This window comes from Oceanobacillus sojae, assembly GCF_007991515.1.
Classification (GTDB): Bacteria; Bacillota; Bacilli; order Bacillales; family Amphibacillaceae; genus Oceanobacillus; species Oceanobacillus sojae.
The window spans coordinates 288,358-346,028 of sequence record NZ_BJYM01000001.1; the positions used below are offsets into that span (position 1 = coordinate 288,358).

Consider the following 57,671-nt stretch of genomic DNA (forward strand, 5'->3'; position numbering starts at 1 on the left):
TCAATTAATTGGAATTTTTCATTCAAAGCAATTTTTGCATTTTCACAAGCTAATTCTACCATTTCTTTTTTGCGCCCGCGAAGCGGTGTATGAACATTTATTTCTAATAATTTTTCCAGTATTTCATCATCGATACCGATTGGAACAAGTACCTGCTTTGGTTTTAAATGATTTTCATGTAAGTAAAATCTTGCGATAAAGCTAATTATCGTTTCTGCTGCATCATCGTAAAACGGAAATACACTGACATCACGTTCAATTAATTTTCCTTGCCGAATAAAAAAGACCTGTACACACATCCAGCCCTTATCATAACTGTATCCAAAAACATCTCTGTTTATCAGATCGTTTGCAGTCATTTTTTGCTGCTCCATGGTCGCATCAATGTATTGAATCGTATCTCTAAGTTCTTTTGCTCTTTCAAAATTTAATACTTCGCTTGCTTCTGTCATTTCTTTTGTCAAACGGTTACGAATATCTTTAAATCCGCCATGTAAAAAGGAAGTTATCTCTTGGACGATTTCTTGATAAACCTCTTTAGGAGGCGGATTTTTACCGCAGGCTAAGCATTGTCCCATATGATAATAAAGACATGGTCTCCCAGGAGGGTTATTACACTTCCTAAGCGGATATATCCGGTCAAGAAGCTTTTTTGTTTCTCTTGCTGCTATAACGTTAGGGTAAGGGCCAAAATATTTCCCTTTGTCTTTTTTTAGCTGTCTTGTGACAATTAACCGCGGATGCCGTTCTGATGTAATTTTTAAATATGGATATGATTTATCATCCTTCAGCATTACATTATATTTAGGATCATATTTTTTTATTAAATTCATTTCTAAAATAAGAGCTTCTATTTCTGAGGATGTAACCATATATTCAAAATCGGCAATCTCTTGTACTAAACGCTGTGTTTTCCGGTCATTTGCTCCACGAAAATAGGAGCGTACACGATTTCTGAGTTTTTTAGATTTCCCTACATAAATAATCGTTCCATGCCTGTCCTTCATCAGATAACAGCCGGGCTGCATTGGAAGAATAGACAGTTTTTTTTCAATTGCTTCATTATTCATATATTACCAGCCCTTTATGCATCAGAAAATCCCTTCTCATCTGTTTGATGACAAAGGGATTCTCTTTTTTCTAATAAATAACAAAAGATTTTGTTCTGCCATCATATTTTATTATGACAGCAAAACGAAGACTTTACTATATTAGGCATGTTTATTAATTAAATCAGTTAATGCCTCTTTAGGTTGGAAACCAATAACTTGGTCTACAACTTCACCGTCTTTAAATAAAAGAAGTGTCGGGATACTCATCACACCAAATTTCCCTGCTGTTTCCTGGTTTTCATCAACATCTAATTTGACGATTTGTACTTTTTCTTCCATTTCTCCATCAATTTCTTCTAGAACAGGAGCAATCATTTTACAAGGTCCGCACCATGGTGCCCAAAAATCTGCAAGAACAAGACCTTCTGCTGTCTCTTCCGTAAAGTTTTGGTCCGTTACATTTTTAATTGCCATTATTTTACCTCCTTAAAACATCATACAGCTTATAATAAGCTTAGTATGAGTATATCACCGTATAAGTATACTTCCTAATAGTTTGCTCGACATATATATAATAAGCTTTAAAAGGCCTGTGGTGCGTTACTTTTCACAGGCCTTTATCCATTCTTGAACTGAAATAGCAATGTCCAGCTAATTATGCTTTTACTTTTTTAATTTCTTCAATAAGCAGCGGAATCACTTCAAATAAATCGCCTACAATACCATAATCAGCAACATTAAAGATATTTGATTCAGGGTCTTTATTAATAGCAACAATTACTTTTGAGTTAGACATTCCTGCTAAATGCTGAATAGCACCAGAAATACCTACAGCAATATATAAATCAGGGGTCACTACTTTTCCAGTCTGCCCAATTTGCAGCGCATAATCACAATAGTCTGCATCACAAGCTCCGCGGGAAGCCCCCACAGCGCCGCCCAGCACTTCCGCAAGCTCATACAGCGGCTTAAATCCGTCTGCACTTTTTACTCCGCGTCCGCCTGCTACTATCACGTTTGCTTCTGAAAGATCCACACCTTCAGATGCTTTACGTACAACTTCTTTAACAATCGTACGTAAATCTTTAATATCTACATCCTTGGCTGTTACATCACCGGACCTTGATGTATCCTTTTCAAGTGCAGGTATATTATTGGGCCGGATAGTTACAAATGTGAAATCATCTTCAAATGCTTTTTTCTCAAATGCTTTTCCAGAATAAATTGGCCGGATATAAACTGCATCGTCTCCATCTTTTTCAATGTCTACAACATCTGAGATTAGTCCTGCAGATAAGCGGCTAGCAATTTTTGGTGTTAAATCCTTTCCAATTGAAGTGTGCCCCATAACAATCCCGTTTGGAGATAACTCATCAATAATCTCTAAAATTGCCTGTCCATATCCTTCTGATGTATATTCTTTCAAATTTTCGTGTGTGACAGTTATGACACTATCAGCTCCATGAGCAATAAATTCTTCACCTGCGCTTGTCAAATCATTGTCACTGAGCAGCACTCCTACGATTTCAGCATCAGCACTAATTTGTTTTGCTGCTGCAATTGCCTCGAAGGAAACATTTCTTATATCATTATCTCTTACTTCACCAATCACTAGTAACTTGTCACTCATTGTTATTATCCCCTTTCACTATCAGCTGCATTAAATTACGTGTTCAAAAAGTTCGATGAAAAGGACCAAGAAGTTCAAGGCGACGAGCTTTTTCCAAACGGAGCGTATGTTTTTAAATACGTGAGTAACGCTTTTGGTGGGACGAGTAATCGCAGTCCCATTGGAAAAAATCGTCAACGTAGAAATTCGCAGTGTCATTTTTATTGGACTTTTTGAACATCCTGTTAAAGTACTTTTTTGTCATTTTTCAACAAGGACACAAGCTCCTTCACCTGATCCGCTATTTCTCCTTCTAACACCTTACCGGCTTCTTTTTCCGGCGGCAGATAAATATCAATTGTTTTTGTTTTAGCTTCCACATCATCTTCGTCCAGGTCTAAATCGTCAATTTCCAATTCTTCAAGTGGTTTTTTCTTCGCTTTCATAATTCCCGGCAAAGACGGATAGCGTGGATCATTTAAACCCTGCTGGCACGTAACTAATAAAGGCAGACTTGTTTCAATAACCTCCACGTCACCCTCTACATCCTTTTCAATCGATACTGCAGCGCCATCTATGGACAAACTGGTTATGGTTGTAACATAAGGTATACCCAAAAGCTCTGCAAGTCTTGGGCCAACCTGACCGCTTGCTTCATCAATAGCAACATTTCCCGCTAAAATTAAATCAGCATCCTTACCTTCAAAATAAGCCTCTAAAATTTTCGCAGTAGTAAATTGGTCTCCATCTTCTAGATCTTCTTCTGTGTTAATAAGAACGGCTTTGTCTGCTCCCATCGCAAGTGCTGTTCGGAGCTGTTTTTCAGAATCTTCGTCTCCAATAGTAACTACAGTTATTTCACCGTCATGGGCGTCTCTTTGTACAATTGCTTCTTCTATTGCATATTCATCGTAAGGATTAATGATAAATTCTGCACCATCATCTTCAATTCTGCCACCTTGAACAGTAATTTTTTCTTCTGTATCAAATGTTTTCTTTAATAATACATAAATATTCATTCTTTTTTCCTCCTAACAAACTAGAATCTATTTATCTTGAAAGTTAGCTGCTCTTTTTTCTATAAAAGCGCTTACACCTTCTTTAGCATCATCAGAGCCAAAAATCTCACCAAACAAACTGGCTTCCTTTTTAACTCCTTCTTTAAATTGGCTCGTATTTGCATACGGAATCAGCTTCATAATCCGGTTAATTCCCGGCTTGCTTTTTGCAGCAATCTTTCCGGCTAATTTACGAACCGCTTCTTCAAGCTCTCCTTCTTCAAATGTCCGGTTAACCAATCCCCACTCCTCAGCCTGCTTTCCGGAAATGGGTTCTCCAGTTAAAATCATTTCGTATGCTCTCGCATTTCCTACATAACGCGGTAACCGCTGCGTTCCTGCAAATCCAGGAATAATCCCTAAATTCATTTCTGGGAGACCTATTTTTGCATTAGCTGTTGCATACCTTATATGACAAGCCATAGCAAGTTCCAGTCCTCCACCTAACGCGGCCCCATGTATAGATGCAATGACCGGAAGCGGAAAATGCTCTATCTTGCTAAAAATATCCTGGCCATTCTTTGCTAAAGTTTCATACTCAGACGCTTCTTGAAGAGAGGTGAATTCTTTAATATCTGCCCCTGCTGAGAAAAACTTGCCTTCCCCTTGCAAGACTATCACTTTCGCTTCATCACCTTTTTCAATCTGTGTTAACAGCTCATCCAGCTTCGCAATAATTTTTGAAGATAACGCATTTGCAGGAGGGCTTTTAATCGTTAAATAAGCAACCTTCTCTGCAGTTTTTAAATCAATAATGGACAAGACTACCACTCCTTTTTTGTTTTAACCGCTTATTTAGAAGCTAAAGCACTGACCAGCATTCTGTGGATTTCTGGTACCATGTCAACAAGAGTATATTTCTGTTCCTTCATAACCCAATTTGTCACAATCTCATCTAGCGTTCCGAAGATCATTTGCCTTACTAAAGGCATATTAAGATCTTCTTTAAATTGATGCTGATCAATTCCTTTTTGGATAATACCATCAATCACTTTTAAATAAGGCTTCAGAACTTGATTAATTTGCAGTCTTAGAGAAATGTTTGATTGCCTCAACTCCAGCTGTGTTACGATTGCTAAATAATAATCAGAAGACAACTGCCTGAAATGCATTTCAATCAATGTATATAATTGATCTGAAGCGGAATCACTGCCTTCAATCGCTTTAGCTATCCGTTCAATAAATTCTCCCATTTTTTCTTCAAATAGTGATACAAGAATATGCTCCTTGTTTTTAAAATATAAATAAATTGTACCGTCAGCAACATTCGCTTCCTTGGCTATTTTTGAAACTTGTGATCCGTGGTAACCATTCTCAGCAATTACTTTCACAGCGGCTTCAATAATTTGATGATATTTTGGCTTTTGGTTATTCATAATTTTCTCCTTGATTGTATATTAAAAAATGAGTGAATAGTCATTCATATTTTTAATATACAATCCTTGCAGTTTAATGTCAATGAAAAACTGGTTTATCTTATCATATTTTAAAACATCCTCTAAAAAGAAAAAAAGAGCACGAGGCTCAAACAGATGTTGCTTCTTGTTTCTGTTTCTCTTCGTCTACCAGTTTTCTTCTTAAGATTTTTCCAACTGCTGTTTTCGGTAACTCATCACGAAATTCATAAATTCTTGGTACTTTATAGCTTGCCAGATGTTCTCTTGCATACTCATTTAATTCTTCTTCCGTTAAGCTTGTGCCCTCTTTCAGGACGATATATGCCTTTACAGTCTCACCTCTGTATGCATCTGGTATTCCTGCCACTACAGTTTCCTGAATAGCCTCATGTTCATATAATACTTCTTCAATTTCCCTTGGATAGATATTAAAGCCACCGGCGATAATCATATCCTTCTTCCTATCGACTACATAAAAATAGCCTCTTTCATCCACATAACCCAGATCACCGGTTAACAGCCAGCCATCCTTTAAGCTATTTGCTGTCTCATCTTCATTATTCCAGTATCCTTTCATGATTTGCGGACCTTTCACAGCAATTTCTCCTATTTCTCCCATTGGAAGCTCTTCTAAGCCGTCACTACTCATTTGAACAATTTTTGCATCCGTATCCGGCCATGGAACACCGATACTGCCATTAATACGTTCCGCATATACAAAATTTGCATGTGTTACAGGAGAGGATTCAGTCAACCCATATCCTTCTACCAGCTTTCCTCCGGTAATTCTTTCAAAACGTTCCTGGATTTCAATAGGTAAAGGAGCTGAACCACTAATACATGCTTCGATAGAGGATAAATCATATTTCTCTATATCAGGGTGGTTTAAGAGACCGATATAGATAGTTGGAGCACCTGGAAAAAGATTTGGTTTTTGTTTATCAATTACCTTTAATAAATCACCTGCATCAAATTTTGGTATAAGAATAATTTTTGCTGCTTTTTTAATCGCAAAATTCATGACTGCTGTCATCCCATATACGTGAAAGAATGGAAGAATACCAACAACTGAATCTTGTTTGTCTTTTTTTGCACTTCCAGAAAGCCAGGTTTCACACATCTGTACGTTTGAGCTCAAATTATAATGAGTCAGCATAACTCCCTTTGGGTTCCCTGTTGTTCCGCCGGTATATTGCAGGAGAGCTAGATCTTCCATAGGATCAATGGATGATTCTAAATAGTCAGCAACGGATTGTTCCATTATTTTCTTCCATACATGTGTATCATTACCAGGTTCCACTTTGACAACCATATTATATTCCCGTTTCTGTATAAAAGGATAGATTACGTTTTTGGGAAATGGAAGATAGTCCTTGATACCTGTTACAATGACATGCTCTAATGGAGTATGATTACGAACACTATTCACACGTGGAAATAATATATCTAAACAAATAATTGCTCTGGCCTGTGAATCATTCATTTGAAAGATTAGTTCTCTTTCTTTATAAAGCGGGTTCGTGGGAACAGCGATAGCGCCTGCCATTAAAATACCATAGTAACTGATTACAGCCTGAGGTGTATTCGGTAAAAAAATAGCAACCCTGTCTCCTTTTCGAATACCAATAGATTGCAGGTAATTTGCTATTTTTTTCGATTCTTCATAAAGCTCTTTATATGTTATTTCTTTCCCCATAAAATAAAGCGCTTTCTTTTCTCCGTACTGATGAGCGGCATCGATTAAATATTGATACAGAGGGCACTTATCATACTCCATTGTTAACGGTATATCTTCGGGATAACGATCATGCCAAAGTCTTTTCTCCACCATTAAATCACTCCTCCTTTAGTATAGTATATACCTATTATAACGATTAATTTCTATTTTTGAAAATATTATCTAAATTTTAGAGAAATAAGTAGATAATTCCTACCACGAAAAAAATGATTCCTACTGCCATTAATATCTTTGCTAAACGTTCAAATACCAAAATTTCCACTCCTAACCTACTATACTGGCTCCAATAACATAAGCTAACCCTACTGAAATAACCATAGAGATAAACCCGACAGCCTTATTGCCATTACCAATTTCTTCATCAACTTTCATAAATGGGGTTAAAAATTCAAAGAACAGATACCCGGCTATTAATAAGATAAAACCAAATACGCCCCAGCCCATAGAAACTAATAATCGATCATTATGTTCAATAGAAAATCTGAAAATCATTGCTATACCAAATAGTTTACCGCCTGTAGCCATAGCAACGGCTATGTTTCCATTTTTAATTTCCTCCCAGTTTTTATAGGAAGTCACCAGCTCAAATATTGCTAAAAATAGTAGTGTTGATAAGATAAACACACTATATCTTGCTGCCGTTATTACTAAAATATTTTCCCAAAAGCCTTCCATTTTCTTCGCTCCTTCATTGGGAAAAAAGGGATCAATTGTAATGGTATGCTATCCATTCTCAATAATATATTGATTAATCCCTTTTTTCAACGTCCATTAACATTTAAATAAATTACCTCTTATTCAAAACGAATTATCGTAACACCGCTTCCGCCTTCTCCAGCTTCACCTGACCTGGAGCCTTTAATATGCGGATGCCGCTTAACGAATTCCTGAACCCCTTTTCGTAATGCGCCGGTTCCTTTGCCATGAATAATTGATGCCTGAGCATATCCAGCCAGTAATACATCGTCAACATACTTTTCCAGTTTGTGTATTGCGTCCTCATAACGCTCGCCGCGCAGGTCTAATTCTGTTTTTACGTGCTGATTACTCCCTCTTACAGTAGCCACTGGTTCCGCCTGTTTCTTTTTCTTCTTCTTAACAAGCTCTAAATCAGATCTTTTCACCTTTACCTTCATAATGCCGACCTGCACCATGTATTCCTTATCATTAACTTTACTGACAACCTCGCCAAGCTGATTCACCGTAAGAAGTTTAATTTCATCTCCTGGCTTTAACTCGCTCTCTTCCTGCTTCTTTTCAAGAGATACAGCTGGTTTTTCTTTGCTCAGGTTGGGCATTGCTTCATCAAGCATTTTTCTGGCTTCTATCCATTCATGCTCTTTCATTCCGGATTGGTTTTTCATATTCCGCATCATCTGAACAATTTCTTCTGCTTCTTGACGCGCTTTAAGCAATGCTTTTTCTGCTTTTTCCTCTGTTCTTTCATAAATTTGTTGTTTGCGATCTTCCCACCTGATCATTGCTTTCTCCAGTTCAGCATGAAGTTTTTCGCTCTCTTCAAGGAGCTCATGGGCTTTTTCATAATCTCTTTCAGCCTCTGTATGGGATTGTTCTAAAGAAGCAATCATATTTTCCACCTGATGTGAATCTACTCCAATCAGCTGCTTGGCATGATTAATCATTGTCTCATCAAGGCCGAGCCGTTTTGAAATCTCAAATGCATTACTGCGCCCCGGAACTCCTATTAGTAATCGATAGGTAGGTCTTAAGGTTTCTATATTAAACTCAACGGAAGCATTGACAACTTGTTTCCGGTTGAATCCATAAGCTTTTAACTCCGGGTAGTGCGTTGTAGCAATGACACTTGCATTCTTTGAAAGAACTTCATCAAGAATGGACATCGCTAAAGCAGCCCCTTCTTGAGGATCTGTACCTGAACCCAATTCATCAAATAAAACAAGTGACTGATCTGTTACATGTTTCATAATTTCTACAATATTAGTCATATGTGATGAAAAAGTACTTAAGTTCTGTTCAATGGACTGTTCATCACCAATATCAGCAAAAACCTCATCAAATACCGGCATTTCACAGCCATCCAGCGCCGGCACCTGCAACCCTGATTGAGCCATCAATGTACAGAGACCAATCATTTTTAATGTTACTGTTTTTCCGCCTGTGTTTGGTCCAGTAATAACAATAGCCTGGAAGTCTTCTCCCATTTCAATATCATTAGCAACAACCTGATCTTCCGGGATATATGGATGTCTTGCCTGTTGCATCTTTATATAACCATTTATATTCATCTTAGGCCTTACAGCATGCATTTTTTGTGCAAGTTTTCCCCGGGCACTTATAAAATCAATTTGCGAAAGCCAGTATACATTATTCAAAAGCTCCTGTTCATAGGAAGCAATATGGCCGCTCAGCTCTTTTAAAATACGGTCTATTTCCTGCTTTTCTTTAGAAAATAAATCCTGTAATTTATTATTCATATCTACGATTGCTTTAGGCTCCATAAATAACGTCTGTCCCGATGATGACTGATCATGAACAATACCGCCAATAGCACCGCGATATTCTTGTTTTACCGGTAAAACATAACGGTCATTCCGAATGGTGATAATAGCATCTGAAAGCATTTTGCTGTTAGAGCGTGTATAACTTTCCAGCTTGCTCCGCACACTGCTCTCGTAAGTGCGAATGGAGCTGCGGATGGAACGCAAAGCTGAAGAAGCTCCGTCCATAATATGACCATGATCATCAATACAGCTATTAATATGCTGCTCTAAATCACGAATTGCAATAATATTTGATGCAGCAGATTGAAGAATTGGTATTTCTAAATCCTCCACCTGCTCCAAAAAGCTTTTTGCTTGCCGGCCGCCATACAAAGTATCACCAATGCGCAAAACCTCATCTGCAGCCAAAATACTGCCTATTGCACTTCGCTTCACGCTGGGACGTATATCCGATATACCCCCTAAAGGGATCACCTTATTCAGCCGGAAAATTTGTACTGCTTCATCTGTCTGTGCTTGTAATTCCTCCACTTCTTCCAGCGAGGAATTAGGGCGTATCTTAGATGCTAAATCCTTTCCGATAGAGGTTTCAGCTTGATCACACACCATTTCAGCAAGGCGATGAAATTCTAGCGTTTTTAATACGCGTTCATTCATTTTAAAACCCTCTTTTATTAAAAATTATTTTTATATTAGTAAGATAAGTTTGTTGCTATTTTGTTTCCTTATTATATTTATATAATTAATTTCACCCATAAATTTTAGTGGTAGCCCATTAAAAGAAAATACAATTTCATTTATAAAATTTTCATTTTCCCCGGTTAAAAAATGTGATTAGTTCTTCTTTTGACCATGTGTTGATAACAGTAGATGGTTTAATCCATCCTTTGCGGGCCGTTGCTACGCCATATTTCATATGCTCAAGCATTTGATAATTATGTGCGTCAGTATCAATAACCAGTTTAACGCCTGCTTCCTGTGCTTTTTTAGCCCATTCGTGGGATAAATCCAAACGATTTGGATTAGCGTTGATTTCTAAAGCCGTATTTGTTTCTTTCGCTTTTTCAATCAACTTCTTTAAATTCACTCTATACCCATCTCTTCTGCCAATAAGTCTTCCTGTCGGGTGAGCAATAATGGATACGTATGGGTTTTCCAATGCATTATTTAACCTGTGCATAATATCTTCTTCTGATTGTTGAAAGCTGGAATGAATCGCACCAATAACAAAATCCATTTCTTTTAGAAAATCATCATCAAAATCCAGGCTTCCATCCGGCAAAATATCCATTTCCACACCGGAAAATATCTGGAAATCCGGATATTTTTCATTTAAAGCATTTATTTCTTCCCGCTGCTTCCGAAGCCGTTCTTCATTTAATCCGTTCGCTACCCGCAAATATTTAGAGTGATCTGTTATTGCCATATAGGAATAACCCATACTCTTCACTTTTTCAACCATTTCGTCCAAAGATTGCGCGCCGTCACTCCAGGTGGTGTGCATATGCAAATCTCCCTGAATATCAGAAAGCTGGATTAATTCCTGTTTATCTTTAAATATTTCTACTTCTCCCGTATTTTCACGAACCTCCGGAGGAATAAAGTGCAAACCGAAATGTTTGAAAAAAGATTCTTCAGTTTCAAATTGAAGTGTCTCCCCTGTTTCTTCTATCTCCACACCATATTCACTGATTTTTTCACCACGTGATTTTGCTAATTGCCGCATGGCCACATTATGGTCCTTTGAGCCAGTAAAATGGTGTAGAGTGGAAGCAAACTCCCCATCAGAAACCAGACGAAAATCAACATTAATATCATAAACCTCTTCCAAAGTGATAGATACCTTTGTATCTCCTTTAGCGATAACATTTTTGATGGAAGGAAATTTTATTAACGCTTCTTTTACTTCCTCTGCGTTGTCACTAGCAATGATAAAATCAAGATCTTTAACTGTCTCACGCATACGCCGGATGCTTCCCGCCTGAGAATAGCGGATAATACCAGTGATATCATTTAAGTAAGCTTCCACCTTTTCTGCGATCGGAAGCATAATTGCTACAGGAATTCGTTCTGGTCTCTTGCCAGCTTCCTCTATCGCTGTAACAATTTTCTCCACAGATTTTTTGCCAAATCCGGGTAAAGCCTCCACCTTTCCGGACAGACAAGCTTCTTTTAAAGTGTCAGCGTCCACCACGCCTAATTCTTGATAAAGCTTAGACAGTTTCTTTCCTCCAAGTCCAGGTAAGTCCAATAAGGGGACAAGCCCAGCAGGAACCTCTTTCTCCAATTGTTCCAGTGTTTCCGAATGACCTGCTTCAATAAATTCTGTAATTACTGCAGCAGTTCCTTTTCCAATGCCTTTCATCTTAGTAAAGTCATCTATTTCACTCAAGCTGCGGTCATCTGTCTCAATAGCCTGCGCAGCCTTTCGATAAGCACTTATTTTAAAAGGGTTTTCCCCCTTCAGCTCCATATAAACTGCTATTTTCTCCAGCAAACGAATAATATCTTTTTTATTCATATACTTTCCCCTATTCTGTCACCATTTACATAAACAAAACTTCCTTTTGTGGATTTTTCTTTATACACGGAAGGTTTGATAAGTTAATAAGGAGATGAAATACTTGTTTTCCCAATTTGTTTAAACATATTTCTTCAATCTGCCACATTGGAAATTACAGGCATTCCTATCGTAACAAAACTGACCCAAGCTAGTTTAGTCTGAGTCAGTTTTGCTTATTATCATCATGTTCATGGTCTGCTATTTTATTTAGTCAAAGATTCCGTCAAATTAAACCATAATTCAAAAATACGTTCTGAAAAATACGGTGTATGCTCAATGATCCGCATCGCCAGTGAAGATCCTTGAATCGCTTCCTGTACACCGCCAACCGGTGTTAGGGCCAGGATATATAAAATAATAAAGCTGATTAAATATAATTCAACAAAGCCAAGTGCAGCTCCTAAGATTTTGTTAACAAAGCTGATGATTGGTATCGCAGCTACAAAATCTAACATCGAAGCAATAATTTGCAAAATAAACTTCACTGCAAAGAAAATAATCGCAAAGGCGATAGCATTATAAAATGCGTTTTCTATAGGCAGGTTTTCCAAAAACGATGACCAGGCTCCTTCTCCTGAAAGATCCGGATAAGGAATATAAAGAGAAAGTCTTTCTCCGAATGGGCGGAAGTACATTACCGCAACAATAAAAGCAATAATAAAACCTGTTAAATGAAATAACTGAAGAATAAACCCTCTTTTTAACCCCATCATTATTCCAAATAACAGAAGAATAATTAAAATTAAGTTAATCATGTTTGTTAGTCCTCTTTCTTTCGTAGTGAACCTAAAAGTGTCGCATAGTCTTCTTTTAGTTTTAAATAATCGTTCATTGTATTTACAGCTGTTAATACTGCTAAACTGGCTGTATCTAATTGTTTATTTGCATCATGGATTTCATTCATTTTTTGATCGACTAAATTTGCCACTAATTGAACATGGCGTTCTGATTCTGTACCAATAATATGGTAGGTTCGATTATATATTTCAACAGTAACGCGTTTTTTCTCATTGTCTGTCATTTTTTGCTGCCTCCTGTGCAACGATGATTCTTTTATATATTAACATGAACTTTGCTTAAAAAGAAGTATTTCAAAATCCCGCTATTTTTGCTATAGTCTTAGGTATCTAATGATTGGAGGAATGAAGCTTTGGGCCAAGAAGTATTAACATTAGCTGCACCTAAAATAAAAGAAATGAAAAAGCATTATCACGCTTACTTAGAGAAAACACCCCAGGGAGCTGTCTTCCGGGCAAAAACACCTTATGCTGTTATCACAGCGTACCATTCCGGCAAAGTTCTTTTTCAAGGAAGTCAGCCAGAGAAGGAAAGCACCCAATGGAAGAGTAAATCTGCCATTACACAAGCAAAAAAAACAAAGCATTCCCCAAATATCGACACAGCTATTTTCCAAAAGAATCATATTGGTTCGGACGAGTCCGGTACTGGCGATTACTTTGGGCCGATTACTGTTGCTGCAGTTTTCGCAACAAAAGAGCAGCAATTCCAACTAAAACAGCTCGGAGTTGTAGACTCTAAAAATTTAAAGGACGATGTTATACAAGACATTGCGCAAGAAATCTTAAAGCTCCCTATTTCATATACAATTCTTAAATTAGGGAACGAAAAATATAATCATCTGCAAAATAAAGGCTGGTCTCAAGGAAAGATGAAAGCGATGCTGCATCATCACGCTATTGATAGATTGATCAAAAAACTTAATGGATCAGCTTACGGCGGAATAGTAATTGATCAGTTTTGTGAACCTGCTGTATATAAGCGTTACCTGCAATCGGAAGCATTAAAGCTTCATGAAAATACCACCTTTATTACCAAAGCAGAGAGTCATTCTATTAATGTTGCTGCAGCTTCTATTTTAGCAAGAGCCCGGTTTGTTACTGCTATGGATAAATTATCAGAAGAAGCCGGGATAATTTTGCCAAAGGGTGCCTCCAGTAAAGTAGATAAAGTGGCAGCAAATTATATAAGAACTCACGGCGAACAGCAGCTTGGACATGTAGCGAAACTTCATTTTGCCAACACAAACAAAGCAAAGAAATACTTATAAGAATGAGGTGACATAATGAATATACCTTTAAAGAACGATTGGGAACAAGTTTTAAAGCAAGAATTTCAAAAAGACTACTATAAACACTTACGGGAATTCCTAAAAAAAGAATACAGTTCACACACAATTTATCCAAATATGTACGATATTTTTAATGCATTGCATTTTACGGATTTTCAAAAAGTAAAGGTTGTTATTTTAGGCCAGGATCCTTATCATGGCCCCCACCAGGCACATGGTCTTAGCTTTTCTGTACAACCCGGTGTTCCGGTTCCTCCTTCATTAAAAAATATGTATCAGGAGCTCGCTGCCGATGTCGATTTTAAGATTCCTTCTCATGGCTACCTGAAAGCGTGGGCAGATCAGGGAGTACTTCTGCTTAACAATGTTCTGACCGTCCGGGCACATCAGGCACATTCTCATAAAAATAAAGGCTGGGAGCAATTTACTAATCAGGTGATTTATTCTTTAAATCAGAAGGATCACCCAGTTGTGTTCTTATTATGGGGAGCAGCAGCACAGAAAAAAGTGGAGTTAATTGATACGGATAAGCATTATGTTTTAAAAGCTCCGCATCCAAGTCCTTTATCAGCACATCGCGGTTTTTTTGGATGCCGTCACTTTTCAAAAACAAACGCTATTTTAAAACAGGAAAATCTTACTCCTATCGATTGGCAGCTTCCTATGAATGTGAATCCGGATAATTGATTTATTGCCAGATTAAAATTGAAATATGCTTGATTTTCTTTAGGGAAAGTCTTTTATAAGCTGTGTTGTTGAAAAGATAATAAAGTCAAAAGTGTTTATGATAAAATAGTATTATTCATTATTTCCGCATACCTTGAAATTTTTTATCTTACTTTTATTTGATCAGGTGCTAACCCAAAGCAAACATAGATTATTAAGGAGATTAGCACCTGTTGATTTATAAAGGTTTTACCTCTTGTTTCTATGAAATTAATACTAAATATCAGGAGTAAAATACAGGTTAGCACTTTTGTATATATAAACCCTTACTGTATATAGAGAATTTATGTGCGCTTTCGCATCCTATATGGGTGCGTGGATTGAAATTGTGGAATATAAAGAGGGGTGGATAGCGACACCTTTCGCATCCTATATGGGTGCGTGGATTGAAATTTGACCTATGTAATTAACAGTTAAAAGGAGAGGATTCGCATCCTATATGGGTGCGTGGATTGAAATGCACCGATGAATGACGTTCCTAAACTAAATGCAATTCGCATCCTATATGGGTGCGTGGATTGAAATTTATCTTACTGATGGTGACGGAGAAACTGAGGTATTCGCATCCTATATGGGTGCGTGGATTGAAATTACTCTAACCGCTTGATACTCTCCTGCAGCAACTTCGCATCCTATATGGGTGCGTGGATTGAAATCGGAACTAGATAAAAAGAAAAAGAAGAGGTGAGTTCGCATCCTATATGGGTGCGTGGATTGAAATATGTGCAAGGGGACGAGCTGCCATCTTCTCAAGATTCGCATCCTATATGGGTGCGTGGATTGAAATTCTCGATCACCACGCTGAAATGAGTTAAGCAGTTTCGCATCCTATATGGGTGCGTGGATTGAAATGTGGAAATTGATAATCAACAGACTATAAACAAAAGCCGCCGTCACAGCTTTAGGAAAAGTAGTGACAGCGGCTTTCTTTTATTCTGATTATGAGCGGACATAAGATCCGAATTGATTATTTACTTTTTCAATAATCTCCTGATAAGAAGCATCCACTTCATCATCCTTTAACGTACGGCTCGGGTCCTGGTATAGAAGACGGTAAGCAACAGATTTTTTACCTTCTTCCATATGCTCTCCCTGATAGACATCAAATATAGATACCTCTTTTACCAATGGAGCTCCGATTTCCTTGATAACTGCCTGAACATCACCGGCAGGAATATCATTGTCCAGGATAAAAGCAATATCCCTGGTCACAGATGGATAGCGCGGAATATCTGTGAATGAAGGTGTCAGCTGATGAACTGCGAACACAGATTCCAGATCTATTTCAAAGACATATGTTTCCTTCACATCAAAATCTTTTGCAGTCAGTGGATGAACCTGGCCAACATAGCCAATGCCCTTTCCATTTAACCTGATTTCTGCACAGCGTCCCGGGTGCATATCTTCCATTTTTGTTTGTACAAAGGTAACATTCAATTCTAAATGTGCAAACAAGCCTTCAACAATTCCTTTAGCTACATAAAAGTCAACCGGCTTCTTCTCCTGCTGCCATGGATGATTATGCCATAGACCGGTTAAGGCGCCGGCAACATGCAGGTTTTCAATTGGCTGATTTGTTATCTCCTCTTCACGGGAAATAAATACCTTACCAATTTCATAATAAGCTAAATCTGTTTGTGTCCTGGCTACATTATGCTGCAATACGCGAAGCATTTCCGGAATAAGACTTAACCGCAGATGACTGTGCTCTTCACTCATTGGCATTGCCAGCCCGACAGAGTAAGCAGGCTTTTCTTCAATATCCGGTGTTAAGAATCGCTTTGCATCCTTTTCGTTTGTTAAAGAGTAGGTTAATGTTTCCATTAGCCCGGCACTTGATAAATAATTTTTAATTTCCCGCTGTAATAGCTGGATATCAGTTAAACCGCCAGCCTGAACCCAGCCTTGAGGAATCGTATATGGTAAATGATCATAACCATAAATACGGATTACCTCTTCCAGAATATCTTCAAAAATAGAAATATCAAGACGGCGGGTCGGTACTTGAACAATAATTTCTTCTCCATTTTTACTGAATTCAAATTGTAAGCGTGACAAGACAGAGGTCACATCTTTTTCGTCCAATTCCATTCCTAATCGCTGATTTATTTTTGCTGTTGTAACTGTGACAGATTTCTCTGATTTATCCAGCTCATCTACTTCTACAACACCACCTGCAATTTTTCCATTTGCATATTTTTGAAGCAGGCTGCATGCACGTATTCCAGCACGTTTTACGCGATTTGGATCAACACCTTTTTCAAAGCGGGTGCTTGATTCACTGCGCAATCCTGTTTGCTTCACTGTATGGCGTACAGAAGCTGAATTAAAATACGCTGCTTCCAACAGGAGGTTCGTTGTTTCATCTGTTACCTCGGAATCAGCTCCTCCCATTACTCCAGCTAAAGCAACAGGCTCTTTTCCATTCGTGATAACAAGATTGTTTTCGTTTAATTGACGTTCCTGATCGTCTAAAGTAACCATTGTTTCATTTACTTTTCCTTGACGGATGACTACCTGCTTCGATCCAAATTGATCATAATCAAACGCATGGAGCGGCTGCCCGTATTCTAATAAAACAAAGTTAGTAATATCCACTACATTGTTAATTGGACGAATACCTGATGCCATTAAGTAGTTGCGCATCCATAATGGAGCCGGTTTTATTTCCACGTCTCTAATTATAAAAGCACCGTAATATGGATTATTTTCAATGGAATCAATTTTTACATCGATATAATCTTTTGCTTCTATAGATTCGTCAACAGTCAGATTTTCATCAGGCAGTTCCATTGGCTGATTTAAAATTGCTGCCACCTCGTATGCCACACCAAGCATACTTAATGCATCCGGCCGGTTTGCCAGTACATCCAAATCTAAAATGGCGTCATCCAGGTTCAATAATTCCTGTACAGGTACACCTACTTCTGCATCTTCAGGGAAAACAAAGATTCCTTCTGCGACATCAACAGGAATGTATTTTTCATCTAACCCAAGCTCCTGCAGGGAACAAATCATTCCATTTGATTCTACACCACGCAGCTTCACTTTCTTGATTTTCATACCATTTGGAAGCTTTGCACCGGGCTTTGCAACAGCAACCTTCTGCCCCGATCCAACGTTTGGCGCACCACAGATGATTTGCAGAGACTCTTCTCCAACATCCACCTGACATAAGTTTAATTTATCTGCGTCTGGATGCTTTTCGCAGGATTTCACATATCCAACTACAATATTTTCACTTTTGGGAGCCAGATATTCAATCCCTTCTACTTCAATACCAGACCGTGTTATTTTTTCTGCTAATTCTTCTGGTGTTACATTATCTAAATTGACATAATTTCGTAACCAATTATAGGAAACAAGCATGTACTCTCCTCCTTCTTCTCTTACGCTTGATGATATTGTGATAGGAAACGGACATCATTGGTGTAGAAGTGACGAATATCATTTACACCATATTTCAGCATCGCAATACGTTCCTGTCCCATTCCAAATGCAAATCCGCTGTAAACTGTGGAATCATAACCGCTCATTTCCAATACACGCGGGTGAACCATTCCACCGCCTAAAATTTCAATCCAGCCAGTCTGTTTACAAACAGAACATCCTTCTCCATTACACACCTTACAGGAAACATCCATTTCAACAGATGGTTCAGTAAACGGGAAGAAAGATGGACGCAAGCGAATTTTACGATCCTTCCCGAACATTTTTTTCGCGAATACATCTAATGTACCTTTTAAATCACTTAACGTAATATTTTTATCTACTACTAACCCCTCAATTTGTCTGAATTGGTGAGAGTGTGTTGCGTCATCTGTATCGCGGCGGTACACTTTGCCCGGGCAGATCATTTTTATCGGACGGTTTCCCTGATATGCTTCCATTGTCCGGGCCTGTACCGGTGATGTTTGTGTACGCAGAAGAAGTTCATTTGTAATAAAGAAAGTGTCCTGCATATCACGAGCCGGATGATTTTTCGGTAAATTTAATTTTTCAAAATTATAATAATCTGTTTCAACCTCCGGGCCTTCTTTCACTTCATAGCCCATTCCGATAAACAAATCCTCTATTTCTTCCATAATGCTGGTTAATAAATGTCTGCCCCCAACATGGACTGGATTTCCCGGCAGTGTCACATCAATGGTTTCTGTTTCCAGCTGTTTATCCAAAGCTGCTCTTTCTAATTTTTCTGTTTTTGCATCTAACGCTTCTGTAATAGATGCTCGAACATTATTAGCAAGTTCACCAATAATTGGACGCTCTTCCTTAGATAATTTGCCCATACCACGAAGAACAGTGGTCAAAGAGCCTTTTTTACCTAAATATTTTACTTTCATCTCTTGTAAAGCCTGACTATCTTCCGCTTTTTCAACAGCTGCGAGGGCTTCTGATTCTATCGCCTGTAATTCTTCTTTCATCGTGCTAAATACCTCCTTTTAATGCTTTCCTTGTTTTCGATGGACTTTTTAAAAACATAAAAAAGCTCCGTCTCCAAAAAAGGGACGAAGCTATATGGTCGCGGTACCACCCTTGTTGACTGAACAAATGTATCCAATCCAACTCTTGCCTCATAACGGATGGCATCCGAATCACCTTTACATTCGATTATGGTCCAAGTGTCCGCTCCAGAGTGAAATGTAATCAACCTGAAATGATAAAGATGCTTCCAGTCAAGGCATCTTCTCCCTGAATCACTTCTACAGGCAGTTACTTGCTCTTTCATTGCGTTTTGTTGTTTGTTCTCAAGCTGTGAGAACAGATTAATTATATTACAGCTATTATAGAAAAATTATGTCTCCGTTGCAAGCTTAATTCTTTAAATGATACAATAAAACCCCTGCTGCAATGCTGACGTTTAATGATTCTGCCTTGCCAAGGATAGGAATTGTCACGCGTTCATCCGCTTTTTCTAACAAAGATTCCTTTACTCCTGCACCTTCATTACCAAAAATAATTGCTGTTTTTTGCGGTACTGGCAGCTTTTTATAGTTTTCCGCTTTTTCCAAGGCTGTAGCCCAAACAGTGTAATCTGATTGTTTCAATCGGACAGTCTCTGCTTCCAATTCTGCATGCAGAATTGGCAAATGGAAAATCGATCCTTGTGTTGCGCGGATTACTTTATCATTATACAAATCGACACAGCCCTCGCCCAGCACGATTCCATCAACCCCTGCAGCATCAGCAGTGCGTATAATCGTTCCTAAATTACCCGGATCCTGAATAGCATCCAGCAGAACTACTACCTCTCCGTTTACTGCGTTATCTTTCTTCATTTCGACCACAGCCATAATTCCCTGAGGCGAAGCAGTAAAGGAAAGCTCTTTAAATACTTGTTTAGTCACTTGGGTAACAGGAAGATTATCCGCAGTCTCCGGCACAGATACCTCCTCAGAAATAATAATTTCTTTTGTAATCCAATTACTTGATAATGCTTCTTCTATTAAATGTGATCCTTCAATTAGGAAAGTATTCGTCTGCTTACGATATTTTCTCTGATGTAATTTTTTTAACGTCTTTATTTTCTCATTCTTCACAGATGTAATCACTTTATTCATCCTATCCCATTTTAAATTCTAATTACATCATACATAAATTCACGACTAATGGTCAAACTACTTTTAATATCACAAATAAGGAGTGAATAGTGATGGATTTAAATATCCGTAAAGCAATTTATGCAAACATATCGAATAATGATCAAGAACAATTAGAAGCAACTATCGTCGATGCAATTAATAATGGAGAAGAAAAAATGCTCCCTGGTCTTGGAGTTCTTTTTGAACTGATTTGGAACCATTCCAATGAGGAAGAGAAAAAAGAGATGATATCTTCTTTAGAATCCGGGATTCAAAACGATTTATAATTTCTTAATATCCAGATATATTCTTTTTATTTTATAAAAGAAAAATAAAAAAATATGCTTTTGAGTACCTTCCTGCAGAACAAAAATACATGCTGCTTCCAAACAGAATCCGGCATGTATTTTTATTTTTGTAAAACAGCAAATTCTCCAGTCAAAAAATGCTCTGTTTTCAGAAAATTCGACAAAACTAGCAAACTTTGAAACCTTTTTTTATTTTTTTCGTATTTCATTGTAGATAAAAGCTAGTATATTTTGTTCAGTAATCTGCTGCCAAGCTGTTTATTATTATCTTAAAAAGGGAATAGCAAATCAAGCTTAGCTGTAGGAAATAAAGACTAAGAAGGGTTTGACTACCGATTCCTTTAATGTTATAACGAATTGAGGCAGTTTTTCATATTATAAATTTTTGATTCTAATTCTCAGCTGGCGAATATAATTTATAGTATGAAAAAAAGGAATGGCAGCCTGGCAAAATTTACATATGCTAAGCTTTTACGTCCATTTTAAAATGTGCAAATTGCGCAAATATAGTTTTAAGAAAGGAGCATGTACTTTGGCTGAAAATGATAATGAACAACCAAAGAAGAAAGGTCTATCGAAAGGAATTATTGCTATTATTATTGCTGTAATCGTCCTGGCTGGCGGAGGTGCAGCGGCATTCTTCCTGACAGCATCTACACCAAAAGCAACATATTTCCAAGCTGAGAAAAATTCTATTGAACAACTTCAAACTTTTGTGGAAACACGATATGAGGATGAATTAAACTGGTACGAACAATCATTAGAGAACCCTGTTTCCCAAACAGTAAATCTTGGATTAAACTTGGAAGGGCTTGAAAATTCCTATTATGCCGATCCACAAATAATCGCTATGCTCTCTAATGCTGAGCTCTCAATAAACTCAGAGACAGATATGGAGAACAAACAGGCATACAGTGATTTATCCGTCAACGTTGGCGGTATGGACTTCAGCGGCATAGCCGGCTATGTTGAAGGTCCTGATGTATACGCCCAGCTTCCTTTCCTGGATGAAGTTCTTAAAATTTCTGATGAGGATATTGGAAGTGTATTAACTCAATTTGATCCTTATACTTTTACAGGCAATGAACGATTAGGTATTGAAGAGCTTGTATTTGATAATGAAGCTGTTTTATTAACAGAAGAAGAAGAAAAATACATTCAAGATGAATATCTCATGTTCATTTATGAGGAGCTTCCAGATGAATCCTTTGAGAGTGATAAAGAGGATGTGGAAGTAAACGGCGATTCTATCAATACTGAAAAAATCACGATGAACCTTTCAGAAGATGAACTGAAATCAGTTATCACTTCTGTACTGGAAAAAATGAAGGGCGACGACGAATTCAAAGAAATTTTAAAAGGTCAGTTCGAACAAACTGCTTATATGCCTCTTGAAGACCCGGCAGTAATTGAAGAGCAGCTTAATGAAGTAATGGCAGAATTCGACAATGCTATTGACCAGGGTATCGAACAGGTTGACAGCTTCCAATTCCCTGATGGACTTCAATCTACACTTTGGGTATCTGATAACAAAGTTGTACAGCGCGACTTTTCTATTAGTCTAGCACCTGAAGGCGAAGAACCAGTTACTATTAATTTGTCAGGTGGACAATTATTTAATGATGACCAAATTTATTTTGATCATACATTAACGATGAATGATGACTCCGAAGAAGTATCTATTGCGTTTAATGGTGATTTCCAAGGTACCGGAGATACTGTTACAGATAATGCAAATCTTAATTTTGCATTTGACGATGGCTATACCCCTGTTGAATTTGCTGCTGCTTATACTGGGGATGAAACGTTAGATGGTTCCACTCGTGATTTCGACCGTCAGCTGCAAGTCACTGTAGAAAATGAAACAGTTAATCTTGGCTGGACCGGCGATTCTACCTATGATGGTGACCAAATGAATTCAAATAATAATATTGCATTGGATTTCCCTGGTTATGTCGAAAATGTATCCATGGATTTAAATACAGAAGGTGCTGTTATTGATGCTGTAGAAGGTATCGATACATCGAATGTCGTTGATCTTGGTGCAATGTCCGCTGAAGAACTGCAAGAATACTTCCAAGGGGATTTCACCAATCAGCTTGATCAATGGTTAATGCAATTTGGATTCTAATCTAAGTATTATTGAATTAGAAAGAAAAGAGTGTGCATGATCATGATTTTTTTCAAACAAACTGGGCTTTTTATAAAAAATCATATACGGCAACTCAAGAGGAAGTGGTATTCACTTCCTCTTCTTTTCATATTTCCTCTTGCTTTAGCAGGACTTATGATGATGATTGTTGTCAGTTTTTTTACCCAGGATGAAAATGAAGCCATTCAATTAGGTTTAGTTGATTTAGATAATTCAACAGAGACGGAAATGATGGTTCAATTATTAGAACAATCCTCAGGTTTTATTGATTTTTTAGAAGTCAAAGAATTATCCGAGGAAGAAGCAATGAAGCAGATTGAATTAAATAATTTAAGTACATATATCGCTTTCCCTAAAGGGTTTATTCAGGACCTGTATCAAGGATATTCTGTGGAGGTTCCCATTGTCGGGAACAGACAGCAGCAGCTGGAAAGCTACATGATTAATGAGACTCTGCAAAGTGTCGTGCGTCATATTCGTTCCTCACAGGCTAATATTCTGACAATGAACTATTATGCGAAACAATTTAATATGGATGATGATGCAAGAAATGACTTTGTTTTTGAACAATTTCAGGAATTTCTACTTTATACAGTCGGCAGAGACCAGGTTATCAGAGAACGGACTTTATCAAATCAGGCTAGCTCATCCCCTGTTTCCTATTTCAGTTTGGGAGCATGGTTTATTATCAGCAGTTTATGGCTATTTTCCCTATATTATTTTTTTACCAAAGAAAATCCGGCTTTAATCAGTCAGCGCATCCGATTATATGGGGCTACACAATTCAGACAGATACTCGCAAAAATAATTGTAACGCTGATAGTGTCCCTCATTTTGGCTTGTCTCTCATTTTTCTCTTTGCTTTATTTCTTAGATATTGAGCTTACGCAGGAAAATATATTTCGGACAATAACACTTATTTCAATCTATCAAGCTGGTTTCATTCTTTCTCTAGCTGTTTTTGAGGTGCTTATTTCATCGTTGAAATTACGGTTATTCGTTCAAATATTTTTTGTGTCTGTGTTAATTTTATTTAGCGGTGCTGTTATACCGACGCTTTATCTGCCAATGGGAATTCAGGATTATCTCCCCTATTCTTATGCCTATAACAGTCTTTATTGGCTTCAGGAAATAATCCTGAACCTAAGACATTATGCCGAATATACTTCCAGTCTTTTTCTAATCGGGATTCTGATCTTCCTGTTACTGGGACTATTAAGCTGGAAGGAGCGCAGAAGCATATGATGGATATAATTACTACACGATGGCTGCATGCAAAAAAACATCTCCTATCCATTTTATTTTGGGCTGTCTTCCCTATTCTTTTCACCTGGATAATTATCTCCGGGACAGAGGCTATCCAGGATCAAAGCTCCATTCCAGTTGGAATTATTCTGGAAGAAGATTCTGATCTGGCAGTTCAATTAAAAGAAAAACTTGATTCATCTGATTTAATTCGTGTGATTGAGATGGAAAATGAAACAGAAGCCAGACAAATGGTTGCTACACATGAACTGGACAGCGCATTTATCATTAAAAAAGGATATAAAGCTGCAATTGTTGCTGGACAACGGAACCGGTTAATTACAAGTTACCGGACAGATTTATCGATGGGGTATACACCTGTTGTTGAAATGATTGCTTCCTATGTTCAGGAGGATAGTGGAAAATCAAAAACAGCATACACCATTATGAATTTAGGAGAAACATTAAACAGCTCTTCCATACCAGGCTATGATGAAATAATTAATGAGATTTATTCTATTGAAGAAAGTGAAAACCTTATTTTCACTAATTTCACTCTCCTGGGAGAAGATACAGATGCAGATACAGGATTTTCTTTATTTCAAAATCCTTGGGGACTCTGGTCTATCGTTGCTCTATTGTCCACCTTCTTTTTATTTGATTGGCTGATAAAAGAAAGAAATGCGACCGTCCGTATACGTTTTATATTTAATCGCTTTTCTTTTCAGCAATATTTAGTATGCAATCTTCTTCTTTATAGTTTGGGGCTATTGCTGTTAGATATAATCACTTGGGGAGCTTTCCATGTTTTATATGATGAAGGGTTTAATATTACACAACTTGTATATATACTTAGTTTCCGTTTAACTATTTGTATCCTTGTCTTTTTAATAGGTTTACTCTTTAAAAAACTGCTTCCCTATTATATAACTGCCGTTCTAATTATTTTAGTAACCATCGTTATCAGTGGAATTATTTTACCGATGGACGGCGTTTATGAAAGCTATCCATGGGTTGCTGCCTTAAATCCATTAAAACAGATTGTTTATGAACAATGGTGGAGCGGCTGGACATTTATTGGGCCGATTTGTTTAATTGCTTGGTATGTGAAAGGAGGTTACAATAATGCAGCTGGAAATTAATAATGTGTCGAAATCATTCGGCAAAAAGAAAGTACTTGAAAATCTGTCTTTTGAAGTAAATTCCGGTGAAATTATCGGGTTAGTTGGAGAAAATGGAGCGGGTAAGTCCTCCCTGCTGCATATTTTAGCAACTATTTCAAAGGCAGATTCGGGCAGTATCCGCTTAGGAAAATGGATATATGGGAAAAATCGTAAACAGCTGCGCAGAATGGTTGGTTTCGTACCACAGGATATCGCTTTATGGGAAGACATGTCCGTGGAAGAAAATATGCTTTTTTTTGAAAAGCTTTCCTGGATAAATCGCTCGAAGATTGAATTAAAACAGCTTTGTGAGGATATGGAATTATTAAAATGGAAAGAGTCTGTCCACACATTATCTGGTGGAATGAAGCGAAAATTAAATATGGCAATCAGTTTAATCCATAATCCCGGCCTATTATTGCTGGATGAACCGACAGTCGGGATTGATTTACGATCCAAAAAAGAAATTGCCGAATATCTTAAGCAAACAGCTCAGGTTGACAATAAAATGATTATGTATACTTCACATGATATGGATGAAATTCAAAGTATATGCGATGCTGTCGTGTGTATTGGAAACGACCCCTTTTATGAAAATTTGCTGCGTGAAGCAAACATGAAAATTATCTCTATATAATATTGCCTAAAGGGCTGAAAACAGATAGAATATGAGTAATAGGAATTTTTAACAAATGGATTAAATACTTTATAAATACACAGGACAAAAAATTACTCTTCAGCTCATATACGGACGGTGAATATAAATGGAAATTAATACAAATCAACGGACTAACCCTTTTGAGGCTTTATCTATGACTCCTGCTGCCGGTGAAGTCACTGAAAATAGCGGCTTTGGCGCTAAGTCCTTTCAACAGCTGCTCTTAGAACGAATTCGTGAAGCAGAAGAACGGACAGCACAGGATTTTGGCTCTAATCTTAGCCAGTCCAGCTTTGCCCCACCATTGACTCAAGCGGCAGCAGCAATTCAAACCTCAGCAAAGCAGTCTGTTAATGGAATTGGATCAAATTATCAGGATATCATTCAACAAATGGCAAGTAAGTACAATATTAGTGAGAGTTTAATTCATGCTGTAATTAAGCAGGAATCTAATTTCAACCCTAATGCAACAAGTCCAGTCGGTGCCCAGGGTTTAATGCAGTTAATGCCGAAAACAGCAGCGGGCTTAGGAATTACAAATTCATATGATCCCCGGCAAAATATTGAGGGCGGAGCAAAGTATTTAAGCCAAATGCTGAAAAAATATAACGGAAATACGGAATTGGCATTGGCAGCTTATAATGCCGGTCCTGGAAATGTAGATAAATATCAGGGTATCCCGCCATTTAAAGAAACAACTGCCTATGTATCTAAAGTAATGAATACATACCGTTCATTAGCTTAGGTTCCTGTCAGCATACTTGATATAAAAAAGGATTCGTCTGTTTTTGACAACGAATCCTTTTTATTTATAATTTTTTATTCATATTCTTTCTCTATTACCTTATTGCTCCGAACGGTATCAATTTCTCTTACCTGACTTTCAATTTGTTCACGCTGTGACTCAAGAAATGGCGGCAACGATAATTTTTCTCCAAGCGTTTCATATGGCTCATCCTCCATAAATCCAGGACCGGCTGTTGCTAATTCAAATAATACCTGTGGTGCTACCGGAGTATATAACGAGCCGAAATAAAAGCGCTCGACAAATCCGGAAGTTTGAAGACCAAATTGTTCTATTCTCCGCTGCCATTTCTCTAAATCTTCGCGTTCATCTACACACAATGCTGCATGATGCACTGTACCATAGCCCTGTCTGGCCGGCGGTAATTCATCATTATGCTCGACAATGATCCGGGCGCCATTTCCACCTTTATCTATTTCAAAAAGATGAAGTGATGCTTCACTGGAAACCTCATTGTACATAAATATTTTTTCTAATACCTGCTTGAAGAAATTAAAATCTGCAACACGTACGACTACTGGGCCCAGTCCAGTAATTCCATATTCTGATGGGATTGGGCCATCTTTCCATGGCTTGCCTGAGACCCTTCCGTTATTATTCTCATCCGAAACAAGCTGATACTTTTGATCATCAAAATCGGAGAAGGATAATGTTTTCACGTCGAATTGCTGTTCAATTTCTGTGTGTTTAATTCCAAGACGGTCAAAGCGTTTCTTCCAATACTCAAGTGCAGCATCACTTGGTACACGTAAGGATGTTTTATAGATTTCATTTGTTCCGTGAGAACCTTTAGGGATACCCGGGAAGTCAAAAAATGTCATATCTGTCCCGGCATTTCCCTCATCATCTGCAAAGAATAAATGATAGGTTTGTATGTCATCCTGATTAACTGTTTTCTTTACTAAACGCATACCGAGCACATATGTGAAAAATTCATAATTCTTTTCTGCACTGCTTGTTATTGCCGTAACGTGGTGCATGCCACGAATTGGATTCATTGAAAAAACTCCTTTTATATTTAATTAATAAATATTTAATTAAATATAATTTACCATGGTATTTGATTTCTGTCAAGAATACCCTTTTCTATAAAAAAACCGTACATTTTAACAGTCTCAAAATGTACGGCATAAATCATTATTATTAAGCTTTAATAAGAGTATCTAAGGTTTTGCGATCCAATTTTTTAATCACAGCTGTTAATAATTTCACAGCATTCTCATAATCATCACGATGCAGAATTCCTGCATGTGAATGAATATAGCGGGTAGCTACTGTAACAGATAGAGATGGAACACCATTGCCAGTCAAATGAATAGAGCCTGAATCTGTACCGCCGCCAGCCATAGAAGTAAATTGGTAAGGGATATTATTCTCCTCTGCTGTCTCAACAACTAAATCACGCAGTCCCTTATGAGAAATCATAGAAGCATCATACAATACAATCTGAGGGCCTTCACCAAGCTTGCTGTCCGCATCTTGCTTAGCAATGCCCGGTGTATCTCCCGCAATACCAACATCTACACCAAATCCGATATCCGGCTGAATCAGATGAGAAGATGTTTTTGCTCCACGCAAGCCAACCTCCTCTTGTATTGTTCCTACACCATAAACAGTATTAGGATGTTCCTCATCTTTTAAAGCTTTCAATACATCGATTGCAATCGCTAAGCCAATACGATTATCCCAAGCTTTAGCCATAAGTAATTTTTCATTCTTTAATTGTGTAAATTCAAAATAAGGAACGACAGAATCTCCAGGCTTCACACCAAATGATTCTGCTTCTTCTTTACTTGTCGCGCCAATATCAATAAACATATCTTTTATTTCATAAGGTTTCTTTCTGGCTTCAGCACTCAATATATGCGGAGGCTTAGAGCCGATAACACCAGTCACATCTCCCTTTGAGCCCATAATCGTTACACGCTGCGCCAGCATAACCTGATTCCACCAGCCTCCAGCTGTCTGGAAATAGAGAAAACCGTTTTCATCAATGCGTGTCACCATCAGACCAATTTCATCTAAATGTCCCGCAATCATTATATTAGGTCCATTCTCGTCTCCTGTCTTTTTAGCAATTGAGCTGCCTAAATTATCTGTTGTCAGTTCATCTGCATAGGGCCTGATATAACTCTCAAACATTTCCCGTACTTCTTTTTCGTTCCCTGGTATTCCTTTTGCATCTGTTAAATCCTTTAGCATTGTCAATGTGTTATCTAGCTTTGTCATATTCATAATCTCTCCTTCATATAGTGAAACCTCATCCAGCCGGAGGTTACGATTTTCCCAAGTGGGATGATAATTTTATTAATTAGGCTTATACCGAGAGTTACTGCCCCTTGTATATCATACTCAAATACCCTTTGTATCTTTGAAGCGGAGTTTTACTGCCGGTTAAATGGAGAAAAGAGTTAATAGCCTTGATCCTGGCGCTGATAGTTAATTTGATTTTTCTCCCAATATGCTTTTTGAATATCGGAATCAGCAAATCCAAGCTGATTTCCTAATTGCAGACTCCAGCTAAATAATTGCTGATAATTTTCATTCAGCGGGTTATCCCGGTAAGCAATAGCTTTTCTATATACTTGGTAAAAACATTCTGATTCTGTCATGTTTTCTTCCGGCTTAATCTTTCCATCTGCCTGATAAATATACCCATTCTCAATTCCAATTGACATCAGGAAATGTAACACATCTACATATTCTTCTAAAATATCCTGTTGATTATTTCTTGCTTTTGTACTCCAGAATTTAAAGCATCGTGTTTCGTTTGCAAGCTCTCCAAGTTCAACAAGGAGGGCCAGATGCTTTTCATGAAATAAATTTACGCTGGACAAATCATGATTGTTTTCAATATATGTATCCAATTTCTTTTGCATTTCAAATAGCTGATTCCAATCCAATTTATCTCCTCCTTGTCTGCCATCTCTTCCATTTTATCACAGACTTTTTAGAAATGCTTTTTATATTGATTAATCTCTTTGAGTTCTATTCAGAATCCAAATCTGTCAAAATTATATTTAACCCTATTGAAAAGCTTTTTTCCAGCTCTTGAGGAAGCCCGAAAGCATCATCCATTTCTAATAGAGCAAAGCCATGCAGGTAACTTCTTAATGTCCGGATAAAATGTATGGTATCATCCTCTGACAAGGCATATTTTTGCAGTATTTTAGAAAATATTTCGATAATCTGCTCAGATAACTCTTTTGTTTCATCACTTTTCCATAACTTCACTTTTTGTACTAGTTGATATTGACCCGGCCATGTCTTTGCAAAATTTTTGTACTCCTGTGCAATTGCCCATAGAGCTTCCTTCTTTTCCAGTCCAATGCTTGTAACCACAAGTTTATCATACAAATTTCTCATACTTCTTTGCGCAGCGATGTCTAGTAAATCTTCTAAATTTGCTATATGATTATATAACGATGGTGGTTTAATGCCTAGCTGCATGGCTATATTTTTTATCGTAACTTCCTCGATTCCCTTCTGATCAAGCAGTTCCAGTGCTGCGTCAGTAATTAATTCTTTCGTTATTTTTTTTCTCATTTTCCAACCCCGGCTTCTGCTTTTCTTATTGCTTTTTTCATTTGTTCCTCCGGATTAACTAACATATCTCCGTGTCCCACTGCAAGTAATTTCGGATTAAGCTCCAATAATTTCACTGCGCTCTTCACAGCTGTTTCTTTATCCCATGTTGCAGCTTTCGGAAAAGGAAAGAGCCATTTTAATACTCCAGAAACAGCTATACCGCCTCTTGTTTGAAATGCATCTCCTGCAATAAGTGACTGGTGCTGCGCCTCAAAAAAAGTTACTGAACCCGGCGTATGTCCCGGAGTTGAAATGACTTCTAAAGTATCAATCTTATCTCCCTCCTCAAAAGTAAAATCAATCGGTATATCCCTTTTCGGAAATCCTCCCTTTATTGGTTTATCGGACTCATCTGCCTTCAGACGAAAATCTTTCTTTAACAAGCATCTGTCCCGTTTAGATATTCCTACTGACACATCAGGAAAAACCTTTTTAAAATAAGGTACTCCATTGACATGATCACCGTGTGCGTGGGTCAAAATTAATTTACTTAACTGCTTTCCCGTTTGATCTGTCATTTGTTTTATTTCATTGACAAATTTCCCGGTTCCCATGTCAATACAGATTAAATCCTTCTCCTGCTCAAGGACAAAACAATTAATTGGGAAAATACTCGGCAGAAATGTTATCTGATATAAATTATTATGTTGCTCTATTTTCAATTAAATCACCCTCTAACTAATATAATTAACATATTAACTAACACGATTAGTTTAGTCAACAAAAACTTTTTAATTCTAAATTTAACATGATTAATTTGTTTTGCCGTAAAAATATAAACTTTCTATATTTTTTATAATAAAATATTATTCTCTTGAAACTTTTTGTTTCTTCATTCGTATGTAGTGGTAACAGGACGTTTCTAAGGAGTAGATAATTATGGTCATCATTATCTTTCGGATATTATTAGTGATAGCAGTTGCATTGCTTATTTATACATGGATTCAATACTTAAAAAAACCTGAACGCAAGCTGCGCCTTTCTCAGGAAAATCAGGGATTCTATTTATTAGATGAGCATAATAATAATCAGAAAAATTTTCAATTAACTTATAAAGGATGTCTTTTTATTGGTGAGAAATATTTAGGAACAACAGAAGACGCTTTTGAGGTGGTTGATATCCATATTACTGTTAAGAATCCATTAGAGCTTCGCGGATTAACCAGAGAGGATTTATACTTTTTAGAACAGGAAATATTGATTCACTATCCGCATGCTTCTATCACTTGGAAGCATCCGATTAATGAACTTATTATAACGGAAATCACAAAAGAATAACCAGCTGCAACTGGACTGGTTATTTTTTACACAAATGGAGCTTCTTTATCCGTAAAACGATAGAAATAAGGCATCACACTAAAACAAATAAGCAGCATAAAGAGAACTATCGGGATCATAACTGCCCAGGAAACGCTCATTATATTCATAACAAATATAATAATCAGTATAACGGGATTGAAAAGCGTCGTATTAAACCGGCTTTCTTTTGTCAGAAATTGCTTCTTATTACATACTGGACAGCGGGATTTCCACGGCAAAAAAAGCTCACGCAGTTTAAATTCGTGCTGACAATTCCAGCAGCAGGGAAGTTTCAATGTTTACACCACCTTCTCCATAGTTTTATATTTTATACTTTTATCGTAAAACACCCGGCTCTTTTATGCAAGAGCCGGGTGTTTTACATGTATTATGTTTTTGATAATTCCCGATGCTTCACGCGTGTAGAAGATGCTGCAAAAAACTCCTGCCATTGAATAATAATTTCTTTTCTCCTTAAAAAATATAAGGATGGGAGTAAGGCAATAATGAAAATAGCGATATATACTGGAGAAAGTTTGGAAATCCAACCACCGATACTTGTGTAGACAATTGCCAGAGGAATGTTCGATATAAAAGAAGATTTTGCATATCCTTTAAAAGTCTTGTTCGTTTCAATCAAACATAATGATAGTAAGTGAAAATGAATAAATGGGACGAGTCTTAATAAAGTAACCTGTGCTGTAGTCATTTCTCTATTTTTACCAAGTAACCGCTGCTTCAAAATAATTAGCTTTTCGATTGATTTCGGCATCCAACCTGCCATTACATAAAAAAACAAACTTGCCATTGTTATCCCAATAATAGAATAGGCACTTCCTGCAACTGGACCAAATAAGATGCCGCCAGAAATACAAATAAATACAACTGGTAAGAATAACATTGGCCTGATGAGATGTAGAATAATAAATAGCAGCGGGGAAAGCACGCCGCCCATCTCAATAATTACCAGCAAATAATTCCCAACGTATTCCATGGCTACCCCTCCTCTTGAGGAAGCTGGTATTATATTTATATCTATATATATGTTTCAAGACGAGCAGTCTATGATAAAAGAATCCAGCCTGTTTCTATTCTTAAAAAAGATTAGACAGAAATTGAAGAATCTCTTTAGAAAAGAAAACCAGGCCAACGAAACTGATTACATTAACCCCAATAAAAATAGGAATCCCGATTGTAAAGCTTTTATGCTTTGTTTTATGCCGGAATATTTGCATACCAATAAAAAGACCAATACTTCCTCCTAAAACTGCCAATAGCCAAAAAGTACGTTCCGGAATACGAAATGCCTTCTGCTTTGCCTTCTGTTTATCTTTAAACATGAAATAAAATCCAATTAAATTAGCAACGAGCAAATAAATAAGTAATGATGATAGATTTTCCATTTTTCCCTCCTGGATAAACAAATAAGTAACACTCCTTTATCATAAATAATAAGGAAGTTTGTCGCAACGCTGAACCACTTTAACTCTAGATATAAAAAAAGACCGCTCCTCAATTGGATGCGGTCTAATTATTTATATTATTTTAAAGCTTCTTTTGCCTGAGATGCTAATTGAGCAAATGCTTGTTCATCATTAATAGCTAAATCAGAAAGCATTTTACGATTAATATCAATACCGGCAAGCTTCAAACCATGCATTAATTTGCTGTAAGAAATATCGTTCAAACGTGCAGCAGCATTAATACGGGAAATCCAAAGTTTACGGAAATCACGTTTTTTCTGTCTGCGGTCACGATAAGCATATTGACCTGATTTGATAACCTGCTGTTTTGCTGTTTTAAATAAAGTTCTTTTCGAACCGTAGTAACCTTTTGCTAATTTTAAGACGCGTTTACGACGACGACGCGTAACTGTTCCACCTTTAACTCGTGGCATAAGAAATCCCTCCTGATTCAATTACATATCTGAATTTATTATTTTGGTAACATTGCTTTAATACGTTTGTAGTCTCCAGAAGAAACAAGAGTTCCTTTACGTAACTTACGTTTTTGCTTCTGAGATTTGTTTGCAAACATATGGCTAGTGTATGCATGAGATCTTTTTACTTTTCCAGATCCAGTTTTTTTGAAGCGTTTTGCTGAACCTTTATGAGTTTTCATTTTAGGCATAATTTTTTCCTCCTAGTTCGTTGCGATAAAAGCTTATTTTTTTTCATTTACTGGAGCGACCATCATAAACATATTACGGCCTTCCATTTTAGGTTTTGTTTCTACTGTACCAAGATCTTTCACTTCTTCAGCAAAACGGTCCAGTACTTCTTTCCCAAGTTCTTTGTGGGTGATTGCACGACCACGGAAACGAACCGCAGCTTTTACTTTATCCCCTTTTTCCAAGAACTTACGTGCATTTTTAAGCTTCGTTTCAAAGTCATGGTCACCAATTCCAGGTGTAAAACGTACTTCCTTAACATTGATTACCTTTTGTTTTTTACGAGCTTCCTTGTCTTTCTTCTGCTGCTCAAAACGATACTTCCCGTAATCCATAATACGACATACCGGCGGTTTTGCGTTTGGAGCAACTAATACTAAATCAAGGTTTCGTTTCCCGGCAATCTCTAATGCTTCATTACGAGTTTTTACTCCAAGCTGATCCCCATTTGAATCAATGAGACGAACTTCTCTTGCACGAATTTTTTCGTTAACATTCATATCCTTGCTAATAGCCAGCCACCTCCGAAAATTTTGTTACTGATCTATCTGGACAAGTCAAATCATTTCATTCCATAAAAAAAGTGTCGGTACACATACGCACCCACACATCTCCTCATTCGTAAACATGAATCGTGATGAACCCGTTAACTGCCTATACAGGCGTCAATCAGGTGAGAAGCGGGTGCTTCTACTTGTCTTTAGATCATATCATTAACTTTTACAATATAGCATTTTATCGTTTTATTGTCAAGGACTTGTATCCTTTGTTTTAAACAACTATTGAATCATAGCATGATTATTGAAGAGTGTCAATGTATTTTTTAAAATAGACAGCCATTACTTTGATGCAGTTAGCCGTCAGACACCAAAAAGGCTATTCTCACATAACACATGAAAATAGCCTCCTTTTTAGCCATAAACAATGCTTATTTCTTCTGATCAATCTCTGCTTTGATAAAGTCAACGAATTGATCAAATGGGAGTGTTTCTGTATTTTGCTCACTGTAACGGCGATAGTTAACACTGTTTGCTTCCATTTCCTTATCCCCTAATACAAGAGCAAATGGAATTTTTTGTGTCTGCGCTTCACGTATTTTATATCCTAATTTTTCATCACGGCTGTCTAATTCTACGCGGATACCCTCCTGGCGTAATTTTTCTTCTATCTCTTTCGAATAATCAAGGTGCGCCTGCAGGGATATAGGGATAATTTTTGCCTGTACCGGAGCGAGCCATGTTGGGAAAGCTCCTTTGTATTCTTCAATAAGAAATGCAACAAAACGCTCCATGGTAGACACAACACCACGGTGAATAACAACAGGACGATGCTCTTTTCCATCCTCGCCAATATAAGTTAAATCAAAGCGTTCCGGTAAGTGGAAATCTAATTGTACAGTAGATAATGTTTCATCTTTTCCTAATGCTGTTTTCACTTGAACATCCAGCTTTGGACCATAGAAGGCAGCTTCTCCTTCTGCTTCTACATATTCTAATTTCATATCCTCCATTGTTTCTTTCAGCATCGCCTGCGCTTTGTCCCACATAGCATCATTATCAACATATTTCTCTTTATCCTCTGGATCACGATAAGAGAGACGGAAATAGTAGTCTTCAATCCCAAAGTCTTTATATACTTTTTGAACAAGCTCTACAACACGAATAAATTCTTCTTTTAACTGATCGGGACGGGCAAAAATATGCGCGTCATTCAAAGTCATTGCACGAACACGCTGCAGACCTGCAAGCGCCCCACTCATTTCATGACGATGCATGGTACCAAGCTCAGCAATACGTACTGGCAGGTTACGATAGCTCCATAATTGATTTTTGAAAACCATCATATGATGCGGACAGTTCATTGGACGCAGCACAAGCTCTTCATTATCCATTTCCATTGGCGGGAACATATCCTCCTGGTAATGATCCCAGTGGCCGCTTGTTTTGTAGAGCTCCACATTACCGAGTACAGGAGTGTATACATGGTCATAGCCTAATCGTTCTTCCAGATCAACTATATAACGTTCAATATTACGACGGATAGTCGCCCCTTTTGGAAGCCATAGCGGCAGCCCCTGACCAACTTTCTGCGATACAGTAAAGAGGCCCAGCTCTTTACCAAGCTTACGATGGTCTCGTTCTTTACGCTCTTCCAGAATGCGCAGATACTCATCTAATTGTGATTTTTTTTCAAATTCTGTTCCGTAAATACGCTGCAGCTGTTTATTATTACTGTCTCCACGCCAATAAGCACCAGAAATACTTAATAATTTAAATGCTTTAATTTTACTTGTTGAAGGAACATGCACACCCCGGCATAAATCAAAGAATTCCCCCTGCTCATAAATTGTTACAGTTTCATCTTCAGGGATCGCATCAAGCAGCTCTAATTTTAATTCATCGCCAATTTCTGCAAACCGTGCTTTTGCTTCATCGCGGGATACTTCCACACGTTTTATTTCTAAGTTTTCATCTACAATTCTTTTCATTTCTTTTTCTATTTTAGGAAGATCCTCTGGTGTTAATGAATGCTCCATATCAATGTCATAATAGAAGCCTTCTTCAATAACAGGACCGACACCTAATTGGACATTGGAATATAATCGTTTCACAGCCTGTGCCAGTAAATGTGCTGTAGAGTGACGAGCAATTTCCAGGCCTTCCTGATCACGATAAGTAATGATTTCAATCTTACCGCCTTTAGGAAGCTCTCTGCGTAAGTCCAAAGCCTCTCCATCTAATCTAATAGCAAGTGCCTGTTTTTTTAAACCTGGAGAAATCGAAGCTGCTATATCTTCACCTGTAGTTCCTACAGGGAATTGCTTCTCCGCTCCGTCTGGAAAAATAATTGTTAAATCAGCCATTTTCATCGAACTCCTTTATCAAATATAAAAACGCTCCATCCCTTTGCGTTATGCAAAGGGACGAGCGTTTAATATCGTGGTTCCACCCTAATTCCTGAAGATAAAAAATCCTTTTATCCTCAGCTTCATTGATCTTTAACGCAGATAAAACGTTACTGCCTACTTCAAATTATTTCAGCAGCAATGCTCCAAGGGGGTAATTATTTCTCTACGAAAGGAAGCTTGCAGCCAAAGGACTTCCCTCTCTGAATACGTAAGCTGAAAATAATCATGTCCTCATCTCAGCAGTTTCATTTTCAAACTCTATACGTATTATATTCCTTCCAGGATTGAAAAGCAAGTCCAATTGTTTAATCTAAACGAGAAAGAATCGATATCCCTTTCCTTTCAAATTCTACCCTTTCCTGAAAAATATTTGTTATTGTCATTATTTTCGGATCTGCTGGATTATCTCCATATACTTTTATTCTGGCCGGTGACATTGCAATAAGCGGACTTAAATTAAATTCATTTTCATGTAAACCTAATGCATATAAGGGGGCTTGATACATCCAAAAACGCAGCATATCTTTAGAAATTACTTCCCCTTTTTCATTGTAAAAAATAAAATTTTCTCCCTGCTCTATATGAATTAAATCAACACAAGGATCTTTTTTCTCAATATAATGACGTAACATATCAATAAATGTCTGATGATCCTCTTCCCTCTTAAATTCTTCAATAGCCTTCCCGACACATTCTTGAATAAAGTCTAAAAAATGAGCCAGCCGAAAATGCAATATCGCACTAAAATGAATACTCGTATGTTCCTTTAAATGCAAAAAAAAGATATGCTGCAAAAGCTTTGTTGTATCTACCTGCTCACGTAAAAACTGATTATCAGAATCTGAGTCAAATAAAATCCACATAGAAAAATCATAAATACGATTAATTTCATCAGGATCTGAAAAGTAATAATTATTTGTGATTTTTCGAATGATGATATCAGAAAGATGCTCTTCTATAAAAACATTTGCCATCGCAGAGCTTATCACGTTAATTAAATCTATCCCTGCTAAATCACCTTCCAGACATAATTTATTACCCCATCTGGTATTTGCTTGTTGATGTACTCTGATCTTTTTTCTATATGGATTTAACTGATTACGAAAAGCCGCTACTTCCTTATTTGATTCAAAATACACTTCCAACAATACATATCACCCTCATCCACTTACAAACTGTTACATTATATGGACAAGTTCAGATAAAAATGCTCAAACTAGTCAGACTAGCAGATTTGCTTGATGTAGTATAAGAGGGTGTTCAAAAAGTGATATATAAGTTAATTCTTGCTCGTAATATTTGCTAAAAACTAGATTTGATCCATTCGTATGAATCTCACGAATGGATCAAGAGCATATACTAGCACTTAGGGACTTTTTGAACATCCTGTATAAAAAAATCTGCAAAAAGATACTTGTTATACCTATTTAAAAAAACATTTAAAAAGTTTCACCTGATGATAAACATATGAATAGAAAAGAGGATTTCCATCAGCGGAAATCCTCTTTTCTATTCGTCTCTTCTGTTTTCACCAGACATTTTCACCACTGTACTTACCTGCTTAATGCGCTCAATAATCCGCCCGGCTTTGACTTCTTCCACACCATTTCTTGTACTTGCAAGTTCCTTCTCCAGTTGATTTAAATCAAAGTTGGAAGAGAAAAAAACAGGTAAGCCTTCCATCATACGATATTGCAGGACAGAGCCTAATACTTCATCCCGGAACCAGGCTGATTGTAATTCCGCCCCAATATCATCCAGCATTAAAACATCTGCTTTCTTAAAGAAATCTATCTTTTCATTAAAAGAATCATCTTTAAAAGAACCCTTTATTTCCCGGACAAACTCCGGCATATAAATGAGTGTAGTTGAGTAATTTCTCTTTTTCAGTTCATTCGCTACAGCACCTAATAGATATGTTTTACCAATTCCAAACGAGCCATGAAGATATAAACCTTTTTTAGGCAAACTTGTTTTAGCTTCCTCTAAAAAATTGATAATTTCACCAATTGCTGAAATCCTCGACTTATCCTGAATAACTTCTGACATTTTCGCTTCCAAAATCTCTTTTGGCATATAAAGACTTTGAAATAACCTCTGCTGCGCCTGCTGTTCTTCAGCCTGAATACGTGAATGACATTTTTCATAACTGAGTCTAATTTCATTCTTATCCATACTTAATATCGGAGAGTACCCTTGAACCATGTTTTGACATTCTCCAAAAGAAGCACAGCGATCACATTGCTTGGATTGTGTCTTATATTCATATAGCCGCATTAAGTTCTTTTCAATATCGTAGTCAGTCAGTTCATGGTGTTCATGTAAAAATGATTGAATAGAGGGATCACTCAGAATTTCTTTTTTTATTCTAGTGTAATTGGATTTGAAATTCTCATTCTTATCCATCCATGCTTTTAATTCTGATTGTATAGGCTTCATCAAGCATCCCTCCTTTTCAGCTTTCATTTAAATATTTTTGCAGCTTAGCTTCAATTTCCTGCTGCTCTTTTTCGCTTAAGCCTGTATTCACCGGCTGTTTCTTCTTCCGGTTGTTAAACCAATCCGGAACAACCTCTTTCTTATAGCTATTATTGTAATTATAATTATTATTTTTTCTTGGTTTATTTTTAGCAGACTTATATTTTTCCTGTTCTTGTTTAGCAAAGCTCATCGCTTCTTTGGCAGACTTCAGTCCAACTCTGGACCAGTGGCCGGCAATAGTTTCCATATAAGCTTTAGACAGCTTCATATTTGATTGCAGCAGGACATAATGAATTAAAACATTCATGACAGGAGCTGGCAATCCCTGCCTGGTCATAACCTCGCGGACAACCTTGATATCCTGCTCAGATGCATGATTCCCATCTGATAGATCTTCTAATAATTGCTTTGGAGAAATTGTCTCCAGCTCTTGAATAAGCTGTTCTTCCTTTGTTTCAGGCTTCTTCATTATAACCTCTGTATTCGCCGTTATCTTTTCTTTTAAACGGATAGACTGCCCGTTGTTACGGGAAATAAACATGTCGTGGCATGCTGATTTAAACTCTTCCTGATTCAATTTATTATCTTCATCAAGAGCCCACAGCAGTGCTTTCTCTATATCAACACTTTCTATGTCATACAATACCTTCATTTGATGAATAAGCTTTTTATTCGCAGAATTTAGGATTCTTTCGGCTGGAATAAACCGCTGCTTGAGCGTTTGTTCTATCCAGGAAAAATCCATTGAATCCTTTTCAGTGCACTGCCTCTTTGTTTTTACATTCTCAGCAACAGGCAAAGATGGTGTTATTGTATCAAACACTTCATTAAAATCAGCTGTTACCTCTTCGCCATATAGATGGCTATCCTTTACATAACGCGAATAAAGCTCATTATATTTCAGTTCTCCTATATGATGCAGCAGCAGCTGAGACAGCATTGCTTCCCTGAAAAATTGATTCGGAGAGTATGGGCACTGCACATTATACGTATAATAATCTCTGCCGTCCTCTGTTCTTTTATAAGTTTTTAATAACCCGATGGCTTCCAGCTTTATACGTGCACGGTAGATATCATCCAGTGTCAAATTTAAATATGTCATTAATGTATGGTGTGTCTGCACCTTTTGCACATGACCCACCTCATAAAACAAAGTATAGTATAAAGAAATTGCCTGGATACCGATTAACGGCTGATACAGATGTGTCAAAGAAGCATTAAAATCAAGTGGAGGCTGTTTGTCCATAACAACATTATATCCATCAATAGGAAGGATTTTTCCAATTACATTCATGATAACCCATCCTTTTTTGAAAAGTAAAAATGTATAAGAGTCTGCAATGTCTCTCGTGCGGCGAGTAACCGCAGTCCCAAATTTTGTCCGGCAGGGCCCTCAATCAAAAATGTTTTCGACTGGACGAGTAATCGCAGTCCCGGCCACATAATTTCATTTTTATTCTTCATGTGCTTGTTTATCCGTTTTAATAATTTCTTTCAGCTCGTCTAAGAAAACGGAGATATCCTTAAATTGACGATATACAGATGCGAATCTGACATAAGAGACCTCATCAACTTCTGCAAGTCTCTCCATCACCATCTCACCTACTGTATGACTGGAAACCTCAGAATTTCCTGTGTTTCGCAAACTTTTTTCTACTTCCAATGCAATGTTTTCTATCGTATCTATAGCTACAGGCCGCTTCTCACATGCTCTGATAATGCCTCTTGTCAGCTTTTCTCTCGAGAATTCCTGACGCATGCCATCTTTTTTCACAACAATGAGTGGTACTTCTTCAATCCGTTCAAAAGTGGTAAAACGAAATCCGCACTTCTCGCATTCCCGGCGTCTACGTATTGCTGCTCCCTCTTCTATCGGTCGAGAATCCAGTACTTTAGTATTTTTGTTATTACAGTTGGAACAACGCATTTCGTTCACTCCTTCTCAAATTACATTTCTATCTCCGGCAGCTGTTCATTTACATGCTGATATACTCTTCTTATTATTTTATTGCTATGGCCAAAATCAATATGAACAGGTGTTTCTGTCGTTACAGAAAAATCGAGTGCTGTATGGTATGGCCGAACCATCACAACTGTAGCGATAACTAAAACTTTTTTACCGCGTTTGCTGGTGGCTCCAATCTCTCCATGCTGATCGGAGCGTGCATGAATTGAAAAATCCGGACTCGAATTAAAATAATCCTCTACAGTTTGAATAACTGTATTCTTACTCGCTTTATAATACCTGGTTTTTAAAGACTTATCTATATGATTATCACTGGTTTCTGAATGATTATTAAAAAAACGTTTAATTTTATAACCCATCGACATATACATACACATCCTATATTTTCACTAGTAAGAGAGTGTTCAAAAAGTCCGGTAAAAAATAACCCTTCAGTATTCGTAAGCCTATGAAATCAGCTGTCAGGTTCTATTTATCTGCTTTATAAAGCGCACACTTCTTGAACATATGAATATAATTATCACGTGTGTACTATTTTAACATGATTTAAACATTTAAACTACTTTCCTAAAACGAAGAAGCATTCAGGTTGAACATAAAGCAAAATTTGTTGAAATCATCTCAAAAACAAGTAAAAAATTTTCGGAGCTTCAATAAGATCAGTTTCCGGTAATTAGTTGTAGTATTATTTTCACAAAACAATAGAAAAGACCTACTACATATTAACTGTAAACGACCGATATACTAAATAAGAAAGTAATTATATCATTTTTAAAGAAGAAGGAGTATGTTTAATGAGTGTAGGAAAGAAGTTAAATTTATCTTTTATTGTGTTAATTGTTTTATTAGCTGTTTCTGTAGGCAGCAGTATGATGAATTTGAAAAATATTAAAAGCGAAGTAGAAGAAGCAATGGATTACCGCCTGGAACAGCTTTTCTTAATTGAAAACATCCGCTACGATGTCGCCATGCAGGCGCTCCATATCCGTTCGTTGATTTTAGAACCGGAGGAAAACATGCATAGAGAAAATCTTCTGACTGTTGCCGGGGAGCTGGATGAAAATTTAAACGAACTGGAAGGGTATTTAGCTTCAGAAGAAATGAGAATGTATTGGAAACAGGCCAGCATCCCAAATGATGAATTCAACGAAGTAATGCCTGATATAATAGCTGCTGTTCAAAATGACAATATAGAACAGGCAACAGAAATTGTCAATACAACTGTTCAAGATGTCAATGAAGGAATGTTTGAAGCGGCACAAGCAATGGAAAACTATCAAGTAGGACAAATGGATAATATCGAAAGAGAAATAGATTCTGCGATTGGTATCGCACAGGTTGTTTCAATCATTGTTTTAGGGGCAAGTATACTAATTGGAATTGGTTTAATGTTCTATGTTCGCCGTTCTATAACAGCTCCATTATTAAGTGTTATGGATATTGCAAAGAAAATTGGCGATGGTGATTTATCTGCTGAAGATATTGCTGTTAAATCGAAAGATGAACTAGGTCAATTGGCTGTTATTTTCAATGCTTCTAAAAATAATACACGTGACTTAATTGTTCGTATCCAACAAAATGCGGAACAGTTAGGCGCATCATCTGAAGAGCTCTCTGCAAGTGCTGAAGAAGCATCTGCTACAACAGAAGAAGTGACAAAGCAGGCTGCCGATACAGCTGAAACCTCTCAAACAGCAGCATATGCAGCGAATGAAAGCTCCATTGCGATGGGAGAAACTGCACAAGGTGTACAGCGGATTGCTGAAGCCGCACAATCGCTTCTTTCTTCTTCCAGTGAAACAAGTGAATCTGCTCAAAACGGGACGAAGATTATCGGTGATGCTCAGCAGCAGATGAACAATATTAATGAGTCGGCATCTTCAGTAAATGAACTTGTGATAAAATTGGCAAAACAAACAGAAGAAATTGAAAATATCACCAAGGTTATTACTGATATCACAGATCAAACAAATTTGTTAGCATTAAACGCAGCAATTGAAGCAGCTCGTGCAGGGGAGCAGGGAAAAGGATTTTCAGTAGTGGCAGATGAAGTACGTAAACTGGCAGAGGAGTCAAAAAAATCAGCTGGTTCTATCAGCATGTTAACTAAAGAAATTAAAAATGACACAGAAAATGTTGAAAAAGCTATGCAAAGTGCCCTGCCTGCTGTTCAAAAAGGAGTAGAGGTTATTACTGAAGCTGGCTCATCGTTTGAATCTATTGTAGAAGCTATTCGAGGTATGACAAATGAAATTCAGGAAATCTCAGCGACCTCACAGGAGCTTTCAGCAAGTGCAGAACAAGTGGCAGCATCGGTTACAGAGATTTCAACAGGCTCTCAAGTCATGTCCGGAAATATTGATACGATTGCAGCGTCGATGGAGGAGCAGACTGCAACAATGAATGAAGTAGCTCATGTCGCTACATCCTTAAGCGAAACTGCTCAAGAACTTCAGGATGAAGCAGGTAAATTTAAAGTTTAATAACAGAAAAAGAAATCCGCATGAAGTTTTTCACGCGGATTTCTTCCTGTTCTTATGATGTTAAACGTACCTTCTGTTCTAATTTATAGCCTACATAGCTGGTTAAGTCAACAACTCGTTTTGAGTAACCCCATTCGTTATCATACCAGGCAATAATTTTTAATTTATTATTATCCATTACTATCGTTGACAGGCCATCAATTGTTGCAGAATAAGTACTTGTTGTATAGTCAACAGAAACTAAAGGTTCATCAGAATATTGAATGACTCCATGCATATTTCCTTCTGCAGCCTGTTTAAATATTGCGTTAACCTCTTCTGCAGTGACATCTTCTTCAATATCAATCACTAAATCAACTAAGGACACATTAGGAGTCGGCACGCGTAATGCCATCCCGTGTAATTTACCTTTAAGCTTAGGCATCACTTCTGCAAGTGCTTTAGCAGCGCCGGTCGTCGTTGGAATTATAGATTGCGTACAGCTCCTTGCCCGACGTAAATCTTTATGCGGGTTATCAATATTCTTTTGATCATTTGTAAAAGCATGGACTGTTGTCATCAGGCCATTCTTTATTGTAAAGTGATCATCAATAACCTTTACCACCGGGGCCAGACAATTTGTAGTACAGGACGCATTGGAAATAACATCATCCAGCTCCGGGTTATAATCACTTTCATTTACTCCGATTACAATTGTCTTATCAACCTCTTTTCCAGGCGCAGTTATAATCACTTTTTTTGCTCCCGCCTGCAAATGAAGACCCGCTGTCTCTTTCGTTTTAAACTTACCTGTTGCTTCAATAACAACATCAATACCAAGATCCTTCCAAGGGAGTTCTTCAGGATTTCTGGAATTTACTAAAAGAACTTCTTTGCGGTTAACAATCAGTTTATTCGGCAACGCTTTCACTTCTCCCTTAAAAGGGCCGTGAACACTATCATATTTAATTAGATGAGCAAGTGTTTCTGATGGATAACTTGCATTAATGGCAACAACTTCTAATTGTTCCTCCTCCATCGCCTGACGAAAAACCATTCTACCAATTCGGCCAAAACCTGTTATTGCAATACGCGTTTTCTCCATAAGCACTTCTTTCCTCCTGATTATGTTATACTTTTTATCTTTTGTTACAATTAGTATAACATATATAAGGTAAAGTGTGTCATTAAATATAAAAATGTTTCTTATCATTATTTGGAGTATCTGCATTTAAAATTTAGATAATAAAGAAAAGCACTATCTTCACTTTATAATAAGCTTAGATGGTGCCTGTACTGTGTTTAACTATTCAATTATGTTCCATTTTCTTAATAAATCCAACAGCTGATTTTTACTTTCCTCTATAGTATGATTATTATCAATTAGTTCGTCAGCAAGCTTTGCCTTCTCTTCTAAAGGCATTTGTGAACCGATCCGGTCCATTGCTTCCTGTTCAGTAAGCTGATTCCTTTCCAACAAACGCTTGCGCTGTGTTTCTGCATCTACAAATACAACTAAAATTTGATCTGCCAGGGAAGTTAACTTACTTTCGAACAACAAAGGAATGTCCAATACAACGCACTTTTCCCCTTGCTCAATATAATCTTCTTTTTTCTTTAACATCTGTTTACGGACTGCCGGATGAACAATTTGATTTAACTGTTTTCTTTTGTCTTCGTTTGAAAAAATAATAGAGCCCAGCTTCGGCCGATTAATCGAGCCGTCCGGATTTAATATTTCTTTACCAAATACCTCTACCACACGCTTATATGGCTCTTCCCCCGGCTCCACTACCTCCCTGGCTATTACATCAGCATCAATTACCGGAATATCTAACTCAGCAAACATTTTTGCTACTGTGCTTTTTCCGCTGGCGATTCCTCCAGTCAATCCAATCACTAAACTCATAAATCATTCACCTTTTTGCGGCTGGCACTTAGGACATACATGTGTCCCCCGGCCGCCAACCTTCATTTTTATAATTTCTTCACCGCATGTTTTACATGGTTTTTTATCTTGACCATAAACATACAAAACCTGCTGAAACATTCCCATATTTCCTTGGCTGTCCACATAGCTGCGGATGGTTGTACCGCCAGCCTTTACAGCCTCCTGTAGTGTTTCAATTGCAGCAGAACGAATCGCATCTGCTTCTTTTTTAGTCAGTTCATTGCATTTTGTTAAAGGATGAACTCCGGAACGGAATAAGGTCTCGTCAACATAAATGTTACCAAGTCCCGTCACAAGATTTTGATCTAGAAGTGCTGTTTTGATAAATCTAGATGATTTTTTTAGCTGCTGATAAAAATACTCAGCAGTAAATGCTTCCTCAAATGGTTCTGGTCCCAAAGCCATTAAAGGTGCTTGTGTAAATTCACTTCCTTTGGTTAACAGGTGCATGGTTCCAAACTTGCGGACATCGTTATAACGCAGTGTTTCGCCACCTTTTAAATAGAAAATCACATGCGTATGTTTTTCGATCTCCTCAGCTTGTGCATGCAATCGATATTTCCCTTCCATTCTTAAATGAGACACGAGCACATAATCATCTAAATAAAAGAGCAAAAATTTCCCTTTTCTCTTTATTTCCTGAAAGGTTTGGCCTTCCAGCAGGTGCTTAAATATCTCTGCATCATCCGGCTGCTTTATAATATTTGCCCAAAGCACATCTACATTTTCTATTGTTTTGCCCTGGACAAGTAATTTCAACGTCTCTTTAATTGTTTCTACCTCTGGTAATTCCGGCATTTTTTCTTCCCCTTACTTCGCGTCAAACCAGCTTTCACCATAAGAATAATCCACTTTTAATGGCACAGAAATCTCTACGGTCCTCTCCATCATTTCTGGAACGATCTCTTTTAAGATTTCAATTTCATCCTCTGGCGCCTCTAAAATCAATTCATCATGAACTTGTAATAAAAGCTTGGCCTGCAGTTTTTCTTGTTTAATTCGATGGTCTAAATCGATCATTGCTTTTTTTATAATATCGGCAGCACTACCCTGAATCGGCGTGTTCATTGCTGTTCTTTCCGCGAAACTGCGTACATTAAAGTTTCGGCTGGTAATATCAGGTAGATAACGGCGGCGATTCATCAGGGTCGTTACATACCCCTTTTGTTTTGCTTCTACAACAATGTCATCCATATATTCTTTTACACTTGGATAACTGTTAAAATAGCGTTCAATGAATTGCTTGGCTTCTTTTCGCGTAATACCTAAGTTTTGCGATAAACCATAATCACTGATTCCATACACAATTCCAAAGTTAACAGCTTTCGCCTGGCGACGCATATTCGATGTAACCTCGTCCCTTTCAACATGAAATACATCCATTGCCGTCTGCGTATGAATATCTAAATCATTTTTAAAGGCAGTAATCAATTTCTCATCATTTGCAATATGGGCAAGTACCCGTAATTCAATCTGAGAATAATCAGCAGCAAACATTTTCCAGCCTTTTTGTGAGGGAACGAATGCCTCGCGTATTTTTCTGCCTTCCTCTAGACGGATAGGAATATTTTGCAGATTAGGATCTACCGAGCTTAATCTGCCAGTTTGTGTTAAAGCCTGGTTAAAACGCGTATGAATTTTATGGGTATCTTTGCGGACCACCTTTTGCAAACCTTCAATATAGGTTGATTGCAGCTTACCCAGCTGACGGTACAAAAGTAATTTTGGTATTATTTCATGCTGGTCTGCAAGCTGCTCCAGCACATCAGCTGCTGTGGAGTAGCCTGTCTTCGTTTTCTTAATTACCGGAAGTCCCAAATCTTCAAATAACACTGGACCAAGCTGCTTCGGTGAATTGAGATTGAATTCCTTGCCCGCCAATTCATAAACTTCTTTTTCTAAATTGCTGAGTCTTTCCTTTAAGTCATCACCCATTTCCTTCAGACGTTCGACATCTACTAAGACACCCTGATGCTCCATTTCAGCCAGAATCAGAGCAAGCGGCATTTCTAATTCCTTTAATAGCTTTGCCTGTTCATTTTCCTCTAATTCTTTTTCCATCTCCGGATATAATTCAAGCAATGCATTGGTTTTTCGAACAACATGCTCGCTAAGAATTTCTTCTTCCGGTACTTTTTGTTTAGCACCTTTACCGTAAACTTCTTCATCAAAGGATAAATCATAATTCCCTTTTCTGCTTGCAATAGCGGGAATATCATGATTATTTTCAGCAGGATTGATTAAATAGGAAGCGAGCAGGGCATCAAATACAATTCCTTCAATTTGAATATCATTACGCAGTAAAGCAACCTTTGTCCGTTTGGCATCAAATACAATTTTCTTTTTTTTAGGGTTTTCTGCCCAATTTTTAAAAACAGAAGATTCCATTGCAGCAGAGGTAGGAATAAAGCTTTTTTTATTGTCATTTACAATTCCGATTCCTTCAATCTGTGCTGTATGATAATTTTCGCCTAACATTTCTACAACAATCACATCTTCATCTGAGAAGATTTCTTCCGTTACATCGTTCACAATATCATATTTAATTTCTTTATGTTCCACGGCCTCTTCCTCTGTTTCTTCTGAACCAGAAAGTCGTGTCAATAATGATTGGAATCCTAAATCCATAAAAATATTCCGGACAGATCCTGTTGAATAACCTTCATAAATGACATCTTCCAGACCAACCGCAACTGGAGAATCTCTGTTTATCGTTGCCAGCTCTTTACTCATGACAGCATCATCATGATATGTTGTTAAATTTTCCTTTAACTTTTTACCTTTCACTTCATCCAGATGCTCATACACCTGCTCCAGGCTATTAAATTGTGTTAACAGCTTTGTTGCTGTTTTTTCACCTACACCCGGAACACCCGGAATATTATCGGAGCTGTCTCCCATCAAGCCTTTTAAATCTGTAATCTGTTCAGGGGTTACCTGCATTTTCTCAAGAAGATATTCCGGTGTATACTTTTCAATATCACTGATTCCTTTTTTGGTAACACTGACCGTTACATGATCCGATACAAGCTGGAGTAAATCTTTATCTCCAGAAATAACAGTCACTTCCCAGTCCTGATTATCTGCCTGCTTCGATAGTGTTCCAATAATATCATCTGCCTCATATTGCTCCAGCTGATAATGCTTAATATCAAACGCATCAAGCAATTCCTTTAAGACCGGAAATTGTTCCGAAAGCTCTGGAGGAGTTTTTTGCCGCCCACCTTTATATTCTTTATAGGTTTGATGGCGAAATGTTGTTTTACCTGCATCAAAGGCAACTAGCATATGTGTCGGCTTTTCTTCCTCTAAAATTCTAAGCAGCATCGTTGTAAAACCATAGACCGCGTTGGTATAGACACCTTTTTCATTATTTAACAGCGGTAACGCAAAAAAAGCACGATAAATAATGCTGTTACCGTCAATTAAAATTAATTTCTTAGTCATAATCCCGTCTCCTTTATCTATCATCTGAGTAATATTATTTTATCATGTTTGCAGAGAACTGCATAATATGCACATTTACTTACTAAACAGGATAACCTTTATAGAGTTGCTTCATAACAATTAGATATGAGTGCTTATTTAATGACTCAACTTTCGCACTTGAGAATAAGCATCTATACCTTGCTATTCAAAAATAAACATGTCCATCATTTATCCTGCTTGTATGTTGTTAAATCATCCTTCTATTGAAATGAAAATTGTGTATAGCTCCTGCAACCAACCACTACACTTTCTATGGGGACGGCTTCAGCTAACTTGAAAAGCGGTTTTCTTTTCAAGTTAGCTGAAGAGCATGCCCCTAGGAAAGCAAAACGGTCCGCCGCAGCGGTGGCTTTACACGTTACCCTCTTTCTAGATCGAGTTTATGCTTTGTCAAGAGATAGATAGAAGGAATAATCAACACCTGTCTCTATGATAAGCAAGTTATTTTTTAAGGTGCGAAAGTTGAGTTAATGAGAAAAGTCATCGCTATGACCATAGCGATGACTTAATCTTTCGGAATATATACATGTATGGCTGTACCTTTACTTACTTCACTGTCCACAACGATTTCTCCCTGATGAACTTCTACAATATGCTTTACAATGGCTAAACCTAAACCGGTGCCGCCTGTGTTCCTGCTTCGATCTTTATCGACCCGGTAAAACCGTTCAAATATCCTTTGTATTACCTTTTGCTCCATCCCTATTCCAGTATCCTCAACTGAAAAATGGACACGATGTTCATCCTCGGATACTTTAAGATTCACATCTCCTCCAGAAGGTGTATAGTTAATTGCATTGTCCACAAGATTGATAATTACCTGCTTTAATTTTTCAACATCTGCATGAATGCTTATATCGGAGGAAATAGATGTTGCCAAATTCAACTCTTTCTTCTCTGCTTTTTGTTCTAATGACGGCAGAACTGCATCTATCATCTGTTTGACATTAAAGTCTTCTTTTTCCAGTTGAAAACCTTCTCTTTCTAAACGGGAAAGTTCTAATAGATCCTCAATGAGTAACTGTAATCGGTGACTTTCTTTATAAATAATCTCTATAAATTCCTCTGCTGCTTTTTCATCATGCTGTGCCTCTTTTAATGTTTCTGCAAATCCTCGTATTGAAGTAATTGGTGTACGCAGCTCATGAGAAACATTTGCCACAAAATCCTTGCGCATCTTTTCCAGCCGCTTTAATTCTGTAATATCGTAAATAACCAGAACAGCACCTTTAATCATATTATGCTCATTAAAAATAGGTGCGGCAATTACCTCCATGTAATTTTTAGTCAACCCGCGTTTATTTTTAAATTGTTGTTTGACTGGCTGCTCATATAGAAATGTTTTTTGAACAACATCGTGCATCGCCTCATTTTGAAATACATCATAATATAAATGACCGCGATATTGTTTCTCATTTCCGTGAAACATCTCTAGAAATCCACGATTTACAAGATGGACGTATCCTTTCTCATCAATAAGGACAAGACCGTTTTTCATGTTGTCAATAATAGAAGTTAACTGCTCAGCATGCATTTGCTCCTGAATGGTAATCTCATTCATATTTCGGGCTAATTTATTAATATTTTTACTCAATTGCTCCATTTCTTCACTATTTCCATTATAGAAACGGGCAGAGTAATTTCCTCTAATCATTTCATTTACTGTTTTGGAAGCTTTTTTCAGTGGTCTCGTGTATTTATTATAGAATTGCATAAATATAATAGAAATCACTAAAAATTCAAATAAAATAATAGCAATGGTAAATACCCAGTTTCCTTCAGCTTGTACCATTAACCATCCGGATAATATCAGGACAATTGTGATACCAAGTATATTGGGGAACAAGGCTTTAGAAAATAAAATCTTCATTTAAACCGGCTCCTCTAATTTATAACCTAATCCACGGACTGTTTTAATATAAACAGGTTTTTTTGAATTTGGTTCAATTTTATCCCGCAGATGACTTACATGAACATCAACAATCCTTGTGTCACCAACAAAATCGTAATCCCACACACTGCTGAGTAATTGATCTCTGGAAATAACCTTTCCTTTATGTTTAGCCAAATAGTACAGCAGTTCAAACTCTTTTCTGGTAAAAGTAATTAATTCTCCATTCATTTCTGCTTCATAGCGTTCTGGATAAATAATCAAGTCCTTTATTCTGATAGATTGGTAACTGTTTTCCTGTGGGCGCTGCGTTCTTCTAATAATTGCTTTGACTCGGGCAACCACTTCTTTTGGACTGAACGGCTTTGTCAAATAATCGTCTGCTCCAAGCTCCAGCCCAAGAATTTTATCAATTTCTTCATCTTTTGCTGTAAGCATTAATATTGGTGTATCAATATCATTTTTTCTTAATTTCCTGCATACTTCCATCCCATCTAGTTTTGGGAGCATTAAATCTAAAATAATTAATTCATAGTTACCCGCAGCAGCCTTTTGATAAGCTTCTTCTCCATCGTATGCTACATCTGTGGTAAAACCGGCATTTTCGATATTATATTTTAGTAAAGTAACAATCGATTGCTCATCATCTACAATTAGAATCTGTTTTCCCATTTAGAAAAATCCCCCCTATTTCATATATATGCTTACGTAGATGAAAATTTCACCCCGAAGCATTTTTTCTCCTGCTGAACAGGAATGTTGATTACTTCTATTTTTCATGTAATCATTTCTTTTATTTTCTTTATTCTACCATTATTCACGAACATAGCCTATTACATAAGTAAATGTTAATAAAACTTAACAAAAACGATGCAAATCATGAGTCATTAAAATTCGGAACGGATCACTCTTATACATTTGATTCTTTATTCTTTACAGAAAAAAACCTGAAGCGATAAATGCTGCAGGTTTTTTGTGTGAGGGAGTTCTTCAAAAGTATAGTTTATTCACAGATTAATTCTCAAGAACATAACCGTCCGTCTATGAATACCAAACTGAATAACAGCGTGTTCTCTGCCCTTTTATTTTAAATTTTTCCTGTTAATGTTCTCGGCTGTTTATAGAACAGAAGAAACACAATAATTAGACTCAGTATAAAAGATGGAATCATATAAGATGAATTATAGATTAATGAATAGAGCCAGGCCGGCTGCCCGTCTACCGCAGATCCGAAGAAAACCATTCCTGCAATATAATGACAAACAAAACGTGCAGCAGAACCCAAAAATACTCCAATTAAAATATAAGAAAAAGCTTTCTTCATCTGCTTACCTTTTATACTTTCCACAACCTGTTTAGAGACTATTCCTGCCAGGCCGACAACAGTAAATGCTAACCCATACTCAATAATCCCCTGTACTGGATGCATAATGAAAGCCGTCCCTGTCGCAACCTGTAATACTCCCCAAAGAAACCCTGATAAAAGACCGCCTTTAAGTCCCCAGCGAAAAGCAACAATAAAAATAGGAATCATTGCAAAAGATACGGAGCCACCTTGTGGCCAGAGCTTAAACCCTATCGGTAAAATATCCAGTAATAATGCGAAGGCAGTAAATATTGCTACCTCAACTAAAAATAGTGTTTTATTTTTCAATTTCTTCTCCCCCAAATACATGACGCTATGCCAAAATCAAATTTATTTTTTTCATAGCTTCAACAGTCTTTTTTTACACAACAAAAAAGTAATGCCAAGGGAGTCTTCTTGATGGCGATATTCTTAAAAGAGAGTACATCTCTACAGAACATCTAAAACTCCGCTCACACATTACTTTTATATCCATCAAAAAGTCCACAATCCCTACGCCAGCGCTAACTGACAGGTTCAAAGGGTCAGAACATGAATAATGTTCACTCTCAGCCAATGGCTCCCCTTGCAGGCTTTTTTTATTCACTTTTTTGTATAGGTTCAGTATAAATCACTTTACAGTAAATCGCAATAGCTTATACTACTTTTGAAGTTTCTTCGCCAATTCTAAAAATGCCTGGACATCTTGTTCACAGATTTCTATTGCATTTTCCCAGAAATCAGGTTTTGTTAAGTCAACCTGCAGATGCTTTTCGGCAAGCTCTTCAACTGTCAATCGGCCTGTATCTCTTAATAAAGCAGTATATTTTTCTTCAAAGTTTCCTTCGTAATCCTGTGCATATGCATAGATTCCCTGGCTGAATAAATATCCAAAAGTATAAGGGAAATTATAAAACGGCACACCAGTAATATGGAAATGCAGCTTAGATGCCCAGAAATGCGGATCATATTCTGATAGATTGTCACAATACGCTTCTTTTTGCGCCTCTACCATAAGCTCATTTAATCTGTCTGTACTTACCATTCCTTGCTTACGCTCTTCATAGAATTGCTTCTCAAATAAGAACCGTGCATGGATATTCATAAAGAAGGCAATACTGCGCGATACTTTATCCTCCAGCAATGTCAGTTTTTCTTCGTCTGTTTTAGCCATTTTCACAGATGCATCAGCTACAATCATTTCAGCAAAGGTAGAAGCAGTTTCTGCTACATTCATTGCATAGCCTTGGTTTAATCCGTTCACATCGTTCATCACATACTGATGATAGCCATGTCCCAGCTCATGAGCCAATGTAGCTATATTAGAAGGAGTTCCTGAATAGGTCATAAAGATACGTGTTTGTTCGCTGGCAGGAAAGCTTGTACAGAATCCGCCCGGACGTTTTCCTGCCCGATCTTCTGCTTCAATCCATCGTTTTTCAAATGCCATTTGTGCGAAATCTGCCATCTGTGGACTAAAACCCCGGAACTGTTCAACAATAAAAGCTGCTCCTTCATCATAGCTCTTTTTTTCTACCTTTGATTGAATAGGAGCATTCACATCAAAAATACTTAATTGATCTAAATTTAATAGAGTCGCTTTTTGATTTAAGTATTCTACAAATAAAGGCTTATGCTTCTCGATTGCTCCCCACATAGCATTTAATGTTTTTTCCTTCATCCGGTTCTTTTCTAGAGGCTCTTTTAAAACATTATCCCATTCATAATGCTTATATGTTTGCAGACGGAAACCTGCCAAGTGGTTTAAGGTTTGCCCAAATAAGTCTTCATTCTCTTTCCAGGCTTTGCTTATTTGCCGGAATACATATTCTCTTTGCTCACGGTCTGGTGTTGATAATTTATTAGAAGCCTGTCCGACAGAATAACTTTGTGTCTCTCCGTCTTCTGCAATATCAATTTTCATATTGCCGACAATGGTTCCGTACATCTGATTCCACGCATGATACCCATCGACAGCTAAATCGCCGATTAAAATTTCTTCATTTTTAGATAATTGTTCGCGTGCTCGTTCTCTTCTTTCAGTCAATATAAATTTAAGAGGTTTTATCGCTTCCTGTTCTAATAATATATCCCAGTTTGCGTCTGTTATCGCTCCCAGTTTTTGATCGATTATTTTTGTCAAAGCACTGCTTGAAGCTTGTACTTGAGCTGCCTCAGCAACATATAAAGCAGCCTGTTTATCTGTTACATCCTGCGCACTTAAACAACTGATATATGCGCCCATTTCACGTGATTGTTTTGTAAGAAGCTCCAATTTTTCTAAAATTCTTTCCCAAGCTTCCGTTTCGCCATTAGCATCTAAATGATTAACTTCTTCGGTTAATTTCGCAGTATCTCTCTTAACTTCATTCACAAATTGGCGGAATTCCTCTGAGTTACTTTGTCCAGGAAAAATAACATCTAAGTCCCATGTTGGCTGTAATTGTTGAACCATTAACATCTCTCCTTTTTTTATTCTATTATCTAATATTTAGTATACCGAAATTTATAAAAGGAAGCATTAAAAAAGCCTGTAAAGAAAAATATTTTTACAGGCTCTATTTCTAATATCTGTATTAATTCTTTTTTTTCTTACTCTTTTTCTTTTTCGGTTTAGCCATATATGCTTTCTTCCGTCTTACCCAAGCAATGAGAACAGTGATGATTGTAAATATGGCAGATAATAATTGTTCTATAAGGGTACTATCGATAAGCATTGGTGACTTACCTAATAGCACAAAAACTTGGTTTGTTGCAGCGATAATCACGGCTATTATACTAATCATAGTACCTTTGTCCACTTTTTGCCCCTCCTTTACAACCCTTATATATTATTATTAAAAAAACAGGTTTTTGGAAACGGCATAAACCTTTAGAAGTTTAATCCTATATTTATTTGGGTACTGTATATATGTATTTAAAATATTTTTAATTAAAGATACTTGACTTTCTTAATTTATTATTTTACACTAAGTAACATAAAGTAAGTAACTATTTTTTAGGAGGCAATAATAATGGCAAAAATTAATTGGACAGTAGACAAAGCGCATAGTGAAGTAGGCTTTTCTGTAAAGCATATGATGATTTCAAAAGCAAAGGGAACTTTCGATAATTTTGATGCAAAAATCAATGCGGATGCAGAGGATTTAACAGATGCTGATATTGAAGTAACAATAGATGTAACAAGCATCAATACTCGTAATAATGATCGTGATAACCACCTTCGTTCTGCAGATTTCTTTGATGCAGAGAACTATCCAAACATTACTTTTACAGCAAAAGATATTAAAAAATCTGGTGATGACTATGAAGTTGCTGGAGATTTAACAATAAAAGGAACTACAAAACCTGCTGTTTTTAACGTAACATTCGAAGGTCAAAGTAAAGATCCAATGGGCGGCGGCATTGTTGCAGGATTCAGCGGCTCTACAAGTATTAATCGTAAAGAATTTGGCTTAACCTGGAATGCTTCCCTTGAAACTGGCGGAGTACTTGTTGGTGAGGAAGTAAAAATTAATTTTGAATTGGAATTGCAAAAAGCTGAATAATATTGAATAGCTTTCACTGATAAAAAGCAAGTCCCTGATTTTACTCACAACAGTAAAAATCAGGGACTTTTTGCTTGAAAAAGAGAAGCATCGTTACTTGTATAAATAGCGACCGTCATTGCTCCTTCATTAGCTCTCGCTTGAATAAGAACAGGTTGATTATATTTATTCCGAAATGCAAAGTCCGGTCCCCACCAGCTTACAGTAGCATCTCTTCCTTTGGGAACATATGGGACCTCCCTGCTGTGTGCGTAGCGTTCCGTTATTTCAATTCCTTGAAGATCTACTGCATTAAATAATGTCGATGATACCTGACAAATACCTCCGCCAATATCCTCACTAAATTCCCCTTTTACAATAACCGGGGCAGGAAGATAGCCTCTTTCTCTTGTTCTCTCCCCCACAACTTCATTAAAAGAAAAGTACTCACCGGGGAAAATGACTGTATTATTAATCGCATCTGCAGCAAGCTCAATATTACGTGTTCTTTCTATATTTCCTTTCCTGAATCTGGTTGTAAAGCGATTTAACTCGTGCTCTTTAATTTCTTTTAAAAGTTCTGCACTAACACGTGCCGGAATCTTTTGTTTCGGTACTTGCAACCGCCCGTTATCCATTCCGCTATAGTAAAATTCATTAATCAATGTATGAAATTGGTTTACTTCCAGCGCATACCCATGTTTTTCTTTTACAATTTCCCCATTTTTATTAATATAAGCGTTTTTCGGCTTTTTATAGACCTTTTCCTGCATATACTTTGTTAAGGACTGAATGTTATTCCAATTTAATAGTGCCTCATCCATTTCAAATATATAAGGTTTTAAATCAATAAGCCAAGAATCATTCTGTTCATCGTAAAGCTCCATGACAGAAGCATGCGATGTATGAGGAAATATAAGAAATAAAAATATCAATAGCAGTACAGAAATTCGCATCATGACACACCCCTTAAGTATTATTATGTTTGGGATGTTTTATTTCTATACAGTGAATAAATCTGGAATTATTGTTTCGTAAATGAAGAACACTATCTATACTAAAAACCATAAAAAAATTGCCAGGAATATATCCTGACAATTTTTCAAACTTATCTAAAGTCCCTGTTATCTTCTAAATACTCACTTGCAACACGGTAACCTACCAGTGCTGTCAAAGCAAGCAAAACATAGCAAAAGAAATTCTTCATATTTTTTACCTCCTGTGGAGTATTTTATCGAATACAACGATTAGGATGACTTCCTATTATTTAGAACGGACGGAATTTACCTTTTTTAAGTAACGTTTTTGCACCGCCAACTAAGAATAGAGAACGGTCATCAACAACTTTCTTCATTGCTGCCGCTGCTTTACCGCTTAGTTTTTTACCGTCAAGTACGTTTCCGATACCATCAGATAAACCAAGAGATGCAACTGTTCCTTTATTAGAGTAAACAAAATCAGTAACAACTTCATCGCGAATCAAGGCAACAATGTTGTCAGCAGCTTTTGCTCCTTCTTGAACAGCTAACTGACCTGTTGGAGGAAATGGTCTTCCAGATTCTGGATCCATTGTCCAAGAGCAATCTCCAAGAATAAAGATATTTTCTTCACCCTCCGGACGTAAATCCAGTCCAACATTTACTTTTCCTCTAAATAATTCAAATCCCGATTCAGCTAATACCGGGTTACCAGTTACTCCACCAGTCCATACTACTGTACCAGCTTTAATTAATTCATTGTCTTCACCAACCACAAATCCTTCTTCAGTACATTCTTTAATTGGGGTACCGATGCGGAATTCAACACCACGATTTTCTAAAGATTGTTTTCCGTAAGAAACCAAATCTTCATCAAACATAGGTAAAATAGATGGCGCAGCTTCTACATTAATGATTCTGGCTTTGCTGCGGTCAATGTCATATTTTTTACATAGCTCGGGTACTTTATCAGCGAGTTCCCCAACGAA

General features: G+C 37.2%; 55 protein-coding genes, 1 CRISPR repeat array, 1 riboswitch and 2 other annotated features (2 of these 59 only partly in view). Of the genes, 11 read left to right on the forward strand and 44 right to left on the reverse strand.

The genetic code is table 11. From position 1 onward, the window contains the following. The 12 genes from uvrC to zapA form a co-directional block, all read right to left on the reverse strand. Window positions 1-1,070 carry the 5' portion of an excinuclease ABC subunit UvrC gene (gene uvrC / locus OSO01_RS01450; RefSeq protein ID WP_147207947.1) on the reverse strand. The gene continues 739 nt to the left of window position 1, outside the view, so only the first 1,070 of its 1,809 coding nucleotides appear in the window; the start codon lies at window positions 1,068-1,070; its stop codon lies off the left edge, out of view. A 141-nt stretch (window positions 1,071-1,211) separates the two neighbouring features. After that, complete coding sequence (gene trxA, locus OSO01_RS01455) at window positions 1,212-1,526, reverse strand: thioredoxin (RefSeq protein WP_147207948.1); 315 nt, start codon at window positions 1,524-1,526, stop codon at window positions 1,212-1,214. 181 nt (window positions 1,527-1,707) lie between these two features. After that, on the reverse strand, window positions 1,708-2,682 hold the full coding sequence (locus OSO01_RS01460; protein ID WP_147207949.1) for an electron transfer flavoprotein subunit alpha/FixB family protein: 975 nt from the start codon (window positions 2,680-2,682) through the stop codon (window positions 1,708-1,710). Between the two features lie 224 nt (window positions 2,683-2,906). Further along, a complete protein-coding gene (locus OSO01_RS01465) occupies window positions 2,907-3,680 on the reverse strand; it encodes an electron transfer flavoprotein subunit beta/FixA family protein (RefSeq protein ID WP_147207950.1) in 774 nt (257 codons plus the stop codon). 27 nt (window positions 3,681-3,707) lie between these two features. After that, window positions 3,708-4,481, reverse strand: a complete 774-nt coding sequence (locus tag OSO01_RS01470; RefSeq protein WP_147207951.1) for an enoyl-CoA hydratase — start codon at window positions 4,479-4,481, stop codon at window positions 3,708-3,710. A gap of 29 nt (window positions 4,482-4,510) precedes the next feature. Beyond that, complete coding sequence (fadR, locus tag OSO01_RS01475; RefSeq protein WP_147207952.1) at window positions 4,511-5,095, reverse strand: fatty acid metabolism transcriptional regulator FadR; 585 nt, start codon at window positions 5,093-5,095, stop codon at window positions 4,511-4,513. A 148-nt stretch (window positions 5,096-5,243) separates the two neighbouring features. After that, window positions 5,244-6,947, reverse strand: a complete 1,704-nt coding sequence (locus OSO01_RS01480; protein WP_147207953.1) for a long-chain-fatty-acid--CoA ligase — start codon at window positions 6,945-6,947, stop codon at window positions 5,244-5,246. 171 nt (window positions 6,948-7,118) lie between these two features. Then, window positions 7,119-7,529 (reverse strand): DUF350 domain-containing protein, encoded by a 411-nt coding sequence (locus tag OSO01_RS01485; RefSeq protein ID WP_147207954.1) that lies wholly within the window; start codon window positions 7,527-7,529, stop codon window positions 7,119-7,121. Window positions 7,530-7,648: 119 nt separating this feature from the next. Next, complete coding sequence (locus OSO01_RS01490) at window positions 7,649-9,994, reverse strand: endonuclease MutS2 (protein WP_147207955.1); 2,346 nt, start codon at window positions 9,992-9,994, stop codon at window positions 7,649-7,651. 151 nt (window positions 9,995-10,145) lie between these two features. Next, window positions 10,146-11,858, reverse strand: a complete 1,713-nt coding sequence (gene polX, locus OSO01_RS01495) for a DNA polymerase/3'-5' exonuclease PolX (protein WP_147207956.1) — start codon at window positions 11,856-11,858, stop codon at window positions 10,146-10,148. A 245-nt stretch (window positions 11,859-12,103) separates the two neighbouring features. Beyond that, a complete protein-coding gene (locus tag OSO01_RS01500) occupies window positions 12,104-12,655 on the reverse strand; it encodes a CvpA family protein (protein ID WP_147207957.1) in 552 nt (183 codons plus the stop codon). Between the two features lie 5 nt (window positions 12,656-12,660). After that, window positions 12,661-12,921: a cell division protein ZapA gene (gene zapA, locus OSO01_RS01505; protein ID WP_147207958.1), complete on the reverse strand. Its 261-nt coding sequence runs from the start codon at window positions 12,919-12,921 to the stop codon at window positions 12,661-12,663. A gap of 129 nt (window positions 12,922-13,050) precedes the next feature. Here zapA and rnhC point away from each other — a divergent pair, with 129 nt between their 5' ends. Together rnhC and ung are read left to right on the forward strand one after the other, a co-directional pair. Beyond that, window positions 13,051-13,968: a ribonuclease HIII gene (rnhC, locus tag OSO01_RS01510; RefSeq protein WP_147207959.1), complete on the forward strand. Its 918-nt coding sequence runs from the start codon at window positions 13,051-13,053 to the stop codon at window positions 13,966-13,968. Between the two features lie 15 nt (window positions 13,969-13,983). Next, complete coding sequence (gene ung, locus OSO01_RS01515; RefSeq protein WP_147207960.1) at window positions 13,984-14,676, forward strand: uracil-DNA glycosylase; 693 nt, start codon at window positions 13,984-13,986, stop codon at window positions 14,674-14,676. A gap of 334 nt (window positions 14,677-15,010) precedes the next feature. Further along, window positions 15,011-15,567: direct repeats of the CRISPR family, unit length 32 nt; unit sequence TTCGCATCCTATATGGGTGCGTGGATTGAAAT. Window positions 15,568-15,654: 87 nt separating this feature from the next. On the opposite strand, the gene pheT is transcribed toward ung, so the two are convergent. From pheT to OSO01_RS01530, 3 genes are all read right to left on the reverse strand, one after another. Then, the gene (gene pheT / locus OSO01_RS01520) at window positions 15,655-18,084 is read right to left on the reverse strand and encodes a phenylalanine--tRNA ligase subunit beta (protein ID WP_147207961.1); all 2,430 of its coding nucleotides are present in this window, start codon (window positions 18,082-18,084) and stop codon (window positions 15,655-15,657) included. A gap of 20 nt (window positions 18,085-18,104) precedes the next feature. Next, entirely contained in the window at window positions 18,105-19,139 is a 1,035-nt protein-coding gene (gene pheS, locus OSO01_RS01525) for a phenylalanine--tRNA ligase subunit alpha (RefSeq protein WP_147207962.1), read from the reverse strand. Between the two features lie 390 nt (window positions 19,140-19,529). Then, the gene (locus tag OSO01_RS01530; protein WP_147208073.1) at window positions 19,530-20,267 is read right to left on the reverse strand and encodes a TrmH family RNA methyltransferase; all 738 of its coding nucleotides are present in this window, start codon (window positions 20,265-20,267) and stop codon (window positions 19,530-19,532) included. Between the two features lie 101 nt (window positions 20,268-20,368). Here OSO01_RS01530 and sspI point away from each other — a divergent pair, with 101 nt between their 5' ends. From sspI to OSO01_RS01560, 6 genes are all read left to right on the forward strand, one after another. Next, a complete protein-coding gene (sspI, locus tag OSO01_RS01535; RefSeq protein WP_147207963.1) occupies window positions 20,369-20,584 on the forward strand; it encodes a small acid-soluble spore protein SspI in 216 nt (71 codons plus the stop codon). A 553-nt stretch (window positions 20,585-21,137) separates the two neighbouring features. After that, window positions 21,138-22,736, forward strand: a complete 1,599-nt coding sequence (locus tag OSO01_RS01540) for a DUF6583 family protein (RefSeq protein ID WP_147207964.1) — start codon at window positions 21,138-21,140, stop codon at window positions 22,734-22,736. A 42-nt stretch (window positions 22,737-22,778) separates the two neighbouring features. Continuing rightward, window positions 22,779-24,002, forward strand: coding sequence for an ABC transporter permease (locus tag OSO01_RS01545; protein WP_147207965.1), 1,224 nt, complete (start codon window positions 22,779-22,781; stop codon window positions 24,000-24,002). Beyond that, window positions 23,999-25,144, forward strand: coding sequence for an ABC transporter permease (locus tag OSO01_RS01550; protein ID WP_147207966.1), 1,146 nt, complete (start codon window positions 23,999-24,001; stop codon window positions 25,142-25,144). The genes OSO01_RS01545 and OSO01_RS01550 overlap by 4 nt, the downstream gene beginning before the upstream one ends. After that, the gene (locus tag OSO01_RS01555) at window positions 25,128-25,802 is read left to right on the forward strand and encodes an ABC transporter ATP-binding protein (RefSeq protein WP_147207967.1); all 675 of its coding nucleotides are present in this window, start codon (window positions 25,128-25,130) and stop codon (window positions 25,800-25,802) included. The genes OSO01_RS01550 and OSO01_RS01555 overlap by 17 nt, the downstream gene beginning before the upstream one ends. 127 nt (window positions 25,803-25,929) lie before the next feature. After that, entirely contained in the window at window positions 25,930-26,568 is a 639-nt protein-coding gene (locus OSO01_RS01560) for a lytic transglycosylase domain-containing protein (RefSeq protein WP_147207968.1), read from the forward strand. Between the two features lie 74 nt (window positions 26,569-26,642). On the opposite strand, the gene OSO01_RS01565 is transcribed toward OSO01_RS01560, so the two are convergent. From OSO01_RS01565 to OSO01_RS01585, 5 genes are all read right to left on the reverse strand, one after another. Continuing rightward, window positions 26,643-27,626: a ring-cleaving dioxygenase gene (locus OSO01_RS01565; RefSeq protein ID WP_147207969.1), complete on the reverse strand. Its 984-nt coding sequence runs from the start codon at window positions 27,624-27,626 to the stop codon at window positions 26,643-26,645. A gap of 145 nt (window positions 27,627-27,771) precedes the next feature. Further along, entirely contained in the window at window positions 27,772-28,857 is a 1,086-nt protein-coding gene (locus tag OSO01_RS01570; RefSeq protein ID WP_147207970.1) for a M42 family metallopeptidase, read from the reverse strand. 182 nt (window positions 28,858-29,039) lie between these two features. Next, complete coding sequence (locus OSO01_RS01575; protein WP_147207971.1) at window positions 29,040-29,531, reverse strand: dUTP diphosphatase; 492 nt, start codon at window positions 29,529-29,531, stop codon at window positions 29,040-29,042. Between the two features lie 85 nt (window positions 29,532-29,616). Then, window positions 29,617-30,174 (reverse strand): TetR/AcrR family transcriptional regulator, encoded by a 558-nt coding sequence (locus OSO01_RS01580; protein ID WP_147207972.1) that lies wholly within the window; start codon window positions 30,172-30,174, stop codon window positions 29,617-29,619. Further along, window positions 30,171-30,878 (reverse strand): MBL fold metallo-hydrolase, encoded by a 708-nt coding sequence (locus tag OSO01_RS01585; RefSeq protein WP_147207973.1) that lies wholly within the window; start codon window positions 30,876-30,878, stop codon window positions 30,171-30,173. Before OSO01_RS01585 ends, OSO01_RS01580 begins: the two co-directional genes overlap by 4 nt. Window positions 30,879-31,095: 217 nt before the next feature. Between OSO01_RS01585 and OSO01_RS01590 the strand changes: the two genes are divergently transcribed. After that, complete coding sequence (locus OSO01_RS01590) at window positions 31,096-31,494, forward strand: sigma-w pathway protein ysdB (protein ID WP_147207974.1); 399 nt, start codon at window positions 31,096-31,098, stop codon at window positions 31,492-31,494. Window positions 31,495-31,520: 26 nt separating this feature from the next. Here OSO01_RS01590 and OSO01_RS24045 read toward each other — a convergent pair whose 3' ends face one another. From OSO01_RS24045 to OSO01_RS01650, 13 genes are all read right to left on the reverse strand, one after another. Beyond that, window positions 31,521-31,811, reverse strand: a complete 291-nt coding sequence (locus tag OSO01_RS24045) for a TIGR04104 family putative zinc finger protein (RefSeq protein ID WP_147207975.1) — start codon at window positions 31,809-31,811, stop codon at window positions 31,521-31,523. Between the two features lie 92 nt (window positions 31,812-31,903). Then, window positions 31,904-32,509 carry a TVP38/TMEM64 family protein gene (locus OSO01_RS01600; protein WP_147207976.1) on the reverse strand — a complete coding sequence of 202 codons (606 nt, stop codon included), beginning with the start codon at window positions 32,507-32,509 and terminating at the stop codon, window positions 31,904-31,906. A gap of 100 nt (window positions 32,510-32,609) precedes the next feature. Continuing rightward, entirely contained in the window at window positions 32,610-32,918 is a 309-nt protein-coding gene (locus OSO01_RS01605; RefSeq protein ID WP_147207977.1) for a DUF1294 domain-containing protein, read from the reverse strand. 137 nt (window positions 32,919-33,055) lie between these two features. Continuing rightward, complete coding sequence (rplT, locus tag OSO01_RS01610) at window positions 33,056-33,412, reverse strand: 50S ribosomal protein L20 (protein WP_077603236.1); 357 nt, start codon at window positions 33,410-33,412, stop codon at window positions 33,056-33,058. A 38-nt stretch (window positions 33,413-33,450) separates the two neighbouring features. Next, window positions 33,451-33,645, reverse strand: a complete 195-nt coding sequence (gene rpmI / locus OSO01_RS01615; protein ID WP_077603237.1) for a 50S ribosomal protein L35 — start codon at window positions 33,643-33,645, stop codon at window positions 33,451-33,453. Window positions 33,646-33,678: 33 nt separating this feature from the next. Continuing rightward, on the reverse strand, window positions 33,679-34,185 hold the full coding sequence (gene infC / locus OSO01_RS01620; RefSeq protein ID WP_139344830.1) for a translation initiation factor IF-3: 507 nt from the start codon (window positions 34,183-34,185) through the stop codon (window positions 33,679-33,681). Window positions 34,186-34,256: 71 nt separating this feature from the next. After that, window positions 34,257-34,387 (reverse strand) — a sequence feature (ribosomal protein L20 leader region). A 226-nt stretch (window positions 34,388-34,613) separates the two neighbouring features. Continuing rightward, the gene (gene thrS / locus OSO01_RS01625) at window positions 34,614-36,548 is read right to left on the reverse strand and encodes a threonine--tRNA ligase (RefSeq protein ID WP_147207978.1); all 1,935 of its coding nucleotides are present in this window, start codon (window positions 36,546-36,548) and stop codon (window positions 34,614-34,616) included. A gap of 53 nt (window positions 36,549-36,601) precedes the next feature. Further along, window positions 36,602-36,840 (reverse strand) — a binding site (T-box leader). A 58-nt stretch (window positions 36,841-36,898) separates the two neighbouring features. Beyond that, entirely contained in the window at window positions 36,899-37,732 is an 834-nt protein-coding gene (gene ytxC, locus OSO01_RS01630; protein WP_246145006.1) for a sporulation protein YtxC, read from the reverse strand. A 370-nt stretch (window positions 37,733-38,102) separates the two neighbouring features. Continuing rightward, window positions 38,103-39,032 (reverse strand): primosomal protein DnaI, encoded by a 930-nt coding sequence (gene dnaI / locus OSO01_RS01635; RefSeq protein ID WP_147207980.1) that lies wholly within the window; start codon window positions 39,030-39,032, stop codon window positions 38,103-38,105. A 16-nt stretch (window positions 39,033-39,048) separates the two neighbouring features. After that, on the reverse strand, window positions 39,049-40,368 hold the full coding sequence (locus OSO01_RS01640) for a replication initiation and membrane attachment family protein (protein WP_147207981.1): 1,320 nt from the start codon (window positions 40,366-40,368) through the stop codon (window positions 39,049-39,051). Further along, window positions 40,365-40,538 carry a hypothetical protein gene (locus OSO01_RS23175; RefSeq protein WP_156985427.1) on the reverse strand — a complete coding sequence of 58 codons (174 nt, stop codon included), beginning with the start codon at window positions 40,536-40,538 and terminating at the stop codon, window positions 40,365-40,367. Before OSO01_RS23175 ends, OSO01_RS01640 begins: the two co-directional genes overlap by 4 nt. Continuing rightward, entirely contained in the window at window positions 40,528-41,001 is a 474-nt protein-coding gene (gene nrdR / locus OSO01_RS01645) for a transcriptional regulator NrdR (protein WP_077603243.1), read from the reverse strand. The genes OSO01_RS23175 and nrdR overlap by 11 nt, the downstream gene beginning before the upstream one ends. A 20-nt stretch (window positions 41,002-41,021) precedes the next feature. Further along, entirely contained in the window at window positions 41,022-41,405 is a 384-nt protein-coding gene (locus OSO01_RS01650) for a cytosolic protein (protein ID WP_147207982.1), read from the reverse strand. A 429-nt stretch (window positions 41,406-41,834) separates the two neighbouring features. Here OSO01_RS01650 and OSO01_RS01655 point away from each other — a divergent pair, with 429 nt between their 5' ends. Continuing rightward, window positions 41,835-43,523, forward strand: coding sequence for a methyl-accepting chemotaxis protein (locus OSO01_RS01655; RefSeq protein ID WP_147207983.1), 1,689 nt, complete (start codon window positions 41,835-41,837; stop codon window positions 43,521-43,523). A 52-nt stretch (window positions 43,524-43,575) separates the two neighbouring features. On the opposite strand, the gene OSO01_RS01660 is transcribed toward OSO01_RS01655, so the two are convergent. The 9 genes from OSO01_RS01660 to OSO01_RS01700 all read right to left on the reverse strand — a co-directional run bounded on the left by OSO01_RS01660 (window position 43,576) and on the right by OSO01_RS01700 (window position 54,979). Further along, a complete protein-coding gene (locus OSO01_RS01660) occupies window positions 43,576-44,607 on the reverse strand; it encodes a glyceraldehyde-3-phosphate dehydrogenase (RefSeq protein ID WP_147207984.1) in 1,032 nt (343 codons plus the stop codon). Between the two features lie 201 nt (window positions 44,608-44,808). Further along, window positions 44,809-45,411: a dephospho-CoA kinase gene (gene coaE, locus OSO01_RS01665; RefSeq protein ID WP_147207985.1), complete on the reverse strand. Its 603-nt coding sequence runs from the start codon at window positions 45,409-45,411 to the stop codon at window positions 44,809-44,811. Window positions 45,412-45,414: 3 nt separating this feature from the next. Continuing rightward, window positions 45,415-46,251, reverse strand: coding sequence for a DNA-formamidopyrimidine glycosylase (gene mutM / locus OSO01_RS01670; protein WP_147207986.1), 837 nt, complete (start codon window positions 46,249-46,251; stop codon window positions 45,415-45,417). Between the two features lie 12 nt (window positions 46,252-46,263). Then, window positions 46,264-48,900 (reverse strand): DNA polymerase I, encoded by a 2,637-nt coding sequence (gene polA, locus OSO01_RS01675; protein WP_147207987.1) that lies wholly within the window; start codon window positions 48,898-48,900, stop codon window positions 46,264-46,266. Between the two features lie 547 nt (window positions 48,901-49,447). Next, window positions 49,448-50,812: a two-component system histidine kinase PnpS gene (gene pnpS / locus OSO01_RS01680; RefSeq protein WP_147207988.1), complete on the reverse strand. Its 1,365-nt coding sequence runs from the start codon at window positions 50,810-50,812 to the stop codon at window positions 49,448-49,450. Further along, window positions 50,813-51,505, reverse strand: a complete 693-nt coding sequence (locus OSO01_RS01685; RefSeq protein ID WP_147207989.1) for a response regulator transcription factor — start codon at window positions 51,503-51,505, stop codon at window positions 50,813-50,815. Window positions 51,506-51,920: 415 nt separating this feature from the next. Then, window positions 51,921-52,508, reverse strand: coding sequence for an energy-coupled thiamine transporter ThiT (thiT, locus tag OSO01_RS01690; protein WP_147207990.1), 588 nt, complete (start codon window positions 52,506-52,508; stop codon window positions 51,921-51,923). A gap of 162 nt (window positions 52,509-52,670) precedes the next feature. Continuing rightward, window positions 52,671-52,775, reverse strand: a riboswitch (TPP riboswitch). 64 nt (window positions 52,776-52,839) lie between these two features. Further along, a complete protein-coding gene (locus OSO01_RS01695) occupies window positions 52,840-54,633 on the reverse strand; it encodes a M3 family oligoendopeptidase (RefSeq protein WP_147207991.1) in 1,794 nt (597 codons plus the stop codon). A 121-nt stretch (window positions 54,634-54,754) separates the two neighbouring features. Further along, on the reverse strand, window positions 54,755-54,979 hold the full coding sequence (locus OSO01_RS01700) for a phage holin (RefSeq protein ID WP_147207992.1): 225 nt from the start codon (window positions 54,977-54,979) through the stop codon (window positions 54,755-54,757). Between the two features lie 213 nt (window positions 54,980-55,192). Between OSO01_RS01700 and OSO01_RS01705 the strand changes: the two genes are divergently transcribed. Beyond that, window positions 55,193-55,726 carry a YceI family protein gene (locus OSO01_RS01705; RefSeq protein WP_147207993.1) on the forward strand — a complete coding sequence of 178 codons (534 nt, stop codon included), beginning with the start codon at window positions 55,193-55,195 and terminating at the stop codon, window positions 55,724-55,726. 59 nt (window positions 55,727-55,785) lie between these two features. Here the strand turns inward: OSO01_RS01705 and OSO01_RS01710 are convergent, their stop codons facing one another. Further along, window positions 55,786-56,664, reverse strand: a complete 879-nt coding sequence (locus tag OSO01_RS01710; RefSeq protein ID WP_246145001.1) for a VanW family protein — start codon at window positions 56,662-56,664, stop codon at window positions 55,786-55,788. 308 nt (window positions 56,665-56,972) lie between these two features. After that, window positions 56,973-57,671 carry the 3' portion of an NAD(P)/FAD-dependent oxidoreductase gene (locus OSO01_RS01715; RefSeq protein ID WP_147207994.1) on the reverse strand. Its footprint extends 510 nt past the window's final position, so only the last 699 of its 1,209 coding nucleotides appear in the window; the start codon falls outside the window, past its right edge — the gene reads right to left on this strand; the stop codon is at window positions 56,973-56,975.

Coding starts and splice junctions, on each gene's coding strand:
- OSO01_RS01650 (WP_147207982.1), bottom strand. CDS start 41,405: ATGTCGATGGGTTATAAAATTAAACGTTTTTTTAATAATCATTCAGAA.
- ung (WP_147207960.1), top strand. CDS start 13,984: ATGAATATACCTTTAAAGAACGATTGGGAACAAGTTTTAAAGCAAGAA.
- OSO01_RS01550 (WP_147207966.1), top strand. CDS start 23,999: ATGATGGATATAATTACTACACGATGGCTGCATGCAAAAAAACATCTC.
- OSO01_RS01590 (WP_147207974.1), top strand. CDS start 31,096: ATGGTCATCATTATCTTTCGGATATTATTAGTGATAGCAGTTGCATTG.
- OSO01_RS01480 (WP_147207953.1), bottom strand. CDS start 6,947: ATGGTGGAGAAAAGACTTTGGCATGATCGTTATCCCGAAGATATACCG.
- OSO01_RS01605 (WP_147207977.1), bottom strand. CDS start 32,918: ATGGAAAATCTATCATCATTACTTATTTATTTGCTCGTTGCTAATTTA.
- OSO01_RS01685 (WP_147207989.1), bottom strand. CDS start 51,505: ATGGGAAAACAGATTCTAATTGTAGATGATGAGCAATCGATTGTTACT.
- OSO01_RS01710 (WP_246145001.1), bottom strand. CDS start 56,664: ATGATGCGAATTTCTGTACTGCTATTGATATTTTTATTTCTTATATTT.
- mutM (WP_147207986.1), bottom strand. CDS start 46,251: ATGCCGGAATTACCAGAGGTAGAAACAATTAAAGAGACGTTGAAATTA.
- OSO01_RS01565 (WP_147207969.1), bottom strand. CDS start 27,626: ATGAATCCAATTCGTGGCATGCACCACGTTACGGCAATAACAAGCAGT.
- fadR (WP_147207952.1), bottom strand. CDS start 5,095: ATGAATAACCAAAAGCCAAAATATCATCAAATTATTGAAGCCGCTGTG.
- coaE (WP_147207985.1), bottom strand. CDS start 45,411: ATGAGTTTAGTGATTGGATTGACTGGAGGAATCGCCAGCGGAAAAAGC.
- polA (WP_147207987.1), bottom strand. CDS start 48,900: ATGACTAAGAAATTAATTTTAATTGACGGTAACAGCATTATTTATCGT.
- OSO01_RS01570 (WP_147207970.1), bottom strand. CDS start 28,857: ATGACAAAGCTAGATAACACATTGACAATGCTAAAGGATTTAACAGAT.
- polX (WP_147207956.1), bottom strand. CDS start 11,858: ATGAATAAAAAAGATATTATTCGTTTGCTGGAGAAAATAGCAGTTTAT.
- pheS (WP_147207962.1), bottom strand. CDS start 19,139: ATGAAAGAAGAATTACAGGCGATAGAATCAGAAGCCCTCGCAGCTGTT.
- nrdR (WP_077603243.1), bottom strand. CDS start 41,001: ATGCGTTGTTCCAACTGTAATAACAAAAATACTAAAGTACTGGATTCT.
- trxA (WP_147207948.1), bottom strand. CDS start 1,526: ATGGCAATTAAAAATGTAACGGACCAAAACTTTACGGAAGAGACAGCA.
- OSO01_RS01660 (WP_147207984.1), bottom strand. CDS start 44,607: ATGGAGAAAACGCGTATTGCAATAACAGGTTTTGGCCGAATTGGTAGA.
- sspI (WP_147207963.1), top strand. CDS start 20,369: ATGGATTTAAATATCCGTAAAGCAATTTATGCAAACATATCGAATAAT.
- OSO01_RS01485 (WP_147207954.1), bottom strand. CDS start 7,529: ATGGAAGGCTTTTGGGAAAATATTTTAGTAATAACGGCAGCAAGATAT.
- thrS (WP_147207978.1), bottom strand. CDS start 36,548: ATGGCTGATTTAACAATTATTTTTCCAGACGGAGCGGAGAAGCAATTC.
- OSO01_RS23175 (WP_156985427.1), bottom strand. CDS start 40,538: ATGAAGAATAAAAATGAAATTATGTGGCCGGGACTGCGATTACTCGTC.
- OSO01_RS01460 (WP_147207949.1), bottom strand. CDS start 2,682: ATGAGTGACAAGTTACTAGTGATTGGTGAAGTAAGAGATAATGATATA.
- OSO01_RS01580 (WP_147207972.1), bottom strand. CDS start 30,174: ATGAGAAAAAAAATAACGAAAGAATTAATTACTGACGCAGCACTGGAA.
- thiT (WP_147207990.1), bottom strand. CDS start 52,508: ATGTATTTGGGGGAGAAGAAATTGAAAAATAAAACACTATTTTTAGTT.
- OSO01_RS01600 (WP_147207976.1), bottom strand. CDS start 32,509: ATGGAATACGTTGGGAATTATTTGCTGGTAATTATTGAGATGGGCGGC.
- OSO01_RS01465 (WP_147207950.1), bottom strand. CDS start 3,680: ATGAATATTTATGTATTATTAAAGAAAACATTTGATACAGAAGAAAAA.
- OSO01_RS01500 (WP_147207957.1), bottom strand. CDS start 12,655: ATGATTAACTTAATTTTAATTATTCTTCTGTTATTTGGAATAATGATG.
- pheT (WP_147207961.1), bottom strand. CDS start 18,084: ATGCTTGTTTCCTATAATTGGTTACGAAATTATGTCAATTTAGATAAT.
- rplT (WP_077603236.1), bottom strand. CDS start 33,412: ATGCCACGAGTTAAAGGTGGAACAGTTACGCGTCGTCGTCGTAAACGC.
- OSO01_RS01655 (WP_147207983.1), top strand. CDS start 41,835: ATGAGTGTAGGAAAGAAGTTAAATTTATCTTTTATTGTGTTAATTGTT.
- pnpS (WP_147207988.1), bottom strand. CDS start 50,812: ATGAAGATTTTATTTTCTAAAGCCTTGTTCCCCAATATACTTGGTATC.
- OSO01_RS01555 (WP_147207967.1), top strand. CDS start 25,128: ATGCAGCTGGAAATTAATAATGTGTCGAAATCATTCGGCAAAAAGAAA.
- OSO01_RS01695 (WP_147207991.1), bottom strand. CDS start 54,633: ATGGTTCAACAATTACAGCCAACATGGGACTTAGATGTTATTTTTCCT.
- rpmI (WP_077603237.1), bottom strand. CDS start 33,645: ATGCCTAAAATGAAAACTCATAAAGGTTCAGCAAAACGCTTCAAAAAA.
- dnaI (WP_147207980.1), bottom strand. CDS start 39,032: ATGAAGCCTATACAATCAGAATTAAAAGCATGGATGGATAAGAATGAG.
- OSO01_RS01705 (WP_147207993.1), top strand. CDS start 55,193: ATGGCAAAAATTAATTGGACAGTAGACAAAGCGCATAGTGAAGTAGGC.
- OSO01_RS01545 (WP_147207965.1), top strand. CDS start 22,779: ATGATTTTTTTCAAACAAACTGGGCTTTTTATAAAAAATCATATACGG.
- zapA (WP_147207958.1), bottom strand. CDS start 12,921: ATGACAGACAATGAGAAAAAACGCGTTACTGTTGAAATATATAATCGA.
- OSO01_RS01560 (WP_147207968.1), top strand. CDS start 25,930: ATGGAAATTAATACAAATCAACGGACTAACCCTTTTGAGGCTTTATCT.
- infC (WP_139344830.1), bottom strand. CDS start 34,185: ATGAATGTTAACGAAAAAATTCGTGCAAGAGAAGTTCGTCTCATTGAT.
- OSO01_RS01490 (WP_147207955.1), bottom strand. CDS start 9,994: ATGAATGAACGCGTATTAAAAACGCTAGAATTTCATCGCCTTGCTGAA.
- OSO01_RS01640 (WP_147207981.1), bottom strand. CDS start 40,368: ATGAATGTAATTGGAAAAATCCTTCCTATTGATGGATATAATGTTGTT.